Annotated in this window: 52 protein-coding genes, 2 tRNA genes and 2 pseudogenes (2 of these 56 only partly in view); 21 read left to right on the plus strand and 35 right to left on the minus strand. The window is 69.5% G+C overall.

Annotation, left to right across the window (positions count from 1 at the left end; genetic code table 11):
* From ACGFYQ_RS16250 to ACGFYQ_RS16275, 6 genes and pseudogenes are all read right to left on the minus strand, one after another.
* A protein-coding gene (locus ACGFYQ_RS16250) for a class E sortase (RefSeq protein ID WP_393744266.1) crosses the window boundary here: on the minus strand, nt 1-340 show its 5' portion. 392 nt of this gene lie to the left of the window's left edge; only the first 340 of its 732 coding nucleotides appear in the window; its start codon is at nt 338-340; its stop codon lies beyond the left edge, outside the window.
* Between the two features lie 25 nt (nt 341-365).
* Nucleotides 366-1052, minus strand: a pseudogene (locus tag ACGFYQ_RS16255) (class E sortase); the annotation flags it as partial.
* Nucleotides 1053-1192: 140 nt separating this feature from the next.
* Complete coding sequence (locus tag ACGFYQ_RS16260; RefSeq protein ID WP_393744268.1) at nt 1193-1831, minus strand: aminodeoxychorismate/anthranilate synthase component II; 639 nt, start codon at nt 1829-1831, stop codon at nt 1193-1195.
* Nucleotides 1828-2004: a hypothetical protein gene (locus ACGFYQ_RS16265; RefSeq protein ID WP_030011120.1), complete on the minus strand. Its 177-nt coding sequence runs from the start codon at nt 2002-2004 to the stop codon at nt 1828-1830. Before ACGFYQ_RS16265 ends, ACGFYQ_RS16260 begins: the two co-directional genes overlap by 4 nt.
* Before the next feature lie 79 nt (nt 2005-2083).
* On the minus strand, nt 2084-2839 hold the full coding sequence (locus ACGFYQ_RS16270) for a class E sortase (protein WP_393744271.1): 756 nt from the start codon (nt 2837-2839) through the stop codon (nt 2084-2086).
* Nucleotides 2796-3584 (minus strand): DUF881 domain-containing protein, encoded by a 789-nt coding sequence (locus ACGFYQ_RS16275; RefSeq protein WP_393744273.1) that lies wholly within the window; start codon nt 3582-3584, stop codon nt 2796-2798. Before ACGFYQ_RS16275 ends, ACGFYQ_RS16270 begins: the two co-directional genes overlap by 44 nt.
* A gap of 91 nt (nt 3585-3675) precedes the next feature.
* Here ACGFYQ_RS16275 and crgA point away from each other — a divergent pair, with 91 nt between their 5' ends.
* Nucleotides 3676-3930: a cell division protein CrgA gene (crgA, locus tag ACGFYQ_RS16280; protein WP_362389459.1), complete on the plus strand. Its 255-nt coding sequence runs from the start codon at nt 3676-3678 to the stop codon at nt 3928-3930.
* Nucleotides 3931-4045: 115 nt separating this feature from the next.
* Here crgA and ACGFYQ_RS16285 read toward each other — a convergent pair whose 3' ends face one another.
* Complete coding sequence (locus ACGFYQ_RS16285) at nt 4046-4921, minus strand: rhomboid family intramembrane serine protease (RefSeq protein WP_393744275.1); 876 nt, start codon at nt 4919-4921, stop codon at nt 4046-4048.
* 109 nt (nt 4922-5030) lie between these two features.
* Nucleotides 5031-5558 carry a peptidylprolyl isomerase gene (locus tag ACGFYQ_RS16290; protein WP_393744277.1) on the minus strand — a complete coding sequence of 176 codons (528 nt, stop codon included), beginning with the start codon at nt 5556-5558 and terminating at the stop codon, nt 5031-5033.
* A gap of 175 nt (nt 5559-5733) precedes the next feature.
* On the opposite strand from ACGFYQ_RS16290, the gene ACGFYQ_RS16295 reads away from it, so the two are divergent.
* Complete coding sequence (locus tag ACGFYQ_RS16295) at nt 5734-6429, plus strand: DUF5324 family protein (protein ID WP_393744279.1); 696 nt, start codon at nt 5734-5736, stop codon at nt 6427-6429.
* A gap of 75 nt (nt 6430-6504) precedes the next feature.
* On the opposite strand, the gene ACGFYQ_RS16300 is transcribed toward ACGFYQ_RS16295, so the two are convergent.
* Together ACGFYQ_RS16300 and ACGFYQ_RS16305 are read right to left on the minus strand one after the other, a co-directional pair.
* Nucleotides 6505-7047 carry a LysM peptidoglycan-binding domain-containing protein gene (locus ACGFYQ_RS16300; RefSeq protein ID WP_393744281.1) on the minus strand — a complete coding sequence of 181 codons (543 nt, stop codon included), beginning with the start codon at nt 7045-7047 and terminating at the stop codon, nt 6505-6507.
* 124 nt (nt 7048-7171) lie between these two features.
* Entirely contained in the window at nt 7172-7651 is a 480-nt protein-coding gene (locus tag ACGFYQ_RS16305) for a MarR family winged helix-turn-helix transcriptional regulator (RefSeq protein WP_393744283.1), read from the minus strand.
* Nucleotides 7652-7849: 198 nt separating this feature from the next.
* On the opposite strand from ACGFYQ_RS16305, the gene ACGFYQ_RS16310 reads away from it, so the two are divergent.
* Together ACGFYQ_RS16310 and ACGFYQ_RS16315 are read left to right on the plus strand one after the other, a co-directional pair.
* Nucleotides 7850-9241 (plus strand): MFS transporter, encoded by a 1392-nt coding sequence (locus tag ACGFYQ_RS16310; protein ID WP_393744285.1) that lies wholly within the window; start codon nt 7850-7852, stop codon nt 9239-9241.
* A 41-nt stretch (nt 9242-9282) separates the two neighbouring features.
* Nucleotides 9283-9807 carry a GNAT family N-acetyltransferase gene (locus tag ACGFYQ_RS16315; RefSeq protein ID WP_393744287.1) on the plus strand — a complete coding sequence of 175 codons (525 nt, stop codon included), beginning with the start codon at nt 9283-9285 and terminating at the stop codon, nt 9805-9807.
* Nucleotides 9808-9911: 104 nt separating this feature from the next.
* On the opposite strand, the gene ACGFYQ_RS16320 is transcribed toward ACGFYQ_RS16315, so the two are convergent.
* Nucleotides 9912-9984, minus strand: a tRNA-Ala gene (locus ACGFYQ_RS16320).
* Nucleotides 9985-10145: 161 nt separating this feature from the next.
* On the opposite strand from ACGFYQ_RS16320, the gene ACGFYQ_RS16325 reads away from it, so the two are divergent.
* Together ACGFYQ_RS16325 and ACGFYQ_RS16330 are read left to right on the plus strand one after the other, a co-directional pair.
* Entirely contained in the window at nt 10146-10694 is a 549-nt protein-coding gene (locus ACGFYQ_RS16325; protein ID WP_134072835.1) for a DNA-binding protein, read from the plus strand.
* Nucleotides 10695-10738: 44 nt separating this feature from the next.
* Nucleotides 10739-12037 carry a serine/threonine-protein kinase gene (locus tag ACGFYQ_RS16330; protein ID WP_393744289.1) on the plus strand — a complete coding sequence of 433 codons (1299 nt, stop codon included), beginning with the start codon at nt 10739-10741 and terminating at the stop codon, nt 12035-12037.
* Here ACGFYQ_RS16330 and ACGFYQ_RS16335 read toward each other — a convergent pair.
* The 11 genes from ACGFYQ_RS16335 to dnaA all read right to left on the minus strand — a co-directional run bounded on the left by ACGFYQ_RS16335 (nt 12024) and on the right by dnaA (nt 26238).
* Entirely contained in the window at nt 12024-13346 is a 1323-nt protein-coding gene (locus tag ACGFYQ_RS16335; RefSeq protein ID WP_393744291.1) for a hypothetical protein, read from the minus strand. The two genes, ACGFYQ_RS16330 and ACGFYQ_RS16335, sit on opposite strands and share 14 nt — an antisense overlap.
* Nucleotides 13347-13468: 122 nt before the next feature.
* Nucleotides 13469-13603 (minus strand): DLW-39 family protein, encoded by a 135-nt coding sequence (locus tag ACGFYQ_RS16340; RefSeq protein ID WP_208809277.1) that lies wholly within the window; start codon nt 13601-13603, stop codon nt 13469-13471.
* Nucleotides 13604-13748: 145 nt separating this feature from the next.
* A tRNA-Ile gene (locus ACGFYQ_RS16345) sits at nt 13749-13822 on the minus strand.
* A gap of 106 nt (nt 13823-13928) precedes the next feature.
* The gene (locus ACGFYQ_RS16350) at nt 13929-14477 is read right to left on the minus strand and encodes a DUF3566 domain-containing protein (RefSeq protein ID WP_393744292.1); all 549 of its coding nucleotides are present in this window, start codon (nt 14475-14477) and stop codon (nt 13929-13931) included.
* A gap of 87 nt (nt 14478-14564) precedes the next feature.
* The gene (gyrA, locus tag ACGFYQ_RS16355) at nt 14565-17189 is read right to left on the minus strand and encodes a DNA gyrase subunit A (RefSeq protein ID WP_393744294.1); all 2625 of its coding nucleotides are present in this window, start codon (nt 17187-17189) and stop codon (nt 14565-14567) included.
* A gap of 40 nt (nt 17190-17229) precedes the next feature.
* Nucleotides 17230-19251: a DNA topoisomerase (ATP-hydrolyzing) subunit B gene (gene gyrB / locus ACGFYQ_RS16360; RefSeq protein ID WP_393744700.1), complete on the minus strand. Its 2022-nt coding sequence runs from the start codon at nt 19249-19251 to the stop codon at nt 17230-17232.
* Nucleotides 19252-19534: 283 nt separating this feature from the next.
* A complete protein-coding gene (locus ACGFYQ_RS16365) occupies nt 19535-20014 on the minus strand; it encodes a DUF721 domain-containing protein (protein ID WP_393744702.1) in 480 nt (159 codons plus the stop codon).
* An 80-nt stretch (nt 20015-20094) separates the two neighbouring features.
* Nucleotides 20095-21231: a DNA replication/repair protein RecF gene (gene recF, locus ACGFYQ_RS16370; protein WP_393744296.1), complete on the minus strand. Its 1137-nt coding sequence runs from the start codon at nt 21229-21231 to the stop codon at nt 20095-20097.
* 118 nt (nt 21232-21349) lie between these two features.
* Nucleotides 21350-22225 carry a phosphogluconate dehydrogenase (NAD(+)-dependent, decarboxylating) gene (gnd, locus tag ACGFYQ_RS16375; protein WP_393744298.1) on the minus strand — a complete coding sequence of 292 codons (876 nt, stop codon included), beginning with the start codon at nt 22223-22225 and terminating at the stop codon, nt 21350-21352.
* Nucleotides 22226-22424: 199 nt separating this feature from the next.
* On the minus strand, nt 22425-23555 hold the full coding sequence (gene dnaN / locus ACGFYQ_RS16380; RefSeq protein WP_359170032.1) for a DNA polymerase III subunit beta: 1131 nt from the start codon (nt 23553-23555) through the stop codon (nt 22425-22427).
* An 877-nt stretch (nt 23556-24432) separates the two neighbouring features.
* Entirely contained in the window at nt 24433-26238 is a 1806-nt protein-coding gene (gene dnaA, locus ACGFYQ_RS16385) for a chromosomal replication initiator protein DnaA (protein WP_393744301.1), read from the minus strand.
* A 357-nt stretch (nt 26239-26595) separates the two neighbouring features.
* On the opposite strand from dnaA, the gene rpmH reads away from it, so the two are divergent.
* From rpmH to ACGFYQ_RS16430, 9 genes are all read left to right on the plus strand, one after another.
* The gene (gene rpmH, locus ACGFYQ_RS16390) at nt 26596-26733 is read left to right on the plus strand and encodes a 50S ribosomal protein L34 (protein WP_008741645.1); all 138 of its coding nucleotides are present in this window, start codon (nt 26596-26598) and stop codon (nt 26731-26733) included.
* A 21-nt stretch (nt 26734-26754) separates the two neighbouring features.
* Nucleotides 26755-27129: a ribonuclease P protein component gene (gene rnpA / locus ACGFYQ_RS16395; protein WP_362389471.1), complete on the plus strand. Its 375-nt coding sequence runs from the start codon at nt 26755-26757 to the stop codon at nt 27127-27129.
* Entirely contained in the window at nt 27126-27407 is a 282-nt protein-coding gene (gene yidD / locus ACGFYQ_RS16400) for a membrane protein insertion efficiency factor YidD (RefSeq protein WP_075970728.1), read from the plus strand. Before rnpA ends, yidD begins: the two co-directional genes overlap by 4 nt.
* Before the next feature lie 3 nt (nt 27408-27410).
* The gene (gene yidC / locus ACGFYQ_RS16405) at nt 27411-28517 is read left to right on the plus strand and encodes a membrane protein insertase YidC (RefSeq protein WP_393744304.1); all 1107 of its coding nucleotides are present in this window, start codon (nt 27411-27413) and stop codon (nt 28515-28517) included.
* 15 nt (nt 28518-28532) lie between these two features.
* On the plus strand, nt 28533-29045 hold the full coding sequence (locus tag ACGFYQ_RS16410) for a R3H domain-containing nucleic acid-binding protein (RefSeq protein ID WP_030153171.1): 513 nt from the start codon (nt 28533-28535) through the stop codon (nt 29043-29045).
* Between the two features lie 131 nt (nt 29046-29176).
* Complete coding sequence (rsmG, locus tag ACGFYQ_RS16415; protein ID WP_393744307.1) at nt 29177-29893, plus strand: 16S rRNA (guanine(527)-N(7))-methyltransferase RsmG; 717 nt, start codon at nt 29177-29179, stop codon at nt 29891-29893.
* A gap of 264 nt (nt 29894-30157) precedes the next feature.
* Nucleotides 30158-31243: a ParA family protein gene (locus ACGFYQ_RS16420; RefSeq protein ID WP_362389474.1), complete on the plus strand. Its 1086-nt coding sequence runs from the start codon at nt 30158-30160 to the stop codon at nt 31241-31243.
* Nucleotides 31240-32328 (plus strand): ParB/RepB/Spo0J family partition protein, encoded by a 1089-nt coding sequence (locus ACGFYQ_RS16425; RefSeq protein ID WP_393744309.1) that lies wholly within the window; start codon nt 31240-31242, stop codon nt 32326-32328. The genes ACGFYQ_RS16420 and ACGFYQ_RS16425 overlap by 4 nt, the downstream gene beginning before the upstream one ends.
* Before the next feature lie 173 nt (nt 32329-32501).
* A complete protein-coding gene (locus tag ACGFYQ_RS16430; protein ID WP_393744311.1) occupies nt 32502-33119 on the plus strand; it encodes a GNAT family N-acetyltransferase in 618 nt (205 codons plus the stop codon).
* A 92-nt stretch (nt 33120-33211) separates the two neighbouring features.
* Here the strand turns inward: ACGFYQ_RS16430 and trxA are convergent, their stop codons facing one another.
* From trxA to sigM, 4 genes are all read right to left on the minus strand, one after another.
* Complete coding sequence (gene trxA / locus ACGFYQ_RS16435; protein ID WP_365164370.1) at nt 33212-33553, minus strand: thioredoxin; 342 nt, start codon at nt 33551-33553, stop codon at nt 33212-33214.
* A 51-nt stretch (nt 33554-33604) separates the two neighbouring features.
* Nucleotides 33605-34564, minus strand: a complete 960-nt coding sequence (gene trxB, locus ACGFYQ_RS16440; RefSeq protein ID WP_393744313.1) for a thioredoxin-disulfide reductase — start codon at nt 34562-34564, stop codon at nt 33605-33607.
* A 127-nt stretch (nt 34565-34691) separates the two neighbouring features.
* On the minus strand, nt 34692-35651 hold the full coding sequence (locus tag ACGFYQ_RS16445) for a hypothetical protein (RefSeq protein WP_393744315.1): 960 nt from the start codon (nt 35649-35651) through the stop codon (nt 34692-34694).
* The gene (gene sigM / locus ACGFYQ_RS16450; RefSeq protein ID WP_393744317.1) at nt 35648-36349 is read right to left on the minus strand and encodes an RNA polymerase sigma factor SigM; all 702 of its coding nucleotides are present in this window, start codon (nt 36347-36349) and stop codon (nt 35648-35650) included. The genes ACGFYQ_RS16445 and sigM overlap by 4 nt, the downstream gene beginning before the upstream one ends.
* A gap of 130 nt (nt 36350-36479) precedes the next feature.
* On the opposite strand from sigM, the gene ACGFYQ_RS16455 reads away from it, so the two are divergent.
* Entirely contained in the window at nt 36480-36977 is a 498-nt protein-coding gene (locus ACGFYQ_RS16455; RefSeq protein WP_393744319.1) for a DUF2690 domain-containing protein, read from the plus strand.
* A gap of 55 nt (nt 36978-37032) precedes the next feature.
* Here ACGFYQ_RS16455 and ACGFYQ_RS16460 read toward each other — a convergent pair whose 3' ends face one another.
* The 3 genes from ACGFYQ_RS16460 to ACGFYQ_RS16470 all read right to left on the minus strand — a co-directional run bounded on the left by ACGFYQ_RS16460 (nt 37033) and on the right by ACGFYQ_RS16470 (nt 43357).
* The gene (locus ACGFYQ_RS16460) at nt 37033-38760 is read right to left on the minus strand and encodes a protein kinase family protein (protein WP_393744321.1); all 1728 of its coding nucleotides are present in this window, start codon (nt 38758-38760) and stop codon (nt 37033-37035) included.
* A gap of 117 nt (nt 38761-38877) precedes the next feature.
* The gene (gene murJ, locus ACGFYQ_RS16465; RefSeq protein WP_393744323.1) at nt 38878-41046 is read right to left on the minus strand and encodes a murein biosynthesis integral membrane protein MurJ; all 2169 of its coding nucleotides are present in this window, start codon (nt 41044-41046) and stop codon (nt 38878-38880) included.
* Between the two features lie 46 nt (nt 41047-41092).
* Entirely contained in the window at nt 41093-43357 is a 2265-nt protein-coding gene (locus tag ACGFYQ_RS16470; RefSeq protein WP_393744325.1) for a DUF6049 family protein, read from the minus strand.
* Nucleotides 43358-43543: 186 nt separating this feature from the next.
* Here ACGFYQ_RS16470 and ACGFYQ_RS16475 point away from each other — a divergent pair, with 186 nt between their 5' ends.
* Nucleotides 43544-45010: a CCA tRNA nucleotidyltransferase gene (locus ACGFYQ_RS16475; RefSeq protein WP_393744327.1), complete on the plus strand. Its 1467-nt coding sequence runs from the start codon at nt 43544-43546 to the stop codon at nt 45008-45010.
* A gap of 76 nt (nt 45011-45086) precedes the next feature.
* Here the strand turns inward: ACGFYQ_RS16475 and ACGFYQ_RS16480 are convergent, their stop codons facing one another.
* The 3 genes and pseudogenes from ACGFYQ_RS16480 to ACGFYQ_RS16490 form a co-directional block, all read right to left on the minus strand.
* A complete protein-coding gene (locus ACGFYQ_RS16480) occupies nt 45087-46373 on the minus strand; it encodes an MFS transporter (RefSeq protein ID WP_393744329.1) in 1287 nt (428 codons plus the stop codon).
* A gap of 106 nt (nt 46374-46479) precedes the next feature.
* Nucleotides 46480-47562 carry an inositol-3-phosphate synthase gene (locus tag ACGFYQ_RS16485; RefSeq protein ID WP_393744331.1) on the minus strand — a complete coding sequence of 361 codons (1083 nt, stop codon included), beginning with the start codon at nt 47560-47562 and terminating at the stop codon, nt 46480-46482.
* Nucleotides 47563-47614: 52 nt separating this feature from the next.
* Nucleotides 47615-48214 (minus strand): annotated as a pseudogene (locus ACGFYQ_RS16490) (helix-turn-helix transcriptional regulator); the annotation flags it as partial.
* Between the two features lie 274 nt (nt 48215-48488).
* Between ACGFYQ_RS16490 and ACGFYQ_RS16495 the strand changes: the two are divergent.
* Nucleotides 48489-51080, plus strand: coding sequence for a transglycosylase domain-containing protein (locus tag ACGFYQ_RS16495; protein ID WP_393744333.1), 2592 nt, complete (start codon nt 48489-48491; stop codon nt 51078-51080).
* A gap of 87 nt (nt 51081-51167) precedes the next feature.
* Nucleotides 51168-52628: a glycosyltransferase family 87 protein gene (locus tag ACGFYQ_RS16500; RefSeq protein ID WP_393744335.1), complete on the plus strand. Its 1461-nt coding sequence runs from the start codon at nt 51168-51170 to the stop codon at nt 52626-52628.
* Nucleotides 52629-52662: 34 nt separating this feature from the next.
* Here ACGFYQ_RS16500 and ACGFYQ_RS16505 read toward each other — a convergent pair whose 3' ends face one another.
* From ACGFYQ_RS16505 to ACGFYQ_RS16515, 3 genes are all read right to left on the minus strand, one after another.
* The gene (locus ACGFYQ_RS16505; protein ID WP_393744337.1) at nt 52663-53694 is read right to left on the minus strand and encodes an alanine racemase; all 1032 of its coding nucleotides are present in this window, start codon (nt 53692-53694) and stop codon (nt 52663-52665) included.
* Between the two features lie 61 nt (nt 53695-53755).
* On the minus strand, nt 53756-54874 hold the full coding sequence (locus ACGFYQ_RS16510) for a peptidoglycan bridge formation glycyltransferase FemA/FemB family protein (protein WP_362389489.1): 1119 nt from the start codon (nt 54872-54874) through the stop codon (nt 53756-53758).
* Nucleotides 54875-55006: 132 nt separating this feature from the next.
* Nucleotides 55007-55330 carry a hypothetical protein gene (locus tag ACGFYQ_RS16515; protein ID WP_393744340.1) on the minus strand — a complete coding sequence of 108 codons (324 nt, stop codon included), beginning with the start codon at nt 55328-55330 and terminating at the stop codon, nt 55007-55009.
* 252 nt (nt 55331-55582) lie between these two features.
* Between ACGFYQ_RS16515 and rpsF the strand changes: the two genes are divergently transcribed.
* On the plus strand, nt 55583-55873 hold the full coding sequence (rpsF, locus tag ACGFYQ_RS16520) for a 30S ribosomal protein S6 (protein WP_004950685.1): 291 nt from the start codon (nt 55583-55585) through the stop codon (nt 55871-55873).
* A 72-nt stretch (nt 55874-55945) separates the two neighbouring features.
* Nucleotides 55946-56109 carry the beginning of a single-stranded DNA-binding protein gene (locus ACGFYQ_RS16525; protein WP_362389491.1) on the plus strand. The gene runs 433 nt beyond the window's last position, so the window shows 164 of its 597 coding nt (coding positions 1-164); the start codon lies at nt 55946-55948; the stop codon falls past the right edge of the window.

Here is a 56109-nt window from a genome sequence, read left to right on the forward strand (position 1 = left end):
CGTCGAGGACGTCCGGGTCCGTGCCCGGCTTGACCAGCACCTCGCCGTTCTTCATCGCCGGTACGTGCAGGAACCCGATGCCGTCCTTGGTGTCCAGCGCGCCCGGGGCCGCCGACTGGGCCGGGGTCTGCGTCTGCCACTGCTGGCGGATCTCGTCGCCCCGCGCCGACGCCTGCCGGTCCGCGAGGACGTTCGTCCACCACAGCGAGTACGCCACGAACAGGCCCAGCACCAGGCCCAACGTGATCAGGAGTTCGCCCAGCAGGCTCAGGAACCCGGCGAGCACACTGCGGCTGCCGGCGGGCGGAGCCGCGGCGCGGCGGCGTCGGGCACGAGACACTGCTGATTCGTCCTTAGGGCGGCTACTAGCTGGTCAGCGCGGGCGGGGGGCCCTGGCTGCGGGGGCGTTCATCGGTCATCCTGCCCCATACGATCATCCGGTAGGTGCTGGTGAACTCCGGGGTGCAGGTCGTCAGCGTGATGTACCGGCCCGCCGAGGTGAATCCCGATCCCTCCGGCACCGGCTTCAGCACCGACACGTTCGTCGGCGGCGTCTGCGCCAGCGTGGAGGTCATCTCGTACGTGTAGTACGCGTCCCGCGTCTCGACCACGACGGGATCCCCCGGCACCAGCCGGTTGATGTAGCGGAACGGCTCGCCGTGGGTGTTGCGGTGGCCCGCCACCGCGAAGTTGCCCTGCGCGTCCGCCGGCATCGCCGTCTTCAGCGCACCTTCGCCGTAGTGCCCGACCATCCCCCGGTCCAGCACCTTCGGCTTGCTGATCCCCTCCGCGACCGGCACCTTCACGTCCAGCTTCGGGATGTACAGGATCGCGAAGCCCTGCCCCGGCTCGAACGCCGACACCGCCGGCGCGCCGGCCCCGCCCGCGCCGGCCCCCGGGTCCCGCTGCCACGTCTGCTGGAGCGAGCCCGCGGCCCCGTTCGCCGTCCGCTCCGCCACGATGTTCGTGTACCAGAGCTGGTAGGCGACGAACAGCAGCATCACCAGGCCCAGTGTGATGAACAGTTCCCCGCCCAGCCGGCTCGCGACCACCAAGGGGCCACCCGAAGCCGGCCGCCTGCGGCGCCGCCCGCCCCGCCTCCGGGTCTGCCGGGCGGCCCGCTTCGCGGCCTCCTGAGCTGCCCTGCGCCGCGCGGCCCGGCCCCCTGTGGGCGCGGACGGCGCGAGCGCGGTCACGCGACGGCCTTGCCCACCACCGGGGCCAGCCCCACCGAGCGCTCCACGGCACCCGCGTCACCGCACCGCACCAGCCAGTTCGCGAGCATCCGGTGGCCCCACTCCGTCAGCACCGACTCGGGGTGGAACTGCACACCCTCCACGTCGTGCTCCCGGTGCCGCAGGCCCATGATGATCCCGTCCTCGGTGCGCGCCGTGACCTCCAGCTCGTCGGGCAGGGTCTGCGGTTCGGCGGCGAGGGAGTGGTAGCGGGTCGCGGTGAACGGCGACGGCAGGCCGGCGAAGACGCCGAGGCCCTCGTGCACCACCGGCGAGGTCTTGCCGTGCAGCAGCTCCGGAGCCCGGTCCACGACCCCTCCGTACGCCACCGCCATCGACTGCATGCCGAGGCAGACGCCGAAGACCGGAACGCCCGTCTGCGCGCAGTGGCGGACCATGTCGACGCAGACCCCCGCCTCTTCCGGCGTCCCCGGCCCGGGGGAGAGCAGCACGCCGTCGAAGCCGTCCTGCGCGTGCGAGAGCTCGACCTCGTCGTTGCGCAGCACCTCGCATTCGGCGCCGAGCTGGTAGAGGTACTGGACCAGGTTGAAGACAAAGCTGTCGTAGTTGTCTACAACCAGAATGCGCGCGCTCACGGAGTGGCTCCCGATCCCTCGTCCACCGTCACATCGTTGAACGGAAGGAGCGGCTCGGCCCACGGGAAGACGTACTGGAACAGCACGAACACCACCGCGAGGACCAGTACGAGTGAGATCAGCGCGCGCACCCACGCGTTGCCCGGCAGATGCCGCCAGATCCAGCCGTACATTCCGTCCGCATCCCTTTCGCTCCACGCACCGCAGGGGCGGTACGCGAACAGACTAAAGGCAGCGGCCCGGCCGGGTGGGTCACCTCGGCAAACCCTCCGGCCCGCCCTGCCCCACGAGGCGCGTCGCGGTCAGCTCCGCCCACACGACCAGCCGGTGGCTGTGGCCCCATTCGGGGTCGCAGGTCGTCAGCGTGAGATACCGGCCGGGCGCCGTGAACGGCGATTTCCGGGGCACCGGGTCGACCACCCCGACGTCCGTCGGCAGGGTGCGCAGCGGCCCGCCGCGCACCGTGTACGTGTACCAGGTCGTCGCGTCCTTGAGGATCACGGCGTCCCCGGGGCGCAGTTCGGGGAAGTCCTTGAAGGGGTCTCCGTAGGTGCGCCGGTGGCCCGCGACCGAGAAGTTCCCGGTGGCGCCGAGCGGGGCGGTGCCGGCGTAGTGGCCGAGGCCCTTCTTCAGCAGCTCGGTGCCCGTGCCCTCCAGGACGGGCTTGTTCCAGTCCGGGCCGAAGCGGGGGACGTACATCTCGGCGAAGGCCCTGCCGGCCGGATAGCCCTCCGGCGGCGCGGGCCGGAACGTCTCCGGCAGTGGCGCGCCGGCCGGGGCGGTGGCCGGGGCGCCGGCCGGGGCCGAAGCCCAGTGGTCGCGCAGCCGGGCCATCTCGCCGTCCATGGCCCGGTCGGCCTTGACCCCGGTCCACAGCAGGACGTAGGCGACGAACAGCACGATCAGCGTGCCCGCCGTCAGACACACCTCGCTGAACGTCCGTACCACCACGCGGAGTACGACGTCAGGGCGAACTCGTCTCGGAGGAAGGGGCCAGCGGCTTCGCATAGTGGAGGTCCACTGTGCCGGAGTAGCCGGGAAGTGTCAGCGCCTTGTGCTCGTCCACTTTCCAGCCGAGCCCGTACGCGTTCACGTACAGCTGGTAGTTCTGCAGGGCCGGGGAGGCGGCGAGGGCCTTGCGCAGCGCGCCCGGGTCGCCGACCGCCGAGACCTTGTACGGCGGCGAGTACACCCGGCCCTGGAGGATCAGGGTGTTGCCGACGCAGCGGACCGCGCTGGTGGAGATCAGCCGCTGGTCCATGACCTGGATGCCCTGGGCTCCGCCCTGCCAGAGGGCGTTCACCACGGCCTGGAGGTCCTGCTGGTGGATCACCAGGTCGTTGGGCTGCGGCTCGGGGACGTTGGGGATGCGGGCGGTGGCGTTCGGCGGGGCGTCGTTGAGGGTGACGGTCAGGCCCTTGCCGGACAGCTCCTCGGTGCCCGACGCCGCGCGCAGAGCGGCCAGCTTGGCGTCCTCGGCCTTGGTGCTGCCGTCGTCGCGCTCGGCGAGGGCGTCCACCCGTCGGCGTACCGGGCCGAGGCTCTCCTCCAGCTCCGCGTTGCTCTGACTGCGCTCCTCGATGAGGTCCGACAGCTTGAGGAGCGAGGCGTCCGTCCGGATGTTCGTACCCTTGGAGGTGTTGAAACTGGTGACGAAGAGCAGCCCGGCGAGGGCGAAGACGGCGGCCGTCAGCAGCCGGACCGGTCTGGCCCGGCGGCGGGGACCCGCGGAGGAGTCGTCGGAATTGCTCAACGTACCCTTCTCCTTCAACGCCACAGGTCCACTACGCTAACGGACGCCCGGGGCAGGCAAGGTCCCCAGCGCATCGACAGGAGAGCCCCTCGTGCCGAAGTCACGTATCCGCAAGAAGGACGACTACACGCCTCCGCCCACGCGGACGCCGCAGTCCATCAGGCTGACGAACCGCAGCTGGGTCGCTCCGGTGATGCTGGCACTCTTCCTGATCGGACTCGCGTGGATCGTCGTCTTCTACGTGACCGAAACCCAGCTGCCCATCGAGGCACTGCACAATTGGAACATTGTGGTCGGTTTCGGATTTATCGCAGCGGGATTCGGCGTATCCACGCAGTGGAAGTAGCACCAAGCGCCCGCTGAGGGAAGCTCTCCCCATGAGTTATCCACAGCGTCATCCACACCTGAGGAAAAGACAGAAGATCTGTGGATAACTCTGTGGAGAGTTGACGCCGGTGTGATCAGGTGAGTTCCGCGGTACGGAGCAGAATCACCGCTGCCGCCAGGAGGAACACGACCACGCACGTCCCCCACTGGATGAGTGTGCGATTCCTGCCGGCGGCGGGCCGGAGCATGCCCAGACCCACCAGGGCGCCGGTGACCAGCCCGCCCACGTGCGCCTGCCAGGACACGGTGAGGCCGCCGCCGATCGGCACGAAGGTCAGCACCAGCATCAGCACGACCATGGTGATCACCGGCCGCATCTCGTAGCGCAGCCGGCGGGCGAGGACCACGGTGGCGCCGAGCAGGCCGAAGACCGCGCCCGAGGCCCCGAGGGTCGGGGTGTTCGGCTCGGTCAGCAGATAGACGAGGGCGCTGGCGCCGAGGCCCGAGAGCAGGTAGACGGCGAGATAGCGGGACCGGCCCAGCGCCGCTTCCAGCGGGCCGCCGATCACCCACAGGCCGATCATGTTGCCGATGATGTGCCACCACTCGACGTGCAGGAACACCGAGGTCAGCAGGCGGTAGTACTGGCCGGTGGACACCCCTTCGACGGGGGCGCCGAAGAATTCCACGTACCGGCCGAGCAGCTCCAGCTGGACCACGACCGCCGGCGCCACCAGGCCCGCCAGGAAAACGGCGGCATTGATGCCGATGAGGGTCTTGGTGACCAGGTGGGGATCGGCGGCGACCACCCCGCCCGCGATGTTGCGCGGCGCGTTGGCGGTCGGCCGGTGCCCGGTGCCGGAGCCCTCGCGGACGCATTCGGGGCACTGGAAGCCGACCGAGGCGCTGATCATGCACTCGGGGCAGATGGGGCGCTCGCAGCGGGTGCAGCTGATCCCCGTGTCGCGGTCCGGGTGGCGGTAGCAGCCCGGCAGACGGTCGGTGTCCATCGGTTCCCTCGGTCGGCGGCGAGGCGCGGGCACGCCCCGCCGGTCCGGCACGGCCCCACACTTCGTACGCATGCAGGACGGACGGGCGGGGCCCAAAGGTTCCCGGGGGTCAGCGCTTCTCGATGACGACCGACTGGATGATCACGTCGTCCACCGGGCGCTCGGTGCGCGGGTTGGTGGCGCTGGAGGCGATGGCGTCCACGATCTTCTGGCTGGCCGGGTCGGTGACCTCGCCGAAGATGGTGTGCTTGCGGGTCAGCCAGGCGGTGGGCGCGACCGTGATGAAGAACTGCGAGCCGTTGGTGCCCGGGCCCGCGTTGGCCATGGCGAGCAGGTAGGGCTTGGTGAAGGCCAGGTCGGGGTGGAACTCGTCGGCGAACTGGTAGCCGGGGCCACCGGTGCCGTTGCCCAGCGGGTCGCCGCCCTGAATCATGAAACCGCTGATGACACGGTGGAAGACGGTGCCGTCGTAGAGCGGGTCCGTGGTCTTCTGGCCGTCGGTGGGACGGGTCCACTCACGGGCGCCCGTGGCGAGCTCCACGAAGTTCCGGACCGTCTTCGGGGCGAAGTTCTCCAGCAGCTCGATCACGATGTCGCCGCGGTTGGTCTTCAGGGTGGCGTAGAGCTTCTCGGCCACGTGGTCTGCCTTCCATAGTCATCACTGTCGGTCCAGATGGTCGCACGCAGCGCAGCGCGGCACAGAAATCCTCCACCCGTATGCCCTGTCACGCATGCCGGTCGACGGTATGGCAGGCATGATCCGACAAAGGGTGGAAAGGTGAACTGTGTCCGCCACCGAGGAGGAGGATCCCGTGACCCGCAAGGACAGCGTGCGCCTGGCAGCCGAGAGCGCCAGGGAGAGTGTGCGGCACGCGGCGGAAGTGGTGGCGCCGTACGCAGAATCCGCCAAGGATGCCGCGGTGCACTACGCGCATGAGGCGAATGAGCGGCTGGCGCCGAAGGTGTCGTACGCGGCCAACGAGGCCGCGCGGCAGGCGCGTACGACGTACGACTGCCACCTGCATCCCCGGATCAAGTCGGCGCGCGCCCATGTGCCGCCGAATGTCGACCGGGCGGCGCAGAAGGCCGTGCAGCAGACGCGTCTGATGGCGCGGCAGGCGGCCGACTACACCCAGCCGCGGATCGAGAGCGCGATCGCCGTGGCCACACCGGTGGCCGAGGAGGCCGCCGCGCGGTCGACGGCGGCGTCGGCGGCGGCACTTGCCGCGCTGCGCGGCCAGGTGTCGTCCAAGGAAGTGCAGCAGCTGGTACGGCGCCATGAGCGGCGGGCGCGCAGGGGCCGGGTGCTGCGCGGAGTCGCGCTGGCCGCCGTACTGGCGGGCGCCGCGTTCGCGGCGTGGAAGTGGTGGGACCAGCAGTCGAACCCGGATTGGCTCGTCGAGCCGCCGGCGGCCACGGAGGTGCCGGCGCGCGACGCCGGGCCGGCGAGCTTCGACGACGAGCTGGCGGCGAAGGAGCGCGAGGCGGGTTCGGAGGAGCAGCCCTGACCCCGACCGGCGATGACGGCGAAGGGGCCCGGATCTGGTGGATCCGGGCCCCTTCGGCTGTGTCGGTTCGGCAGGTCAGCTGGGCAGGGTCAGGACCATGCCCGGGCGGATGAGGTCGGGGTTGGAGCCGACGACGCCCTTGTTCATGGCGTAGAGCTCGCGCCAGCGGGCCTCGTTGCCCAGCTCGCGGCGGGCGATCGCGGAGAGCGAGTCGCCCGGCTTGACGGTGTACGTGCGCTGCTTCCTGGCCGTGGGCGCCGGCCTGGGGGCCGCGGGAACGGCCTTGTGCGCGGCCGACGCGGGGGTCGGGGTGTGCCGGGCGCCGGGCGCGGTGGCGGCTGAAGCGGGCTTGGGCGGCGGCATGGCGGCCGGCTTGGGGGCGACGGGAACGGCCTTGTGCGCGGCCGAGGCCGGGGTCGGGGCCGCGGGCTTGGGCTTGGGCGGCGCGGCGGCCGCCATGCGTTCGGCGGCCGCGCGGGTGGCCGAGGCCGCGTCGGCCGCCTGGCTCGCGGGACGTGCCGCCGAGGCGGAAGCCTGCTGCTGGACCTGCTCCTTCGCCTTCTCGGCGGCCTCGTGTGCCTTCTTCTTGTCGGACTTCAGGAAGTCGAAGAGTCCCATGTGTGTACGCCTCCGGCGTGGTGGTGCCCCCCTGGGCGCGGTGCCTTCCCCCACTGTCGGACACCGGGCGCCGGGCGGCCCTGTGACGGGGCCGTCCGGGGGACCCGGGAGCGGCGGGTGCCGGTCACTGGCGGGCGCGGCGCGCCGGGCGGGGACTGTCGGAGGGCGTGGCCAGGTCGCCCTCGACGAGGAGGCCGAGGGCCCGCAGCAGGGCGGTGCGGTCGGTCTCGGAGAGGGAGGCCAGGGCGTCCGCGTGGACCTGGTCGACGATCCGCCGGCTGTCCACGGCGACGGCCGCCCCCTTCTCGGTGACGGCGATGATCCGGGCCCGACGGTCCTTCACGGAGGGGCGGCGCTCGGCCAGTCCGGCCTTCTCCAGGGCGTCCACGGTGACGACCATCGTCGTCTTGTCCATGTCGCCGATCTCGGCGAGCTGGACCTGGGTGCGCTCCTCCTCCAGGGCGTGGACGAGGACGCAGTGCATGCGCGGGGTGAGTCCGATCTCGCCGAGCGCGGCCGCCATGCGGGTGCGCAGCACATGGCTGGTGTGGTCCAGGAGGAAGGAGAGGTCGGGCTCGGTCCGGGCGGGCGCCATGGCAGTCATGGATCCACAGTAACAATTCGATCCGAAGAAAATAGTCTGCAACGAAACCATCTGTTACGGTCGTACTAGTCGCCCTCACTGACTGGAGAGACCGATGCCTGCCGCTTCCACATCCCCATCCGTGCCCTCCGCGCCCTCCACCCCCTCCGCTCCGACGCCGCCCCGCGCGGACTGCGCTCCCACTGGACCGCGCTCGCCGTGCTCTCCACGGGCATGCTGATGACGGTCCTCGACGGCAGCATCGTCACCGTGGCGATGCCCGCCATCCAGAACGACCTGGGCTTCACCCCCGCGGGTCTCAGCTGGGTCGTCAACGCGTACCTGATCGCCTTCGGCAGCCTGCTGCTGCTCGCCGGGCGTCTCGGCGACCTGATCGGCCGCAAGCGGATGTTCCTGGCCGGCACCGCCGTCTTCACCGGCGCCTCGGTGCTCGCCGGCTTCGCCGCCTCCCCCGCGGTGCTGATAGCCGCGCGCTTCCTGCAGGGGGCCGGCAGCGCGATGGCCTCCGCCGTCGGCCTCGGCATCCTGATCACCTTGTTCACCGAACCCCGTGAACGCGCCAAGGCCATCGCCGTGTTCTCCTTCACCGGAGCGGCCGGCGCCTCCCTGGGCCAGGTGCTCGGCGGGGTCCTCACCGACGCCCTCGACTGGCACTGGATCTTCTTCATCAACCTGCCCATCGGACTCGCCGCCCTGCTGCTGGCCCTCCCCGCGCTCCCCTCCGACCGGGGTCCGGGACTGCGCGCGGGTGCCGACGTACTCGGCGCGGTCCTGGTCACCGCCGGGCTGGTGCTGGGCATCTACGGCGTGGTCGAGGTGGAGCGGTACGGCTGGACCTCCTCGCACACCCTCGGCCTCGGGACGCTCTCCCTGGTCCTGCTCGCCGCCTTCACCCTGCGCCAGGCGAAGGCCCGTACCCCGCTGGTACCGTTGCGGATCTTCCGCTCCCGCATCGTCGCCGGCGCCAACCTCGTGCAGATGCTGATGGTGGCCGCGCTGTTCTCCTTCCAGATCCTGGTCGCCCTCTACCTGCAGAAGGTCCTGGGCTACGGGGCTGCGGCGACCGGCCTCGCGATGCTTCCCGCCGCCCTGGTGATCGGCGCGGTGTCCCTCGGCGTCTCGGCCCGGCTCAACGCCCGGTTCGGCGAGCGAAACGTGCTGCTGGCCGGTCTCGCCCTGCTCGTCCTGGCCCTCGGGCTGCTGACCCGGCTGCCCGTGCACGCCGACTACGTCACCGACCTGCTGCCGGTGATGCTGCTGGCCGCCGGCTTCGGCCTGGCCCTGCCGGCCCTCACCACACTGGGCATGTCCGGCGCCGACGACCGGGACGCGGGACTGGCCTCGGGGCTGTTCAACACCACCCAGCAGATCGGTATGGCCCTCGGCGTGGCCGTCCTGTCCACCCTGGCCGCCTCCCGTACGGAGTCCTCGGCCCGGTCGGGCAGCACCCCGGCCGAGGCCCTCACCAGCGGATACCACCTGGCCTTCGCCATCGGTGCCGCCCTCATGCTGGCCGCGATCGCCCTGGCCGCCACCCTCCTGCGGACCGGTGCGTCGACTGTTTCACGTGAAACATCGGCCGCCCGGTGAGGACCCCGGGCCGCCGCGGACCGGCTGATAGCGTCCGGAACATGCCCGAGCTGATACGGCCCACCGCCCGCCTGCACTCCTCATGGCTCGCCGCCCGCGAGGAATGGGGCCACGACGCCCCCATGGACGGGGCGGGCCTCGGCTCCGACAACGACGTCGACAGCTCCGAGGGTTTCGCGGCCTGGGTGGAGCGGCTGCACGGGTACGGGGACCGTACGGTGCCGGTCGAGCAGGGCCGGGTCCACGCCACGTACTGGTGGATCGCCGAGGGCGACACCTACCTGGGCGCCATCGACCTGCGCCACCACCTGAACGCCTTCCTCCTCGACGCGGGCGGCCACATCGGCTACAGCGTGCGCCCCTCGGCGCGGCGGCGCGGGCTGGCCGGCTGGGCGCTGGAATCGGTGCTCCACGAGGCACGGGTGATGGGGATGGACCAGGTCCTGCTGACCTGCGACCCGGACAACACCGCGTCGGTCCGCACGATCGAGCGGGGCGGCGGTGTCCTCGAAGATCTCCGCGAGACCCTGATCGGCCCCAAGTGCCGCTACTGGATCGACCTCTAGACACCCCTGGTGCCCGTTCGGCCAGAGCCGGCCCCGCGGCGCCCCCCGGACGCGAAAAGACCCTCCCTGACCGCGTTTCCGCAGGTCAAGGAGGGTCTCGCTTGTGGAGCCTAGGAGATTCGAACTCCTGACATCTGCCTTGCAAAGGCAGCGCTCTACCAACTGAGCTAAGGCCCCAGGGGTCGGCACACCCCTGCCCCCGTGCGGGGAGCGGGTGTTCCGCAGAACAGAGTACCGGGTGTACCCCCTCATCTCGCAAAATGATAGGGACTCCCGCCCTGCGACCACTCTCCGTAAGATGCTCGCGAGGTTCGCACCAGCGAAGGGGAGTAGTAAGAGTGGACGCAGTACAGCAAGAGGCTACGGCCAGAGCCAGAGAGCTTCAGCGCAGTTGGTACGGGGAGCCGCTCGGAGCGCTCTTCCGCCGGCTCATAGATGACCTCGGCTTGAACCAGGCCCGCCTCGCTGCCGTCCTCGGACTGTCGGCGCCCATGCTGTCCCAGCTGATGAGCGGCCAGCGCGCCAAGATCGGGAACCCTGCCGTGGTGCAGCGTGTTCAGGCGCTCCAGGATCTCGCCGGCCAGGTGGCCGACGGGAGCGTCAGTGCCGCGGAGGCCACCGACCGGATGGACGAGATCAAGAAGACCCAGGGAGGCTCCGTCCTCAGCAACAGCGGTCAGACCACCACCAGTTCGGGCGCGCCCACCGTCAAGCGCGTCGTCCGTGAGATCCAGTCGCTGCTGCGCTCGGTCTCCGCGGCCGGCGACATCATCGACGCGGCGGACAGCCTCGCCCCCAGCCACCCGGAACTGGCAGAGTTCCTCCGGGTGTACGGCGCGGGCCGCACCGCCGACGCGGTCGCCCACTACGAGGCCCACCAGAACTGACAAGCGCGACGGCGGACTACGGGTGACGGGGGACGGGCACAGCGATGGGTGAGGTTTTCGCCGGTCGGTACGAGTTGATCGATCCGATCGGGCGCGGTGGCGCGGGCGCCGTATGGCGTGCCTGGGACCACCGGCGCCGCCGGTACGTCGCCGCGAAGGTCCTCTTGCAGAGCGACGCCCACACGCTCCTGAGGTTCGTACGGGAGCAGGCCCTGCGGATCGACCACCCGCACGTGCTGGCCCCCGCCAGCTGGGCGGCCGACGACGACAAGGTCCTCTTCACGATGGACCTGGTCAGCGGCGGCTCCCTGGGCCACGTCATCGGGGACTACGGTCCCCTCCCGCCCCGGTTCGTGTGCACCCTGCTCGACCAGCTCCTGTCGGGGCTGGCGGCGGTGCACGCGGAGGGTGTCGTCCACCGCGACATCAAACCGGCCAACATCCTGATGGAGGCCACCGGGACCGGGCGGCCGCACCTGCGGCTGTCCGACTTCGGCATCTCCATGCGCAAGGGCGAGCCCCGGCTGACCGAGACGAACTACGTCGTCGGCACCCCGGGTTACTTCGCCCCCGAGCAACTGCTGGGCGCCGAGCCCGACTTCCCCGCCGACCTCTTCGCCGTCGGGCTGGTCGCCCTGTACCTGCTCCAGGGGCGCAAGCCCGACTCCCAGGGCCTGGTGGAGCACTTCCTCGCCCATGGCACCCCGGGCGCCCCGGAAGGCGTCCCCGCGCCGCTCTGGGACGTCATCGCCAATCTCCTGCAGCCGGACCCCCACAGCCGGTTCAAGACGTCCACAGGGGCACGCAAGGCCCTTGCCGAGGCCGTGGAGCTGCTTCCGCCGGCCGCGCCGGGCGAGGATCCGGTGGAGGTGTTCGACCAACTCGGCCCGCTCCCGGCCGGTTTCGGCCCGGAGGGGCCGGAGACGACAGCGGCCGTGACCCCGGACGGGCCCACGGCCGCCCTGGTGCCGCCGCAGAACGGACCTCAGACACCGACGCCGACTCCGTCCCCGAACCCGTACGCGACGCCGGGCCCGAACCCGTACGCGACGCCGGGCCCGTACGCGTCCCCGTACGCGACGTCGGCCACAGCGGCCCCGGCGACCGTGGCGGAGGCCACCGATCCGCGCGGCACTGCCCCGACCGTCCCCGTGCCCGCCTCGTACGGGGGGCCCTCGCAGACCGGCAGTTTCCACCTCCCGCCGCCCGCGCCGTACACCCCGCCCGCGCCGCCCGCCCGCGCCGGCGGGATCGCCCCGCCTCCGGGGAAGGTGACGGCCGGCATCCTCGCGGCGGCGCTGCTCTGCTTCGCCGTCGGCGTCTGGGCCCTCACCCAGCTGTAGCGCCGCCCCTGCGGGCGAGCAGGATCCAGCCGCCCAGCACGAGCAGCAGCAGCGTCCCGGTGCCGAATCCGGCGCCGGCCACCACCCGCATCACGGACCCCTTCTCGGCGGCCTCGGCGGCCTCCGGGGCGGTGAGCCCGTCCTTCGCGGCGGCCCGGTCCTCGGCCCCGACCCCGAACCCGCCCGCGGCCAGGCTCTCCTTGTACGCCGGTGCCTCGGCCGGGGTGCCGCTGACCTCCGTACGCAGGGTCAGCGGCACGGGGGTCGCGTCCTCGGTGAACTCGGCGACCTTCCCGCCCATGGTCACGACGACGTAGTACCAGCCCGCGATGCTCACGGACTGAACGGCCCGGTCGTTGGCGAAGCGGTTCTCGTAGGCGACGGGAGGGGTCTTCTCCAGGGTGATCCCGGCCTGCTTGCCGTCGTACGAGGTGTCCTTGTCGGAGATGAGGCTCCGGTAAGGGGTGTAGAGGGAGACGGTGAGCCCTCCCGAGGCGGATCCGTACTGCTTGGTCATCTTGGCGGCGGCGAGTTCGGCGCTGAGGCCCAGCTGCTGCCCCCAGTCCAGCGGGACCCGGTAGTAGCGGGTCTGTCCGGGCCGCATCTCGTCGCGCCACACCCCGGCGCCCAGCGCGCGGGCGTCGTTGAAGCCGGTGCCCCCGGTACGGGCCACCGCCTCGCTGCCGGGCAGGGACGGGGCCCCCGAGGGCCAGGTGCTGGGCGCGGTGGTGGGAACGCCCGCGCCGCGGCCGGGTTCCCGCTGGACCCGGAGTTCGAGCGGCCAGGGGCTCTGGTCGGAGCCCTTGGCCGACGTACGGGTGACCTTGGCGTAGTAGACGCCGGGCGGCGCGCAGTCCGCGTCCTCCGCCCCCCACCGGACGCCGGCGGCGCCGATGGGGGCGGGGTCGTAGCCGAAGCTCGCACGGCCGGTACTGTCCGGGCAGGAACGGCCGGCGGTGGTCATGATCTCCACCTCGATGCCGTCGCTGGAGGAGGCCTTGGCGCCCCGTGCGGGCCGGACCACGGCGGAGACGTACACGTTGGACCCGTCCTTCTCCAGGACGAGCCGGTAGAAGCGCTCACCGGGGGCGAGCGTGTCCTTGTAGAGGCTCCCGGCCTCCAGGAGCGGGGCGTCCGCGGTGGAGGGCTTGCCCTCCACCGCCTTCGCGCCGTCCGCCGCGCGGTACGTGGGGCTCGGCTGCGGCGCCGTCCCCTCCGCGCGGGCGGCGCCCGGCACACCCGCGGCCATGGCCAGGGCCGCCGCCCCCACCACGGCTCCCGCCCGCACTGCCGTCCCTACCCGACCCATCACGCCCACCCCGACTTTGCTAGCGCAAGCCAAATCTTTGCATAACGTAACTTTTTGTCACAGAACAGCACAAAGCCCCGGCCGCAGCGGCAGCCGGGGCTTCATGAGATCAGCCTTGGGTCTCACACACCGGAACCAGAGGGCACGGAGTCAGTTGCCTCCGTCCACAGGTCCTGCTCGGCGCGGTCCGCCTGGATCTGGCGGTACACGAGGAGCCCGCCGATGGCGGCCAGTGCGACCAGGAGCAGCTTCTTCACCGCGCGACCTCGTCTTTCGTTGACGTAGGGGACTTCTGGCGCCCAACAATACACACCGACCGATACCGATCGGTGACCTGGCGGCCCACCAACTGGCCCAACGGCAAAGACCCCCAGGCCTTGGGCCTGGGGGTCTTCGACACTGTGGGGCTAACAGGATTTGAACCTGTGGCCTCATCCTTATCAGGGATGCGCTCTAACCAACTGAGCTATAGCCCCATCCGCGCTGCGCGCTGACTCCTGAAGGTTAGCGCACAGACCCGGGAGGTCCAAAATCCCCGGGGCGAAGCCCCTATGGACGCTGCCCTGCGAACGTCTGCGCAGGTCACTCGTCCTCGGCGAGCGTCAGCTCCACACCGCCGACGAAGCCCGCCGACAGGTTGTAGATGAACGCGCCGAGCGTCGCCAGAGCCGTCGCCAGCACCACGTCGATGACCGCGATCACCGATGTGAAGATCAGAACGCGCGGCAGCGACAGGAACGACTGGAGGTCGAAGCCGTTGCTCTCGTTCGAACCGGTCGCCTCGCTGATCGTGCCGCCGACGGTCGAGAAGACGCCCATCGCGTCCATGACCATCCACAGCACCACCGCCGCCACGATCGTGCAGATGCCCAGCGCGATCGACAGCAGGAAGCTGACCTTCATCACCGACCACGGGTCGGCCTTGGCCACCCGCAGCCGTGCCTTGCGCGTCCTGGGCGTCATCCTGGCTCCCGTACGCGGCTTGCGCTGCGCGCCGCCCGCACCCCCGCCGCGCGGCGCACCCGGGCCCGAGGGCGCCGAGTAGGCCTGCGGCGGGTGGTAGGGCTGCGCGGGCCGCTCCTGACCGGTTTCCGCGCCGGCCTGCGGCTGCGGTCCTCGGGTGTCCGTCACAGTCCCCCCCTGGGAGTCCGCGGCGGGGCCACGGGCACCATTCGCTCCAGTCTCGGCCGGTCCGGCGCCCGTGGCTCCACTCACGACTTACTCCTCGTGCTCCCCAGCCGAAGGCTGCGTGCCCTCGGCGGCCTCGGCGGCCTGTCCGTCAGCCACCTCGGTCTCGGTCTCGATCTCGTCGGCCTCGACCTCGTCAGCTTCCTGACCGGCCTCGGCGTTGCGGGCGATGCCCACCACGGCATCGCGCTTGCCCAGGTTGATCAGCTGGACGCCCATGGTGTCACGGCCGGTCTCCCTGACTTCGTTGACGCGCGTACGAATCACACCACCGCTGAGCGTGATGGCGAGAATCTCGTCCGTTTCGTCCACCACGAGAGCCCCGACGAGCGACCCGCGGTCTTCCACGATCTTCGCGGCCTTGATGCCCAGACCGCCACGACCCTGGACGCGGTACTCGTCGACCGGCGTCCGCTTGGCGTAGCCGCCGTCGGTCGCGGTGAACACGAACGTACCCGGCCGGACAACGCTCATGGAGAGCAGTTCGTCACCCTCGCGGAAACTCATGCCCTTCACGCCCGAGGTCGCGCGGCCCATCGGACGCAGCGCGTCATCGGTCGCCGTGAAGCGGATCGACTGCGCCTTCTTGCTGATCAGCAGCAGGTCGTCCTCGGCGGACACCAGCTCCGCGCCGATCAGCTCGTCGGCAGTGCCGTCGGCGCCGTCGGCGCCCGTCTCCCGGAGGTTGATGGCGATCACACCACCCGAACGCGGCGAGTCGTAGTCCTTGAGCGCCGTCTTCTTCACCAGGCCGCCCTTGGTGGCCAGGATCAGGTAGGGCGCCGCCTCGTAGTCGCGGATGGCGAGGATCTGCGCGATCTTCTCATCCGGCTGGAAGGCCAGCAGGTTCGCCACGTGCTGCCCGCGCGCGTCACGGCCGGCGTCCGGGAGCTCGTACGCCTTGGACCGGTAGACCCGGCCCTTGTTCGTGAAGAACAGCAGCCAGTGGTGCGTGGTGGAGACGAAGAAGTGGTCGACCAGGTCGTCCTGCTTCAGCTTCGTACCGCGCACGCCCTTGCCGCCGCGCTTCTGCGAGCGGTAGTCCTCGGTCTTGGTGCGCTTGACGTAACCGCCGTGCGTGATCGTGACGACGATGTCCTCTTCGGCGATCAGGTCCTCCATGGACATGTCGCCGTCGAAGGGCACCAGCTTGGACCGCCGGTCGTCGCCGAACTTCTCGACGATCGCCGCCAGTTCCTCGCTGACGATCTGACGCTGACGCTCCTCCGAGGCCAGGATCGCGTTGTACTCGTTGATCTTGGCCTGGAGCTCGTCGTGCTCGGCGACGATCTTCTGCCGCTCCAGTGCCGCCAGGCGCCGCAGCTGCATCTCCAGGATCGCGTTCGCCTGGATCTCGTCGATCTCCAGCAGGCCCATCAGGCCCTCGCGCGCGATCTCGACCGTGTTGCTGCGCCGGATCAGCGCGATGACCTCGTCGATCGCGTCCAGCGCCTTGAGCAGACCGCGCAGGATGTGCGCGCGCTCCTCCGCCTTGCGCAGGCGGAAGCGCGTACGCCGGACGATGACCTCGATCTGGTGCGTCACCCAGTGGCGGATGAACGCGTCGATCGACAGCGTGCGCGGCACGCCGTCCACGAGCGCCAGCATGTTCGCGCCGAAGTTCGTCTGCAGATCGGTGTGCTTGTACAGGTTGTTCAGCACGACCTTGGCGACGGCGTCGCGCTTCAGGACGATCACCAGGCGCTGGCCGGTCCGCGACGAGGTCTCGTCACGGACGTCGGCGATACCGCCGACCTTGCCGTCCTTCACCAGGTCCGCGATCTTCTGCGCGAGGTTGTCGGGGTTGGTCTGGTACGGAAGCTCCGTGACCACCAGGCACTGGCGGTTCTGGATCTCCTCGACCGCGACCACCGCGCGCATCGTGATGGAGCCGCGACCGGTCCGGTACGCCTCCTCGATGCCCTTGCGGCCCACGACCAGGGCGCCCGACGGGAAGTCAGGACCCTTGATCCGCTCGATGAGCGCCTCCTGGAGCTCCTCGTGCGAGGCCTCCGGGTGCTCCAGCGCCCACTGCGCGCCCGCCGCGACCTCACGGAGGTTGTGCGGCGGGATATTGGTCGCCATGCCGACCGCGATGCCCGCGGAGCCGTTGACCAGCAGGTTCGGGAAGCGCGCCGGCAGGACCGTCGGCTCCTGGTTGCGGCCGTCGTAGTTGTCCGTGAAGTCGACGGTCTCCTCGTCGATGTCCCGGAGCATCTCCATGGCCTGCGGCATCAGCTTGCACTCGGTGTAGCGCATCGCGGCCGCCGGGTCGTTGCCCGGAGAACCGAAGTTGCCGTTCGAGTCCACCAGCGGCATGCGCATCGACCACGGCTGTGCCAGGCGCACCAGGGCGTCGTAGATCGAGGAGTCGCCGTGCGGGTGGTACGTACCCATGACGTCACCGACGACGCGGGCGCACTTGTAGAAGCCCTTCTCGGGCCGGTAGCCGCCGTCGTACATCGCGTACAGCACACGGCGGTGGACCGGCTTGAGGCCGTCCCGTACGTCGGGCAGCGCGCGCGAGACGATGACGGACATCGCGTAGTCGAGGTAGGAGCGCTGCATCTCCGTCTCGAGCCCCACGGGCTCGATGCGCACGACGGGCTGCTCCTCCGCGGATTCCGCGGCGGTGGGGGTGGTTTCGTCGGCCATTGCTGGTCAGAAGTCCTTTCAGGCAGTCAGCTGAGCCGACTCAGATGTCGAGGAACCGAACGTCCTTGGCGTTGCGCTGGATGAAGGAGCGCCGGGCTTCGACGTCCTCACCCATCAGCACCGAGAACAGGTCGTCGGCCTGCGCGGCGTCGTCCAGGGTGACCTGGCCGAGCACGCGGTGGTCCACGTCCATGGTGGTGATGCGCAGTTCCTCGGCGTTCATCTCGCCCAGACCCTTGAAGCGCTGGATGGAGTCTTCCTTGATGCGCTTGCCGTTCTGCTTGCCGAGTTCCACCAGCGCGTCGCGCTCACGGTCCGAGTACGCGTACTCGAAGTCGTCCCGGCCCCACTTGATCTTGTACAGCGGCGGACGCGACAGGTACACGTGACCGGCCTCGACCAGCGGCCGCATGAAGCGGAACAGGAAGGTCAGCAGCAGGGTGTTGATGTGCTGGCCGTCGACGTCGGCGTCCGCCATCAGGATGATCTTGTGATAGCGGAGCTTCTCGATGTCGAAGTCCTCGTGCACACCCGTGCCGAAGGCACTGATCAGCGCCTGGACCTCGGTGTTCTGGAGGATCTTGTCGATGCGCGCCTTCTCGACGTTAAGGATCTTGCCGCGGATGGGCAGGATGGCCTGGTACATCGGGTTGCGGCCGGACTTCGCGCTGCCACCGGCGGAGTCGCCCTCGACGATGAAGATCTCGCACTTCGTCGGGTCGTTCGACTGGCAGTCGGACAGCTTGCCCGGCAGCGAGGCGCTCTCCAGCAGACCCTTGCGACGCGTCAGGTCACGGGCCTTGCGGGCCGCGACGCGCGCCGTGGCCGCCTGGATCGACTTGCGGACGATGTCCGCGGCCTCGACCGGGTTCCGGTCAAACCAGTCGTTCAGGTGCTCGTGCACAACCTTCTGCACGAAGGTCTTCGCCTCCGTGTTGCCCAGCTTGGTCTTCGTCTGGCCCTCGAACTGCGGCTCGCCCAGCTTGATCGAGATGATCGCCGTCAGACCCTCGCGGATGTCCTCGCCCGCCAGGTTGTCGTCCTTCTCGCGCAGCAGCTTCTTCTCGCGCGCGTACCGGTTGACCAGACCCGTCAGAGCCGCACGGAAGCCCTCCTCGTGCGTACCGCCCTCATGCGTGTGGATCGTGTTCGCGAAGGAGTAGACACCCTCCGTGTACTGCGAGTTCCACTGCATCGCGATCTCGACCGAGAGCATCCGCTCCTTGTCCTCGGCCTCGACGTCGATGACGGTCGGGTGGATCATCTCGCCCTTGCGCGAGTTGAGGTACTTCACGAAGTCGACGATGCCGCCCTCGTAGTGGTACTTGACCGTCCGCGCCGCGGGCTCGGCCGCCTCCGCGTCCGGGTCGTCCGCGCCGACCGTGGCCTTCGCCGACTCGCGCTCGTCGGTCAGCGTCAGGGTCAGGCCCTTGTTCAGGAAGGCCATCTCCTGGAAGCGCCGCGACAGCGTCTCGAAGGAGTACTCGGTCGTCTCGAAGACGTCGCCGTCGGCCCAGAACGTGACCGTGGTGCCGGTCTCGTCGGTCTCCTCGTTCTGCGCCAGCGCGGCGGTCGGGACACCGAGCTTGTAGTCCTGGGTCCAGCGGTAGCCGTCACGCCGGACCTCGACCGCGACCCTGCTCGACAGGGCGTTCACGACGGACACACCCACACCGTGCAGACCGCCGGAGACGGCGTAGCCGCCACCGCCGAACTTGCCGCCCGCGTGCAGCACGGTCAGGACGACCTCGACGGCCGGCTTGCCCTCGGACGGCACGATGTCGACCGGGATGCCGCGGCCGTTGTCGACCACCCTGACGCCGCCGTCGGCCAGGATCGTCACGTCGATCGTGTCCGCGTGACCGGCCATCGCCTCGTCGACGGAGTTGTCGACGACTTCCTGGACCAGGTGGTGCAGGCCGCGCTCGCCGGTCGAGCCGATGTACATGCCTGGCCGCTTGCGGACCGCGTCCAGGCCCTCGAGGACCTGGATCGCACTGGCGTCGTAATTCTTCTCGTTGGAGTCGCCGGAATCGGCCACGAAGCGCCCTCTCTGGCACAGCGCAGCCCGTACTCCGGACCAGCGAGTGCGCCGGAGGAGCGGCCGCGTCGATCTGCGTTGTCTGCGTGATCCCGCGAACGGGCGGGATTGGCTTCAGTCTACCGGTACCGCCGACATGAATGGGGGTTTGCCGGTACCTGAGTCCGCATGTGCCGCCCTGAACCTCCACCTTCCGACTCCCCATATCCGGGAAGGGGCTCAAAGAGGCTCACACGGGCATCCAGCGCTTCGGCCTGTCAACCTCCCACTACCGTGAGGGACACCACCCGCGCCGGCACCGCCCTCACCCGTAGGTGTCCCCCGGACCCGTGCTCCCCGGCGCCCGCCACGGCCCGTACCGCTTCGGCCGCCCACCCGGCCCCTGCACCTTGATCAGCCGCACGGTGCCCTGCCCCAGGTCCGCGTTCAGCCGCGCCACCAGCTGCGGAGCCAGCAGCTTCAGCTGCGCCGCCCACGCCGAGGAATCGCACCGCACCACCAGCTCACGGTCCTCGTACCGCTCCGGTTCACAGTGCGCCGCGATCTCCGGACCGACGATCTCCGGCCAGCGCTCCATCACACCCGCCACCGCCATCGGCATCTCCCAGCCGCGCTCGGTGCGCAACCGGTCCAGCGCCGCCATCAACGGCATCGGATCCCGGCCGTCCGCCCGGGCCCCCGAGCGCAGCCCCGGACCCTGGTGTCGCTTCTTCCCACCCGCCGCGTTGCCCCGGGCCCGCGCCTGCTCCCGCGCGGCGGCGAGCGCCTGCCGCGCCAGATCCACACCGGAGAGCTCCGGCGCCTTGCGCGGCTCCTGGCCCTGGCCGCCGCCGCGGCCACTTCCCGTGTCGCTGCCCTGATCGCTCACAGCCGGGTCACCTCACCACCGGACACCCCGAACCGCGCCCCCACCAGCACACCCGGAACGTCATCGTCCACCGCCGCCGTCACCAGCACCTGCTCGCCCGGCGCCACCAGCTCGGCCAGCCGCTCCCGCCGCCGCGCGTCCAGCTCCGCGAACACGTCGTCCAGGATCAGCACCGGCTCGGCGCCCTCCGAACGCAGCAGCTCGTACGAGGCCAGCCGCAGGGCCAGCGCGTACGACCACGACTCCCCGTGGCTCGCGTACCCCTTCGCCGGCAGCTCCCCCAGCCGCAGCAGCAGATCGTCGCGATGCGGACCGACCAGCGTCACACCCCGCTCGATCTCCTGCTTGCGCACCTCCGACAAGGCCGCCAGCAGCACCTCGCAGATCGCCTCACGACCGCGCGCCGCCCCACTGTCCACCGGCTCGCCCGCGGACGACTTGTACGAGAGCCCCAGCGGGCCGCCGCCGGGCGCGAGCTGCTCGTACGCCTTGTCCGCCAGCGGCAGCAGCGTCGCGATCAGATCAAGCCGCTGCGCCAGCAGCTCCGCGCCCGCGCGCGCGAGGTGCTGGTCCCACACGTCGAGGGTGGAGAGGTCCATCGAGCGCCCGCCGTGCCGGCGCGCCATCGCCGCCGACTTCAGCAGGGTGTTGCGCTGCTTCAGCACCCGCTCGTAGTCGGATCGGACCGCCGCCATCCGCGGGGAGCGCGCGGTGACGAGTTCGTCCAGGAACCGGCGCCGCTCCCCCGGATCGCCCTTCACCAGGGCCAGGTCCTCCGGCGCGAACAGCACCGTCCGTACGATCCCCAGCACGTCCCGCGGCCTGACCTGCGAGGACCGGTTTATCCGGGCCCGGTTCGCCCGCCCCGGATTCAGCTCCAGCTCGACCAGCTGCTGACGCTCGCCCTGGGTGACGGCCGCGCGGATGATCGCCCGGTCCGCGCCCATCCGTACGAGCGGGGCGTCCGAGGAGACCCGGTGGCTGCCCAGCGTCGACAGGTAGCCGATCGCCTCGACGAGGTTGGTCTTCCCCTGGCCGTTGGGACCCACGAAGGCCGTGACGCCCGGGTCGAGGGGAACCTCGGCCCGGGCGTACGAGCGGAAGTCGGCCAGCGAGAGATGCGAAACATGCATACGGCGCCGACCTCCCCCGGCTTTCCTGCTGCTCTTGTGGTGCTGTGTGGTGCGGTGCGGCTGCTGCCGGCCGCACCGTTCTCTTCTCGACTACGTCGTGTACGTCGGCTCTTCCCGACTACGCCTTCTCGACCGCGTGGCCGCCGAACTGGTTGCGCAGCGCGGCGATCATCTTCATCTGCGGGGAGTCGTCCTGGCGGGACGCGAACCGCGCGAACAGCGAGGCGGTGATCGCGGGCAGCGGTACGGCGTTGTCGATCGCCGCCTCCACCGTCCAGCGGCCCTCGCCCGAGTCCTGCGCGAAACCGCGCAGCTGCTCGAGGTGCTCGTCCTCGTCGAGGGCGTTCACGGCCAGGTCCAGCAGCCAGGAACGGATGACCGTGCCCTCCTGCCAGGAGCGGAAGACCTCGCGGACGTCGGTGACCGAGTCCACCTTCTCCAGGAGCTCCCAGCCCTCGGCGTAGGCCTGCATCATGGCGTACTCGATGCCGTTGTGGACCATCTTCGCGAAGTGGCCGGCGCCGACCTTGCCGGCGTGCACGGCGCCGAACTCGCCCTCGGGCTTGAGGGCGTCGAAGACCGGCTGGACCCGGGCTACGTGGTCCTTCGCGCCGCCGTACATCAGCGCGTAGCCGTTCTCCAGGCCCCAGACTCCGCCGGAGACCCCGCAGTCGACGAAGCCGATGCCCTTGGCGGCCAGCTGCTCGGCGTGCTTCTCGTCGTCGGTCCAGCGGGAGTTGCCGCCGTCGACGACGATGTCGCCGATCGAGAGCAGCTCAGCGAGCTCGTCGACGGTGGACTGGGTGGCCGCGCCTGCCGGGACCATGACCCACACCACGCGCGGGGCCTGCAGGCTGTCCACAAGTTCCCGCAGGCTGTGGACATCCGCGAGGTCCGGGTTGCGGTCGTATCCGATGACGGTGTGGCCTGCGCGGCGGATGCGCTCGCGCATGTTGCCGCCCATCTTGCCGAGACCGACGAGACCGAGCTCCATCAGGTGGTTCCTTAAGCGTTGTGGCCGTCTTTGCCGGGGCCTCCTGCTTCCCGGAGGACATCCCAGGCCCCGAGCCTACGCCCGGCCGGGCCCCCCGGCCGCCCGGCTCCACGGGGCGCGCGGTGCCCCTGCCCCGCTGCCGCAAACGTGGTCAGGCCCGGTCCCGCGGCGGGCGGGACCGGGCCTGACCTGCGAAGAATCAGCCGGAGAGGCGCACCGGCATGATCAGGTACTTGTAGGCCTCATCGGCCTCCGCGTCGACCGCAGGGCGGCCGCTGAGCAGCGCCGGCTTGGTGGACGTGGTGAAGCTGAGCTGCGCGGCGGGCGAGTCGATCGCGCTCAGTCCGTCGAGCAGGAAGGTCGGGTTGAAGGCGATCGAGATGTCGTCGCCCTCCAGCTTGGCGTCCACGCGCTCCACAGCCTGTGCGTCGTCGCTGGAACCGGCTTCCAGGATCAGCACGCCCTGCTCGAAGCTCAGGCGGACCGGAGTGTTCCGCTCGGCGACGAGAGCCACGCGCTTGACGGCCTCGACGAACGGGGCGGTCTCGATCACGGCGATGGAGTTGAACTCCGTCGGGAACAGCGTGCGGTACTTCGGCAGGTCGCCTTCGAGGAGGCGGGTGGTGGTGCGGCGGCCGGCGCCCTCGAAGCCGATGAGGCCCTCACCGGCACCGGAGCCCGACAGTGCCAGGGTGACGGTGTCGCCGCTGGTCAGGGACTTGGCGGTGTCCAGGAGGGTCTTGGCGGGCACCAGGGCCACGGCGGAGGCGTCCGGGTTCTCCGGCTTCCACAGGAACTCGCGGACCGCGAAGCGGTAGCGGTCGGTGGAGGCCAGGGTGACGCGGTCGCCCTCGATCTCGATGCGGACACCGGTCAGCACGGGCAGCGTGTCGTCGCGGCCGGCGGCGATGGCGACCTGGGCGGCGGCGGAGGCGAAGACCTCGCCGGGCACGGTGCCGGTCGCGGTCGGCATCTGGGGCAGCGCCGGGTATTCCTCCACAGGCAGGGTGTGGAGTGTGAAGCGCGAGGAGCCGCAGACCACGGTCGCCCGTACACCGTCTGTGGAAATCTCCACCGGGCGGTTGGGGAGGGCCCGGCAGATGTCGGCGAGCAGCCGGCCGGAGACCAGGACGGTGCCGTCCTCCTCGACGTCCGCCTCGACGGAGACGCGGGCCGAGACCTCGTAGTCGAAGCCGGAGAGGCTCAGCATGCCTTCCTCGGCCTTCAGCAGCAGGCCCGCGAGAACGGGCACCGGCGGCCGGGCCGGGAGGCTACGGGCAGCCCAGGCCACCGCCTCCGCGAGTACGTCGCGCTCCACCCGGATCTTCACCGGAACCGCCTCCTGCTGTTGCTCGATCGTCTGCCGGCCTTCGTCGTCGGCTCGTCGATGCCTCGACCGATGCCGGGGACCAGTCTGACGTACGGCGCCGACAGTCGGTGCGGCCGGAGGTCAAGTCGGGAGCGAGGTGTCGGGGAGGGCCGCCCACCGAGTTGTGCACAGGACCTGCTTGAAAACCGAAACCGGGCTAACTCTCTATGGGGGTAGTAGTAGGGCCTGTGGAAACGGTGGATAACCCCGTTTTCCCTGGTCAGCCCGCGTTTTTTATCCCCACACCCTGTGGGTGGCACCGGTGGACAACACGGTGTCTCTGTGGAGAACGAAAACTTCTGCACAGGCCGTCCCCAGGCGACCCCGACTACTCCACAGGTGTGTCCCCAGCTTTCCCCCGGTACTCCACAACCCAAACGTCCACCTCCGTGTGACGGCTTTCACTCGGGGCGGTGAGAGGGGGTGGTGCGTTGCCGAACAGTGGACAACGGTGTGGAGAAGACATCGGATCCTGTGCACAGGATCGGCGAACCTGTGGGTGGGTGGTGGACAACGTGGTGGACAGCGCTGTGGACGAAAGATCTGTCCACAGCCTGTGGATGAAGCTTGCGCACAATTCCACAGGGTGCTGACCTGGCCTGATGGAGCCTCATCCGGCACCCCTGTGGACAGATTGTGGGCGACGGAACCCATCCCCAGGGTGTGGACGGAAGAAACTCGGTGAATCTGTGGATGAGTTGCCCCTGCGGGGGCGTATTCGAACAGGTCAGGGGCGCGTGAACGAAGAAGGGCGCCCCCGTTGTGGTCCGGGAGCGCCCTCTGGATGCGTTTGAAGGGGCCCTGGCGCGGCTCTCCCCGGTGGTCCGGGGCAGCCGGCTCAGGCGTTCTTGATGCGGTTGGTGAGCTCCGTGACCTGGTTGTAAATGGAGCGGCGTTCGGCCATCAGAGCGCGGATCTTGCGGTCCGCGTGCATGACGGTGGTGTGGTCGCGGCCGCCGAACTGCGCCCCGATCTTCGGCAGGGAGAGGTCGGTGAGCTCCCGGCACAGGTACATCGCGATCTGCCGTGCGGTCACCAGGACCCGGCTGCGCGAGGAGCCGCACAGGTCGTCCACGGTGAGCCCGAAGTAGTCGGCGGTGGCCGCCATGATGTCGGAGGCCGTGATCTCCGGCGCGCTGTCCTCGCCGCCCGGGATCAGGTTCTTGAGGACGTCCTCGGTGAGGCCCAGGTCGACCGGCTGCCGGTTGAGGCTCGCGAAGGCCGTGACCCGGATCAGCGCCCCCTCCAGCTCGCGGATGTTGCGCGAGATGCGGGAGGCGATGAACTCCAGTACCTCCGGCGGGGCGTTGAGCTGCTCCTGGACCGCCTTCTTGCGCAGGATCGCGATGCGGGTCTCCAGCTCGGGCGGCTGGACGTCGGTGATCAGGCCCCACTCGAAACGGTTGCGGAGCCGGTCCTCCAGGGTGACGAGCTGCTTGGGCGGCCGGTCGGAGGAGAGCACGATCTGCTTGTTGGCGTTGTGGAGCGTATTGAAGGTGTGGAAGAACTCCTCCTGCGTCGACTCCTTGCTCGCGAGGAACTGGATGTCGTCGACGAGCAGGATGTCCATCTCGCGGTAGCGCTTGCGGAACGCGTCGCCCTTGCCGTCGCGGATGGAGTTGATGAACTCGTTGGTGAACTCCTCGGAGCTCACGTAGCGCACGCGGGTGCCGGGGTACAGGCTCCGCGCGTAGTGCCCGATGGCGTGCAGCAGGTGCGTCTTGCCCAGACCCGACTCTCCATAGATGAAGAGGGGGTTGTACGCCTTCGCGGGCGCCTCGGCGACGGCCACCGCGGCGGCGTGAGCGAAGCGGTTGGAGGCGCCGATGACGAAGGTGTCGAAGAGGTACTTGGGGTTCAGCCGGGCGGTCGGTTCGAGCGGGCCCGAGGTGGAACCGCCGGACGGGGCCGGGGCGGACGAGGGCCGGCCGGGGGCCTGGCGCGGCGCGGGCTGCTCGTACTGCTGCTGTTCGTACTTCTGCTGCTCGTACTGGTGGGGCTGGCGGGGCTGCTGCTGCTGGGACTCGTACGGGGACTGCTCGTACTGCTGCTGCTCGTAAGAGCCCTGGTCGTAGCCGGAGGGCTCGGACTGCTGGAGGTAGCCCGGCTGCGGGGAGGCGTACGGGTCGCGCTCGGGGAAACCGCCGAGGCGGGGCTGCTGCCAGCCGTAGTCGTCCTGCTGGCCGCCCCGGGGCCAGGCGCCGGGCTCCGGACGCTGCTGCTGGTAGTCCGGGTAGGCGGGGCGGGCGGTGGGGAGCTGGTCGTCGGAGGAGTTGCCGGGGCCTCCGGGGCCGCCTCCGGGGCGCTGGCCGGCGTACGGCTCGTACGCGTCGCGCTGCTGGACGGGCGGGGCGGGGGGTGCGGGCTCGCCGGCGGAGTCGTCCACGGTGATGGCGATCCGGATGGGGCGGCCGCATTCGCGGCTGAGGGCGTCGCTGATCAGCGGGGCGAGGCGGCCCTCGAGGACGCGCTTGCCCCACTCGTTGGGGACGGCCAGCAGTGCGGTGTCGGCGACGAGTGCCAGGGGCTGGCATCGCTCGACCCACTGCTTGTCCTTGGGCTCGATCCCCGGCTGTCCCTCCCCGAGGAGCTTTTCGAGCACCCTTGGCCACACTGCGGCAAGATCGGCAGGTACGTCAGCCACAGAGCACGCTCTCTCACAGGGGGTCCCACGAATGTGTGGTTCTTTGGGACGGTCGGGACAAAAAATCCGGGGTCAGGCAACGGTAGTCAGGCCAGCGGGTACGGTTCAAGTCGTTGTCCACAGCCTGTGCACAGTGTGCGGCAGCATCGCCTCGGTTTGACCGGATGGCGTAGCCGCGCGTACCGTAACGAGGTCGAGTTGTCGATGGCTGCTGCCGCCTGCCTACCGATGGGCGAAGGTCACTGTTAGTGATCGTTTAGCGGTGTCCACTCGGGCGAACACGCGAGTTTCCTCGTGGGCGCACGGTGACAGCCAGGCGATGTCCCGCCACAACGATTCATTCTCTGGAGCCCCCGAGTGAGCAAGCGCACCTTCCAGCCGAACAACCGCCGTCGTGCCAAGACCCACGGCTTCCGCCTGCGGATGCGTACCCGTGCCGGTCGCGCGATCCTCGCGAACCGTCGTGGCAAGGGCCGCGCCGCCCTTTCCGCGTAACAACACGCAGGTCGTGACGTCGTGCTGTCTCCCGAAAATCGGCTGAGGCGGCGCGAGGACTTCGCGAGCGCGGTACGTCGAGGGCGTCGGGCTGGTCGCCCGCTCCTCGTCGTCCACCTACGTACAAGCGGTGCAACGGACCCGCACGAGTCGGGGGAGATCGATCCCTCGGCGCGTGCGGGTTTCGTCGTCAGCAAGGCTGTCGGCAATGCCGTCATACGTAACCGGGTGAAGCGCCGTCTGCGCCATCTGGTCCGGGAGCGGCTGTCTCAGCTGCCCGCCGGTAGCCTGGTGGTGGTACGTGCGTTGCCCGGAGCGGGTGATGCCGGCCCCGACGAGCTGGCCCGGGACCTGGATGCCGCTCTGGTGCGGCTTCTGGGAGGCGTGGCTCGATGAAGTACCCGCTGCTCGCTTTGATCAAGCTGTACCAGTGGACGATCAGTCCGCTGCTCGGGCCGGTGTGCCGCTACTACCCGTCGTGCTCGCACTACGGGTACACGGCCATCGACCGGCATGGTGCGGTCAAGGGGACGGTCCTGACCGCCTGGCGGATCCTGCGGTGCAATCCGTGGTCCCCCGGTGGCGTGGACCATGTCCCACCCCGTAAACGCCCGCGTTGGCACGAGCAGCTGCGCAGTGCGTTGCGTAGATCTCGCAATGCTCAAGGAGCCTGATTAGTGGACACGATTGCCAATCTGTTCAGCTTTATCACCACACCCGTCTCGTGGATCATCGTCCAGTTCCACAAGCTGTACGGAGCGGTCTTCGGTGCGGACAGTGGGTGGGCCTGGGGCCTGTCCATCGTGTCCCTGGTGATCTTGATCCGTATCTGCCTGATCCCGCTCTTCGTGAAGCAGATCAAGGCGACGCGTGGCATGCAGGCGCTCCAGCCGAAGATGAAGGCGATCCAGGAGCGCTACAAGAACGACAAGCAGCGTCAGTCCGAAGAGATGATGAAGCTGTACAAGGAGACGGGTACCAACCCGCTCTCCTCGTGCCTTCCCATCCTGGCGCAGTCCCCGTTCTTCTTCGCGCTCTACAGCGTGCTGGCGAGCATCGCCAACGGCAAAGAGATCGGCGTCATCGACGGTCCGCTGCTGGAGAGCGCGCGTAAGGCGCATATCTTCGGCGCCCCGCTGGCCGCGAAGTTCACGGACAGCGCCGAGAAGGCCGCCTCTCTGGGCGCCTCGATCACCGATGTGCGTGTCGTCACCGCCATCATGATCGTCCTGATGTCGCTGTCGCAGTTCTACACCCAGCGTCAGCTGATGCAGAAGAACGTCGACCTGTCGGTCAAGACGCCGTTCATGCAGCAGCAGAAGATGCTGATGTACATCTTCCCCGTGATCTTCGCCGTCATGGGCATCAACTTCCCCGTCGGTGTTCTCGTCTACTGGCTGACCACGAACGTGTGGACCATGGGTCAGCAGATGTACGTGATCAACCAGAACCCGACGCCGGGCAGCAAGGCCCAGGACCAGTACCTGACCCGACTGCTGAAGCACGTCAGCTCGCACGGTGACGTCAAGGGCCGGGGCAAGAAGAAGATCGTCGCGGCGATCGTGGCCAAGGGCCCGGACCGCAACGACAACGAGCGCAAGTTCATCACCGCGCTGACCAAGCAGGGCATGGCCGCCCAGGCGGACGGCTCCGTGATCAAGAGTTCTGAAGCCACGGCCGACGCGGATGCGGCGAGCGGCGGTGTCGCCACGAAGCGGCAGCAGCCCAAGCGGCAGTCGAAGTCGAAGCGTCAGACGCCCCCCAGCAAGCCCTCCAAGAAGTAAGAAGGAGTCCCTCCCGTGACGGAAGGCACCACCACCGCCGCCGCTGAGAGTGGCGACACCCTGACCCGCCTCGAGCAGGAGGGTGAGATCGCGGCCGATTACCTTGAGGGTCTGCTGGACATCGCCGACCTGGACGGCGACATCGACATGGACGTCGAGGCCGACCGGGCCGCGGTGTCGATCGTCAGTGACTCCGCCAGCCGTGACCTGCAGAAGCTCGTGGGCCGCGACGGTGAGGTTCTGGAGGCTCTGCAGGAGCTGACCCGCCTCGCCGTGCACCGGGAGACCGGGGACCGCAGCCGGCTGATGCTGGACATCGCCGGGTTCCGCGCGAAGAAGCGTGAGGAGCTGGCGGCGCTGGGCGCTCAGGCCGCGGCGGACGTGAAGGCGTCCGGCGAGCCGCTGAAGCTGGCCCCGATGACCCCGTTCGAGCGGAAGGTCGTCCACGACGCCGTGGCGGCCGCGGGTCTGAAGAGTGAGTCCGAGGGCGAGGAGCCGCAGCGCTTCGTCGTTGTGCTCCCGGCCTGACCGGTCGTGTGAGTGTTCGGCCCCGTCTGTGTCGCAGGCGGGGCCGAAGTTTGTCAGCCTGGCATGTGAACGACGCGCCATCTTGAAGACGTGGTTCTCCAGAATCATGCGGTACGGAAGGGACGGTCCCCGTGACGGAGGCAGCTGAGCTTCCCCCGGCGCCTGAAGAGGCGCGCGCGGTGTTCGGTGAGTTTTTCCCGGAAGCTGTGCGGTACGCGGAGCTGCTGGCCGACGCGGGAGTCAAGCGGGGCCTGATCGGGCCGCGTGAGGTGCCGCGGCTGTGGGAGCGGCATCTGCTGAACTGCGCTGTGCTGTCGGAGGTGGTGCCCCAGGGCGTCACCGTGTGCGACGTGGGTTCGGGTGCGGGTCTGCCCGGTATCCCGCTGGCGCTGGTGCGGCGTGATCTGAAGATCACGCTGCTTGAGCCGCTGCTGCGGCGGACGACTTTCCTCCAGGAGGTCGTGGAGCTGCTGGGCCTGGACCATGTGACGGTGGTGCGCGGGCGGGCCGAGGAGGTTCTCGGCAAGCTGCCGCCGGTGCATGTGGTGACGGCTCGGGCGGTGGCTCCGCTGGACCGGCTGGCCGGCTGGGGTGTGCCTCTGCTGCGTCCGTACGGGGAGATGCTGGCGCTCAAGGGCGATACCGCCGAGGAGGAGCTGGTGTCGGCGAAGACGGCGCTGACGAAACTCGGTGTGGTGAAGACCTCGGTGCTGCATGTGGGCGAGGGTGTGGTGGACCCGCTGTCGACGGTGGTGAGGGTCGAGGTCGGAGAGAGTCCCGGTGGGGTGAGGTTCGCGGCCAAGCGGGCTAAGGCGGCCCGGACGAGCCGTACGCGTAGGCGCCGCTGATACGTCGGCAGTCAGGGTTCCTGCAGAGATTTAGGGTGTGTTGGGCCCTATAGGTATGGATTTCGGAGTGTCGTAGCGGCCTGGTGACTCCGTCCGGGCATCGTGTTTCACGTGAAACGTCGCTCTCTGCTGCACGGAATCATCAGCCGCGGTCGTGCGGCCACGTCTCCCCGTCATCGCAAGCACGAAGGGGGGACGGAGTTGTCCACATCGGTGGATTCATCCACAGGAGTACGGGCCCCGCTGGTTCGCGACCCGGGTGACATGGCAGGCTCTGTTCATCGCGAGCCTGATGTCGAGGAGAGTGACACCGTGCGGTCCGACGCCAACCTCGCGGGGCCGATGGCCGATCCGGTCCCCGGTCCCCGCTCTGAATCGGCGGGCGAGGATGTTTCACGTGAAACATCGGCGCCCCTTGTAGACAATGACACCCCCATCGGCCGAGCCGCCCAGCTGGCCGTGGAGGCGCTGGGGCGCGCCGGTGAGGGGCTGCCCCGGCCGGAGCAGACCCGGGTCATCGTGGTCGCCAACCAGAAGGGCGGCGTGGGCAAGACCACGACGACCGTGAATCTGGCGGCCTCGCTGGCGCTGCACGGTGCGCGGGTCCTGGTGGTCGACCTCGACCCGCAGGGCAATGCCTCCACGGCGCTGGGTATCGACCACCACGCGGATGTGCCGTCGATTTACGACGTGCTGGTGGACAGCCGGCCCCTGCTGGAGGTCGTCCAGCCCGTTGTGGACGTGGAGGGGCTCTTCTGTGCTCCGGCCACGATCGACCTGGCGGGTGCGGAGATCGAGCTGGTGTCGCTGGTGGCCCGGGAGAGCAGGCTGCAGCGGGCGATCCAGGCGTACGAGCAGCCGCTCGACTACATCCTGATCGACTGCCCGCCCTCGCTGGGGCTGCTGACGGTGAACGCTCTGGTGGCCGGCGCGGAGGTGCTGATCCCGATCCAGTGCGAGTACTACGCGCTGGAGGGTCTGGGGCAGCTGCTGCGCAATGTCGATCTGGTGCGGGCCCACCTGAACCCGACGCTGCACGTGTCGACGATTCTGCTGACGATGTACGACGGCAGGACCCGGCTGGCCTCGCAGGTGGCGGAGGAGGTGCGCAGCCACTTCGGCAAGGAGGTGCTGCGGACGAGCATTCCGCGGTCGGTGCGTATTTCCGAGGCGCCGAGCTATGGGCAGACGGTGCTCACCTACGATCCGGGTTCCAGTGGTTCGCTCTCCTATCTGGAGGCGGCGCGGGAGATCGCGTTCCGAGGGGTCGGAATGCAGTACGACGCCCAGCAGGCCCATCTGGGCGCGGGCATGAACAGCACGCAGAGTGTGGCGGAGGGGATCCAGTGAGTGAGCGACGTAGAGGTCTGGGACGGGGGCTCGGTGCGCTGATTCCCGCTGCTCCGCAGGAGAAGACGCCGCCGGTGATCGGTGCCGGATCGATGTCTCCGTCGGCGGTGCCGGTGTTGACCTCGGAGCGCGGGATCGCGGCGGCGAAGCTGGCTTCGCTGGCGCAGGCCGATGTTTCACGTGAAACATCGTTCGTCGCGCCGGTGGAAGAGCCGGTGCCGGCGGTGCCGGAGGCCAATGTGGTGGCGGGAGCGACGTTCGCGGAGCTTCCGATGGACGCGATCACGCCGAACCCGCGGCAGCCGCGTGAGGTGTTCGACGAGGACGCGCTCGCCGAGCTGGTGACCTCCATCCAGGAGGTGGGTCTGCTCCAGCCGGTGGTGGTGCGGCAGTCGTCTCCCGGCCGCTATGAGCTGATCATGGGTGAGCGGCGCTGGCGGGCCTGCCGGGAGGCGGGTCTGGAGAGCATTCCGGCGATCATCCGGGCGACGGACGACGACAAGCTGCTGTTGGACGCGCTGCTGGAGAACCTGCACCGGGCCCAGCTGAACCCGTTGGAGGAGGCTGCGGCGTACGACCAGCTGCTGCAGGACTTCAATTGCACGCATGACCAGCTGGCGGACCGGATCGGCCGCTCGCGTCCCCAGGTGACGAATACGCTGCGGCTGCTGAACCTGTCGGCTCCGGTGCAGCGTCGGGTGGCGGCCGGCGTGCTGTCGGCGGGGCATGCGCGGGCGTTGCTGTCGGTGGATGACACCGAGCAGCAGGACCGGCTGGCGCACCGGATCGTGGCCGAGGGGCTGTCGGTGCGGGCGGTCGAGGAGATCGTCAAGCTGATGGAGTCGGATCCCGCGAGTGCGGTGAAGCCGAAGGGTCCGCGTGCGGGTGCCCGGGTGGCTCCGGCGCTCAGTGAGCTGGCGACGCGGCTGTCGGACCGGTTCGAGACGCGGGTGAAGGTGGATCTGGGCCAGAAGAAGGGCAAGATCACCGTCGAGTTCGCGTCGATGGAGGATCTGGAGCGGATTCTGGGGACGCTGGCGCCGGGCGAGGGCCGGGTTCTGGAGCAGGGGCTGTCCGGGGAGTGATCCCGGGGGCCGCCGAGGGGCGGATCGTGTCGGTTCTCACCGTCGCGGTCCGCCCCTTTGCCGTGCCGTGGGTGTCGACGGGGCCGGCGTCGTCGTCCCGTTGTCGACGGTGCCGTCGGCGTTGTGGGTTTGTCGCTGTCGAAAGAGTGGGGGCCAGTGGATACGATGCGTTCATGGGTCGTCGGCTGGTACCGCTCACGCTGGACAACCTCCAGGACCTGCCCCGTCGTTGCCGGTCCTGTGTGTTCTGGGAACTGGATCCGGTCAGCGGTGAGGCCGCCGTGAAGGCGGGTACGCCTGCGCTGGAGAAAGAGGCCTGGATCTCCGCCGTCCTCCTGGAGTGGGGATCGTGCGGCCGTGTGGTCTATGTGGACGAGGTCCCGGTCGGGTTCGTGCTGTACGCGCCGCCGGCGTACGTGCCGCGGGCCACGGCGTTTCCGACCAGTCCGGTCTCGCCGGATGCCGTGCAGCTGATCACTGCATGGATCATGCCGGGATATCAGGGGCAGGGTCTGGGGCGGGTGATGGTCCAGACGGTGGCGAAGGATCTGCTGCGTCGGGGGTTCCGGGCCATCGAGGCGTTCGGGGACGCGCGGTGGGAGGGGCCCGCGTGCCTTCTGCCGGCGGACCATCTGCTCTCGGTGGGCTTCAAGACGGTGCGTCCCCACCCGCTGCATCCGCGGTTGAGGCTGGAGCTGCGGTCGACGCTGTCGTGGAAGGAAGACGTGGAGCTGGCGCTGGACCGGTTGCTGGGGGCTGCGCGCAAGGAGCCGGTGCTGCGCCCCCTGTGAGCCGGGGAATGTGAAACGGGGCCGCCCCTTGCGAGGGGCGGCCCCGTTTCACGTGAAACTTCCCCAGCTACCGCTGGGTGGGGCACCAGCCGTCAGGCGGTCTTGACCTCGACGAAGTCCGAGAGGTCGCGCAGGATCGCGGCCTTCGGCTTGGCACCGACGATGGTCTTGGCGACCTCGCCGCCCTGGTAGACGTTCAGCGTCGGGATGGACATGACGCCGTACTTGGCGGCCGTGGCCGGGTTCTCGTCGATGTTGAGCTTGACGATCTCGATCTGGTCGCCGTACTCGGCGGCGATGGCCTCGAGGGACGGCGCGATCTGGCGGCACGGTCCGCACCAGGCGGCCCAGAAGTCCACCAGTACGGGCTTGTCGCTCTTGAGGACCTCGGCGTCGAAGTCAGCATCGGTCACGTTCTTGAGGGTGCCGGCCACAGCGGCCTCCTTCTTCTTCCTGCGGGGTGTGGGGTGGGGATGGTGCGAGGGTCAGACGGTCGCGTGGGCCTTCTCGGCGTCCGCGAGGGCGGCGAGGAAGCGCTCGGCGTCGAGGGCGGCGGAGCAACCGGTGCCCGCGGCCGTGATGGCCTGACGGTAGGTGTGGTCCACGACGTCGCCGGCGCCGAACACGCCGGTCACGCTGGTCCGGGTGGAGGGGGCGTCGACCTTGAGGTAGCCCTCGTCGTCGAGCTCCAGCTGGTCCTTGAACAGCTCGGTGCGCGGGTCGTGGCCGACGGCGATGAAGAGGCCGGTGACGGGCAGCGCGGAAGTCTCACCGGTCTTGGTGTTGCGCAGGGTGAGACCGGAGAGCTTCTGCTCGCCGTGGATCTCGGCGACCTCGCTGTCCCAGGCGAACTTGATCTTCGGGTCGGCGAAGGCGCGGTCCTGCATGGCCTTCGACGCACGCAGGCTGTCGCGGCGGTGGACGATCGTGACGGACTTGGCGAACCGGGAGAGGAAGGTGGCCTCCTCGATCGCGGTGTCGCCGCCGCCGACGACGGCGATGTCGTGGTCCTTGAAGAAGAATCCGTCGCAGGTGGCGCACCAGGAGACGCCGCGGCCGGACAGGGCGTCCTCGTTGGGCAGGCCGAGCTTGCGGTGCTGGGAGCCGGTGGTGACGATGACGGCCTTGGCGCGGTGGACGGTGCCGGCGGTGTCGGTGACGGTCTTGATCTCACCGGTGAGGTCCACGGACACGATGTCGTCCGGGACCAGCTCGGCGCCGAAGCGCTCGGCCTGGCCACGCATGTTGTCCATGAGGTCGGGGCCCATGATGCCGTCCTGGAACCCGGGGAAGTTCTCCACCTCGGTGGTGTTCATCAGCGCGCCGCCGGCGGTGACGGCACCTTCGAATACCAGGGGCTTGAGCGAAGCGCGTGCGGTGTACAGGGCGGCGGTGTAACCGGCCGGCCCGGAGCCGATGATGATCACGTTTCGGACGTCGCTCACGGGTTTCTTCCTCGTCTCTGCGGACTGCGTGCTGCCTACCGGGGGCCGGTGCGGACTCTCACCCCACCCAACGGATCCTACGGCGCGTGCATTCCCTACCTGTCCCGGTGCGGGCCCTACGTGTCGGCTATCGGGGATAGGTGTCCGTCAGCAGGAGCTTTCCGGGGGTGGCCGGGGTGGTGTTCTCGCAGCCGGTGTCGACGAGGTAGGCGTCCACGCGGGAGGGGTCGCCCGGGTGTGGCAGGACGAGCAGGAGGACGGGAGTCCCCTGGTAGCTGCCGCGTTGGGAGGCGATCGGGGTCTCGGGGCGGCCGGTGGCGTCCTGGACACAGACGGGGACGGGGGGCGCCTGGCGGTCGTTGGGGGCGATCCCTGGGGCTGGGGTTTTCTCCACGCCGTAAGTGTTGTTCTGCTCCCCCTGGGTGGCTGCCTTGGTGTCCTGTCCGGGGCCGAGGAGCTGCTTGACGCTGCTGCGCAGGCCCTGGGCGGTGTAGGCGCTGTCGGCGGGGGGCTGGGCGGCGGAGCTCGCTGTTTCCCGGCGGGCCGCGGCGTCATGGGAGGGCGGGCCGGACAGGTCGGTGAACAGGAAGATCCCGAGGGCGCAGGCGGCGGCACCGGCCAGGCCCGTGAGCACGGCGATCCGGCGGCGGGCGCGGCGTCGCCCGGGTCCGCTTGGGCCGTTCGGGTGGCCGGGTGGCTGGGGGCGCCTCCCCGCGGTGGCCGGGAGTGTTTCACGTGAAACATCGCGGTCGGTCGTGCGTGGGCGGGCAGCGGACGCGGGCCGGCCGTCCTTCTCGGAAGCCTGGGGGGTGGTGGAGTCGAGGAGGGCTTCGGCGGCGAGGGCCGCATCGATGCGGCCCGCGATGTCGGCGGGCATCCGGGCGGGGCCCGGCAGGGTGCCGAGGACGGCGCGGATCTCCTCCAGGGAGGCGCGGACATCGGCACACAGGGCACAGTCGCCGAGGTGGCGCCGGACTTCGGCGCTGCGGGTCGGGGAGAGGAGTCCTTCGGTCAGGTCGGAGATCTCCGAGACGTCCGGGTGCCGGATCGTGCCGGTCGTGCCGGGCACGCCAGTCGTTGGGGTCACGGTCGTCCACCTCCGCCCTTCACTGCGTCGGGGTCTGGATGCCTGGGTTCTGCCGCTGGTGGGACGGCTGTGCCCGGCGTCCGGTTCCTTCCCCGCTCGGTGGTGGTGTTATCCCCGGCATTCGTGCGCAGATGAGTGAGCATCGGGAGGAGTTTCGCCCGGCCTCGTGCGCAGCGGCTTTTCACGGTGCCGGTGGGGACGTCGAGGATGCGGGCGGCTTCGGCGACGGGGTATCCCTGCATGTCGACGAGGACGAGCGCGGCCCGTTGTTCGGCCGGGAGGGTGCTGAGGGCGGCCAGGAGCTGACGGTGGAGGTCCTGGCGCTCCGCGGGGGCCTCGGCGGACTCGTGGGGCTCCAGGAGGCGCTCCAGGCGGTCTGTGTCGTCGAGGGGTGCGGTCCTGCGGGAGGCGGCCTTGCGGGCCCGGTCGAGGCAGGCGTTGACGGTGATGCGGTGCAGCCAGGTGGTGACGGCGGAGTCCCCGCGGAAGGTGTGGGCGGCCCGGTAGGCGGAGACGAGGGCGTCCTGTACCGCGTCGGCGGCTTCCTCCCGGTCGCCGAGGGTGCGCATGGCCACGGCCCAGAGCCGGTCCCGGTGCCGCCGCACGAGCTCACCGAAGGCATCGGGGTGTCCGGCGGCGTGCATCGCCAGAAGTTCCCGGTCCTGGGCCGAGGCGGGGTCGTCAGCCGCAGGCCTCATGATTCCCCTCCTGATTGGCGCCGTGCAGGTATTGAAGCGGGTTTGTCTCCGAAAGTAAATAAGAATAACCGGGCATTTCGGTCCCGTCGGGCTGGTCTCCGCGGACTCACGGCCAAGATCATCTTCTGTTATGATCGGAGCTGCTTTTTCGATTGATATTCAGGTGTGGGGGAGAAACATGCGAAAGCTCGGTAAGTTCATTCCTGCTCTCATTGCGGCGCCGCTGCTGGCCGCAGCGATTCCGGGAAATGCGTATGCCGCTTCGTATTCCATGGACGGGCAGGACCCGTCGTCGGCGGGTTGTGCGGCCGATGCCACGACCAAGCAGTCGGCGTACATCGGTACGTCGAACTGGACGCTCGGGCAGGTTGAGCTGCGATACAGCACCAAGTGCCACACGGCGTGGGCGCGTATCCGGCTTTCGGAGAACGCCTGGGGGAAGGCGCAGATCGCGCGTAACAACGATGGCAAGGCCTACAACTGCTCGAATCTGAGCTACAGCGATTCTCTCGGCACCTACACCTGCTACACGGCTATGGTGTACGACAAGGATCCGCTCAATTCCTTTGCCGAAGGCTGGTCGCAGTACTCGAACACGAGCCTGCACACGCGAACTGCCTCGTACTGACCGTACGTGTGATTGCGGCGGGGCTGCGGGAGTTTTTCCCCCGCAGCCCCCTTTGCTATGAGTTCCGGAAGAACGAGACGTTCGAGATGCCCTGCTTGTAGCCGGCCCTGCTGTAGTCGGAGGCACCGGACTTCGGCATGGCCGTGAGCCACACGACCACGTAGCGCGACTTGACCGGGGCGGGCGCGGCGAGGTCGAGCTGTTTGTCGGCGGTGGTCCCGGTGGCGATCTTCTGCATGCTGCCGACGGGAGTCGACGAGGACATGCTGGGTGCCGCGTAGATCGTCGCGGTGGTGTGGTCGCCGCCGAACTTGAACGCTATCGAGGCGCCGCTCACGTCCTGCTCCGAGCCCAGGTCGAAGACCAGGCCGAGGCCTTCCTTGTAGGCCCCCAGGTCGGGGCCGTCGTCGAACGCGTAGGTCCGCCAGTAGGAGTCGGGGTCCTTGTCGTAGCTGTTTGCGACGTCCTCGATGTTCTGGGGCTTGCCGTCCGGGTAGTACTCCTCGGCCTTCTTGATGGTGAGCGGGACGCGCTCCGGTTGCTTCGGGGCGTCCTGGTTCTTGGGCTGGTTGTTGTTGCTGCCGTTGTCGCCCTGGGGGCTGTGGTCCAGGAGGGCGTCGGCCAGCTGCCAGCTGCCGAGGCCGAGGGCGGCGATGAGCAGGGCGGCGACGCCCCACTTCAGGGCCCGGCCTGTGCGGCTGTTCAGCGGGGGCGGCGGGGGGACGACAGTGACGGACTGGGCGGGGGGCGTACCGGGGGGCGTGGGGCGCCCGTAGCTGCCCTGCTGGTAGGTGGTGTGCTGGTACTCGGGCGGGGCGGTGAAGGCGGGCTCCGGCGGCCGGATGCGGGGCATCGCGGCGACGGCCTTGGCCAGCTCCTCGGGGGTGGTGCAGGCGGGTTCCTGACGGGAGGCGGTGGCCCCGTCGTTGGCGAGGGCGCGCATGGCGAGCTCGCCCAGACCGCGGTGGACGCCGGCGCGGACCTGGTCGGGGGCGATCAGGCCGACGCCCTTGGGCAGGCCGGTGAGGCCGTAGGCGTCGTTCTCGTAGGGCCAGCGCTGGGTGAGGGCGGCGTACAGGAGTGCGCCGATGGCCTCGGTGTCGGCGCGCTGCGGGGTCTCGCTGGTGATTCCGCGCAGGGCGGCGTTCACGGCGAGGCCGCGGATGCGGTACTGGCCCGTGGAGGTGCGCAGTATCGCGCTGGGCGTCAGGCGCAGGTGGGCCAGGCCTTCGCGGTGTGCCGCGGTCATGGCCTGGGAGATCTGGCTGACGAGCTGGTAGGCCTCGTGGGGTTCCAGGGGGCCCGCGGCGAGGAGCGCGGTGAGTTCGGTGGCGTCGGGCAGCCATTCGTGGACGACGTAGACGAGGTCGTTCTCCTCGACGGCGTCGAGTACCTGGACGAACCGGGGGTCGCCGAGCAGGGCGGACGAGCGTGCGGCGGCCAGGACGGAACGGGCCCGCGGGTGGTCGGCGGGGAGCAGGTGCACCCCCACGGCCCGGCGCAGCTTCTCGTCCATCGCGCGCCAGCTGCTGAATCCGTCCACACGGGTGACGCACTCTTCGAGCCGGTAGCGTCTGGCGAGCTTGTGGCCGCTGTGGAGTTCGGGTGCGGCCGCGGGGGCCGCGGTCGTGCGTTCGCCGTCCTTTTCGGTCATGGGTCCGCCCGCGGCTCGTCCGTTCTGGGTGTCCACCCCGTCGGCCGTGGCCTTGTCCGCCTCTGCGGCCAGCGGCTTGTCGCCACTGTTGTCGGCCACGTCGACGGCGGCCGTGCTACGTTCCGCCACCGTCGTTCCCGCCTCCCCATCCGTTGCACGCTGTCGGCCAGTCTGCGAAGCCACGCCAATTGTGCCCACAGTCCGACGCTATGCACGACACACGAAGGGGGGCGACGGTTGTGCGCATCAGCGCCCCAAACGTCCGCGGACCATTCCGACCATCGCGTTGAGCTCCTCGATCCGCATCCGCTTGGCGGCGATCAGGAACACGGCTGCCAGGGCGATGCCGCCGGCCACGAGGGCGGCGGCGGAGCCGGCGACTCCGCTGCCCAGCCACTGGGTGACCGCGTAGGCGGCGGCGCCGGCCACGGCGGCCGCCGGGACGCAGGCGCCGGTGAGACGGGCGTAGGTGCGCATCACGTGGGCGCCGTCGAGGTCGCCGCCGAGGCGGGTCTTCAGGCGGCGCCAGGCGACGCCGACGCCGACGGTGTAGCCGAGGCCGTAGGCGGCGGCCATGCCGACGACGGCCCACCGGGCGGGGAGGACGAAGAAGGAGGCCGCGGAGACCGCCGCGTTGACGGCGGCGACGATGACGGTGTTGTAGAAGGGCGTCCGGGTGTCCTCGTAGGCGTAGAAGCCGCGCAGGACCACGTACTGGACCGAGTACGGGATCAGGCCGAGGCCGAAGGCCATCAGGATGTAGCCGATGTTCTGGGCGCCGGCGCCCGAGCCGGCGTAGAGCAGGGTGGCCATCGGGACGCCGAGGGCGAGGAACGCGAAGGCGCAGGGCACGATCGCGACGGCCGAGGTGCGCAGCCCGTAGGAGATGTCGTCGCGGACGGCGGCGGCGTCTCCGTCGTGGGCGGAGCGGGAGATGCGGGGCAGGACGGCCGTCATGACGGAGACGGTGATGATGGCCTGCGGCATCTGCCACAGCAGCAGCGCGTAGTTGTAGGCGGTGATGCCGGTGCCGGGGTGGCCCTGCTTCTCGGCGACGGATCCGGCCCAGGTGGCGAGCTGGGTGACGACGACGAGCCCGATCTGGTTGGCGAGGACGAAGAAAAACGTCCACTTGGCCAGGCCGGCGGCCTTGCCGAGCCCGTGGCCCTTCCAGTCGAAGCGCAGGCGCGGCCTGAAGCCGGCCTCGCGCAGGTAGGGCAGCATCGCCAGGGCCTGGACGGTGAGGCCCAGCAGGGTGCCCAGGCCCAGCAGGCGGACGCCTTCGGGGGTGACGGTGGTGGCGTTGACGCCGGAGGTGGTGAAGCCGCCGAAGGCCCAGATGAAGGCGCCGAAGGTGGCGATGACGACGATGTTGTTGAGGACCGGGGTCCACATCATCGCGCCGAAGCGGCCTCGGGCGTTGAGAATCTGACCGAGGACCACGTGGACGCCCATGAAGAACATGGTGGGCAGGCAGTAGCGGGCGAAGGCGACCGCGACGTCCATCTGCTGCGGGTCGGAGGCGATCTTCGGCGACATCATCGTGATGAACACCGGTGCCGCGAGGACGCAGATGGTCGTGATGGCGGCCAGCAGGACCACGACGAGGGTCAGCAGCCGGTTGGCGTACGCCTCTCCCCCGTCGCTGTCGTTCTTCATGGCCCGGACCAGCTGCGGGATGAAGACGGCGTTAAGGGCGCCGCCGCCGACCAGCACGTAGATCATCGTGGGCAGGGTGTTGGCGATCTGGTACGTGTCGTTGAACGTGCCGACGCCGATGGCGCCGGCGATGACCAGGGTGCGCAGGAAGCCGGTGATGCGGGAGACGATCGTGCCGGCGGCCATGAGCGCGCTGGACTTCAGGAGGCTGGAGGCGCGTCCGGCGGGCTTGCTCGGCGCCGGGGCGGCGACGGGGACGTCCTCGGCGGGGGTGCGGGGAGCCGCTTCCTGGTCCCGGTAGAGGTGCGCGAAGGCGTCGGGCTCGGGCTGCTCGTCCGCTGCCCGGGTGACGAGGGAGTCCACACCGACGAACTCGGTGGTGCTGGCCTGGTCGCCGTACGGCAGGTGGCGGGAGGGACCGTCCGGCTCGGGCGGCGGGGTCTGGGCCCAGACGCGCGGGTCGGGGGAGTACGAGGGCGCGGTGGGCGCCGCGTAGAGCGGGCCGGGCTCCTGGTAGGTACCGGGCGGCGGCGGGGGGTGCGAGGCCCGGTCGTAGAGGACCTCGGCGACGGGGTCCTGTGCGGAGAGGTCCTGCGACCGGTACGGGTCGTGGTCGTAGGCGTCCTGGACATACGGGTCGCGGTCCGGCGCGGGCGCGGGAACCTGCCCGGGCACCGGAGTGCCCGGGGCAGTGCCCTGGGAGGGCGCGGGCCCACCAGTGCCCTGCGCGCGGTCACCGTCGTACGGCGCGTTCATCGAAACCCCACCTCATCGTCCCCAGGCCGGCCGGCCACGGCATCGCTCAACGGTCCACTGTCTCACCCGTGCCGGACCCGTCGGTGCTTTGCGGTCCGGTGTCCGGGGACTCGTCACTCTGCTGCGTGCTCTCCTCGGCGGCCGCGCGCGCCGCGACGCGCTTGCGGCTGGCGTACATCTTGATGCCCGCCAGGACGAGGAGGAGCACACCGCCGGCGATGACGAGCATGACGGTGGGGGTGATCTCGGTGGCGTCGACGGTGAACTTGCGTTCCTTGCCGTAGGGGACGCCGTCCTTGGTGAAGAGCTGCGCGCTGACCTCGACCGGGCCGCTCGCGGTGGCGTTGGCGGTGAACTTCACGGTCTGGGTGTGGTCGCCCTGGACGGTGACCTGCTGTTCCGCCTCGCCCTTGTCGCCGAACATCAGGCGGGTGGGGTTGGCGGACTTCACCCGCAGGACGAGGTCGTGGACGTCCTGGACGAGGCTGTTCTGGACGCTCACCGGGATGGTGGCGCTGTGTCCGGACAGGGTGGCGTCGGACTTGGGGATGACCTTGACCTTCTCGGTGAGACCGATCAGGTAGGCCTGGACCTGGTCCCGGTAGAGGGCGGCTTCCACGGGGTGGCCGCGCCAGGAGGTGGACATCTCCCGGTTGGTGGTGTTGCCGAAGGGGATCTCGACGCGGTCGGGTGCGGCGAGGATCACCTTGAAGTGGTCGAGGGCGTTCTGGGTGGTGCGGATCTTCTCGAAGGCCGTCACGGGGAGCTCCTGCTTGCGCAGGGACTCGGGGTACTGACCGGCGCCCGGCACCTGGGTGGCGGCCGCGGGGTCCGGCTTGGCCGCGGCTGCGGCTTCGAGGTCCCCGGGCTGGGTCCAGCGGCCGGCCTGGAGGGCGCGGAGGGCGCCTGCCATCGTCTCGACCTGGCTGGCGGTGGGCATCCGCTGCGGGGTGACGACGAAGCTGCGCTGCTCGTCGGTGTGCTGGAGGTTCAGGGCGAGGCTGTGGGCGAGGAACCGCTGCGTGGCGAGGGTGGAGTTCCCTGCGCTCAGCATGTCGCCCTCGAAGGCGGTGGAGAGTTCCGCGTCCGCGACGACGGCGGTGGCGCCCGCGCCGATGGGGCGGGCGGCCGAGGGGGTGTACCCGAGGGCTCCGCTCTCCGAGAGGCTGTCGCTGCGGGTGAGGATGTTGTGGGCGCCGGCCGAGGTGGCGACGTTGACGATCGAGGGGTCGATCGCGCCGTCCACGGGCCAGGAGAAGTCGGTGGACGCGGGGACGTGCAGGACCGTCTCGACGGCCTGCTTCGCCTTGTCGGTGGCGGGCCGCAGCTGGCCCAGGGTGCCCGAGACGTCCTTGCCGTGGTGGGCGAGGGAGGCGAGGTCGGGGTCGGCGAAGGGCAGGGCGACGACCTTCTTGCCCTGGACGGCGGCTTCCAGGGAGCTCAGCCACTGCTCGGCGACGGCCTTGTTCTTGCCCTGGACGGGCTTGCCGCCGGGGACGCGGACCCGGTAGCCCTTGGTCATCGCGTCGACCGTGTAGAGCAGGTCGGGGTCGATGACCCAGGTGATGGGCAGTTCCTTGCCGAGCGCGACCATCCGTTCCAGGCGGCCGCCCGGCCTCAGCTCCTCGGCGAGGGAGTCGTCGAGGAAGACGGGGGTCTGGGTCTCGTCCGAGCCGGTCTCGGCGGTGACATGGGTCGTGGAGATCAGCGGCCACACGTACGTGAGCTGGGCGCGCTTGGCGGCAGCGTCCGGCTGCCAGGGCAGGAAGGTCCGCTTGATGCCGAGGACCTGCTCGGACGGGCGGCTCTCGGTCACGCCGGACAGGGAGACGCCGAGCTGGTAGACGCCGTCCTTGTCCAGGTCCAGCTTGTTCACCGGGACCGTCAGGCTGAACTGCTGGCTGACCTTCGAGGGCAGCGAGGCGATCTTCACGGCGTAGGCCGGGTCGATCTCCCCGGGGTCCGTACCGGCCCGGAAGCTGGTGCGGTCGGCCGCTTCGTCGATCGACGACCGGTCCGCGAGGAGGGGCCCGACCCGCAGGCCCACGTGGGCGTCGTTGATCGTCTCGGGGCTGTTGTTGACCACGGTGCCGGAGATGGTCAGGGTGTCGCTCTTGACCGGGGCGGCGGGGGTCATCGAGGTCAGCTGGATGTCGACGGCGGCCGCCTGCGCGGCCTGGGCCTTCGGGGCGGGAGAGTAGACCAGGGCGGCTATCACGGGCGTCCCGGCGAGCAGGACCACCGCGCGCCGCAGCCATCGGCGCCGGACAGGGGCGGGTGAGGCCCCCAGGATGTCTGCCGCCTCGGCCACGCGCTAGCCCGTCCCTCGAAGTGTCAGTGGTCGTCGTCTGTGCGTCCACGCATGGTAACGAGACCCGCTGTGCGCGAGTGCCGCGCCTTGCTCCACATGATCGGCTCACCCCGGGGGCGGCTGTGTACCGGGGTCGCCGAAAAACGCGGAAGCCCGCGCCGGGCGGGGCACGTACCCTTTTCTGTTGTGCCGAACGCCAACGAAGACAACCCCAGTGCCCTGAGTCAGGTGCAGCGCCGCGCGGTGAGTGAACTGCTGCGGGTCGCCCCTGTCGCCGACGAGCTCGGCCGCCGTTTCCAGGAGGCGGGCTTCCGCCTCGCCCTGGTCGGCGGGTCCGTCCGCGACGCGCTGCTCGGGCGTCTCGGCAATGACCTCGACTTCACGACCGATGCCCGCCCCGAGGACGTTCTGAAGATCGTCCGTCCGTGGGCGGACTCGGTGTGGGACGTCGGCATCGCCTTCGGCACCGTCGGGGCGCAGAAGCACGCGCGCGTCGGGGACGTGGACCGGGACTTCCAGATCGAGGTGACCACGTACCGCTCGGAGGCTTACGACCGTACGTCGCGCAAGCCCGAGGTCTCCTACGGCGACTCGATCGAGGAGGACCTGGTCCGGCGCGACTTCACGGTCAACGCCATGGCGCTGGCGTTGCCGGAGCAGCGGTTCATCGACCCGCACGGCGGTCTGGAGGATCTGGCCGCCGGTGTGCTGCGCACTCCGGGGACCCCGGAGGACTCGTTCTCCGACGATCCGCTGCGCATGCTGCGGGCGGCGCGGTTCGCCGCGCAGCTGGACTTCGAGGTCGCCCCCGAGGTCGTCGCGGCCATGAAGGCCATGTCGGACCGGATCGAGATCGTCTCGGCGGAGCGGGTGCAGGCCGAGCTGAACAAGCTGATCCTGTCCGCCGGCCCGCGCACGGGCCTGGGCCTGCTCGTGGACACCGGGCTGGCCGACCGGATCCTGCCGGAGCTGCCCGCGCTGCGGCTGGAGAGTGACGAGCATCACCGCCACAAGGACGTCTACGACCACTCGTTGATCGTGCTGGAGCAGGCGATCGCACTGGAGGAGGACGGACCGGACCTGGTGCTGCGGCTCGCGGCCCTGCTGCACGACATCGGCAAGCCCCGCACCCGCCGCTTCGAGAGCGACGGCAGGGTCTCCTTCCACCACCACGAGGTGGTGGGCGCGAAGATGACCAAGAAGCGCCTGACCGCTCTGAAGTACTCCAACGACATGATCAAGGACGTGTCCCGGCTGGTGGAGCTGCACCTGCGCTTCCACGGCTACGGCGACGGCGAGTGGACCGACTCCGCTGTGCGGCGCTACGTCCGTGACGCCGGTCCGCTGCTGGAGCGGCTGCACAAGCTGACCCGGTCCGACTGCACCACGCGCAACAAGCGCAAGGCCAACGCCCTCTCCCGTACCTACGACGGGCTGGAGGAGCGCATCGCGCAGCTGCAGGAGCAGGAGGAGCTGGACGCGATCCGGCCCGACCTGGACGGCAACGAGATCATGCAGGTGCTGGGTGTCGGCCCCGGGCCGGTGATCGGGAAGGCGTACGCGTTCCTGCTGGAGCTACGGCTGGAGAACGGCCCGATGGGGCGCGACGCGGCCGTCGCCGCGCTGAAGGAGTGGTGGGCCGGGCAGGCCTGACCCGGAAACGCCCGGGCGATGTTTCACGTGAAACATCGCCCGGGCGGACGGGCTGGAGCGGATGCTTCTGCTCCGGCTACCGCTGGGAAGCGCCCCCGGCGAAACGTCGGCCTTGCCGTCCCAGCAGCGCCGCGGTCGCGGCGTAGAGGGTGGCCACGCAGAGGATCAGCGGCACGGACCGCCCGTCGGCGGGGAGCATGAGGGAGGCCACCGCCGCGGCGCCGACGAACGCGACGTTGAAGAGCACGTCGTAGACGGAGAAGACACGGCCGCGGTACTCGTCGTCCACCCGGGACTGGACGACCGTGTCGGTGGAGATCTTGGCGCCCTGGGTGGCGAGGCCGAGGACGAACGCGGCGATCACCATCGGGCCGGGGGCGAAGAACAGGCCGAGCGCCGGGACCAGGACCGCGGCGCCGGCGGAGCAGGCGGTGATCCAGCCCAGCGGTCCCAGGCGGCCCACGAGCGCGGGAGTGATCACGGCGGCCGTGAAGAACCCGGCCCCGGAGACGCCGATCGCGACCCCCAGGAGAGCCAGCCCGTCGGACTCGTTGTCCGACCAGGAGTAGCGGCAGAGCATGAGCAGCATGACGAACAGCGCTCCGTAGCAGAACCGCATCACGGTCATCGCGGTGAGCGCCTGGGCGGCCTCCCGGCGGGCGGCCAGATGGCGCAGGCCTTCGGCCATGCCCCGGACCGTGAGGGTGACGGCCTCGGCGACCGAGGGGTGGAGCCGGCCAGGTGGATGGTCGGGCCCGAGCAGGCCGACGGCCAGGCGCAGGGAGACGAGGGCCGAGCACAGGTACAGCCCGGCCCCGAGGAGGACGACGAGGGCGTTGGAGTCGGCGGCCAGCAGCCGGACGAGGAAGGCCAGCCCCCCGCCGGCGGTCGCCGCGAGGGTTCCGGCGGTGGGGAACAGCGCGTTCGCCGTGACCAGCCGACGGGGATCGACGACGTGGGGGAGCGACGCGGAGAGCCCGGCCAGCACGAAGCGGTTGACGGCGGTCACGGACAGCGCCGAGGCGTAGAACAGCCAGTCGGGGACGTGCGCGACGATCAGCATTCCGGTGACGCAGGCGAGGAAGGCGCGCAGCAGGTTGCCGTAGAGGAAGACCTGGCGGCGGCGCCAGCGGTCGAGCAGAACCCCGGCGAAGGGGCCGATCGCCGAGTACGGCAGCAGCAGGACCGCCATGGCCGAGGCGATGGCCGCGGGCGAGGTCTGCCTCTCCGGGGAGAAGACCACGTAGGTGGCGAGCGCGACCTGGTAGACGCCGTCCGCCGCCTGGGAGAGCAGCCGTACGGCGAGCAGGTTGCGGAAGTCCCTCAGGCGCAGGAGTACGCGCAGATCACGTACGACAGGCATGAGGGAAAGGGTCACATACGCGGAGGGTCCCCGGGCACATTGCCCGGGGACCCTCCGCGGAAGAACAGTCGAAGTCCAGGTGTCCGTGAGGACCCTTGGGGCTCGACTAGCGCTCGACCTCGCCCTTGATGAACTTCTCGACGTTCGCGTAGGCCTCGTCGTCGAAGTACTGCACCGGCGGGGACTTCATGAAGTAGCTGGACGCCGACAGGATCGGGCCGCCGATACCGCGGTCCTTGGCGATCTTCGCGGCGCGCAGGGCGTCGATGATGACACCGGCGGAGTTCGGGGAGTCCCACACCTCGAGCTTGTACTCGAGGTTCAGCGGGACGTCGCCGAAGGCACGGCCTTCGAGGCGGACGTAGGCCCACTTGCGGTCGTCGAGCCACGCGACGTAGTCGGACGGGCCGATGTGGACGTTCTTCTCGCCGAGCTCACGGTCGGGGATCTGCGAGGTGACGGCCTGCGTCTTGGAGATCTTCTTCGACTCGAGGCGGTCGCGCTCGAGCATGTTCTTGAAGTCCATGTTGCCGCCGACGTTGAGCTGCATGGTGCGCTCAAGACGGACACCGCGGTCCTCGAACAGCTTCGCCATCACGCGGTGCGTGATGGTGGCGCCGACCTGCGACTTGATGTCGTCGCCGACGATCGGGACACCGGCCTCGGTGAACTTGTCCGCCCACTCCTTGGTGCCGGCGATGAAGACCGGGAGGGCGTTGACGAAGGCGACCTTGGCGTCGATGGCGCACTGGGCGTAGAACTTCGCCGCGTCCTCGGAGCCGACGGGCAGGTAGCAGATCAGGACGTCGACCTGGCGGTCCTTGAGGATCTGGACCACGTCGACCGGAGCCTCGGCGGACTCCTCGATCGTCATGCGGTAGTACTTGCCGAGCCCGTCGAGGGTGTGGCCGCGCTGAACGGTCACACCGGTGTTCGGGACGTCGCAGATCTTGATGGTGTTGTTCTCGCTGGCGCCGATGGCGTCCGAAAGGTCGAGGCCGACCTTCTTCGCGTCGACGTCGAACGCGGCGACGAACTCGATGTCACGCACGTGGTAGTCGCCGAACTGGACGTGCATCAGACCGGGGACCTTGGCCGCCGGGTCGGCGTCCTTGTAGTACTCGACGCCCTGCACCAGCGAGGCGGCGCAGTTGCCTACGCCGACGATGGCTACGCGAACCGAACCCATTCCGGTTGCTCCCTGTTTGTTCTCGGACGAGGCCTGCGAGATGCAGGCCTCATTTTGCAGTTTCGTCGGACGGACCGGGTCGTCTCCGATCCCGTCCCGCCCGCTCGCTCTCGATGAGCTCGTTCAGCCAGCGCACTTCGCGCTCCACGGATTCCATGCCGTGCCGCTGAAGCTCAAGCGTGTAGTCGTCGAGGCGCTCCCGCGTGCGGGCCAGTGAGGCGCGCATCTTCTCCAGGCGCTCCTCCAGCCGGCTGCGGCGGCCCTCCAGTACCCGCATGCGTACGTCTCGTTCGGTCTGGCCGAAGAAGGCGAAGCGGGCGGCGAAGGACTCGTCCTCCCAGGTGTCGGGGCCGGTGTGGGAGAGGAGCTCCTCGAAGTGCTCCTTACCCGCGGCCGTCAACCGGTAGACGATCTTGGCGCGGCGCCCTGCGAGTGAAGCGGCGAGCGCGTCTTCCGGGGCGTTGCCCGGCTCTTCGATCAACCAGCCGTTGGCGACCAGCGTCTTGAGGCAGGGATAGAGCGTCCCGTAGCTGAAGGCCCTGAACACTCCCAGCGAGGTGTTGAGCCGCTTGCGCAGCTCGTACCCGTGCATGGGGGATTCGCGAAGCAGGCCGAGGACGGCGAATTCGAGGATGCCTGAGCGCCTGCTCATCCGCCTGCCTCTCCTCCGACTCTGAGTCTTTATACCGAGCTGATGTATCGACTCGATACATCCAGACGATAGAACGGTGCGCGTCCGACGACAAGGGGTGACGTGGTGACCGGCGTCACATCGCGAATTCGTGCCAGGCAAGTTGCCTGATTTGGGGTGAACTTCGGCACTGATTGGGTTTTGACCGTGCGTAGTCTGTGCGCCATGACACCGGGGGAACCGGAATTCACCTGCCGCTTCCAGGCCACTCGCCTGCCCGAGGAGTAGTCGTTCGATGAGCGAGCACCGCCGCAAACCGCCGCAGCCCCAGGGTGGCGGGCGAGCCTCGGCCCGCCGGGCCGCCCAGCAGCGCCCCGGCCGGGGCGCCGATGACCGGCGTGACGTCCCCACGGCGTCACCCAGCGGCCCCTACGCCGAGCGGCCCCCCGCGGGCCGTGTCGAGGCCCGCCGGGCCGCACAGAGAGGGCCCGCGGGCCGCGGACGAGGCTCGGGCAGAGCCGCTCGTGGCACGGGCCGCCCGGACAAGCGCCTCATCAACTACCCGCGGTCCGACAAGGACGGCTGGAAGCGCTTCGTGCCGTCCTGGAAGTTCGTCTCCGGCACGGTCCTGGGCTTCTTCGCGGTCATCATCGCCGGGACCGGCATCGGCATCGCGATGGTGAACAAGCCCGACGAGAACAAGGCGGCCCAGGCGCAGAACAACGTCTTCTACTGGGAGGACGGCTCCCAGATGGTCGCGACGGGCGGTTCGATGAACCGGCAGATCGTGCCCATCGACAAGATCCCCAAGTCGATGAGGGACGCCGTGATCGCCGCGGAGAACGAGTCCTTCGAGACGGACAAGGGCGTGGACCCGATGGGCATCGCCCGGGCCGTCTACAACATGGCCACGGGCGGCTCCACCCAGGGCGGCTCGACCATCACCCAGCAGTACGTGAAGAACACCTACCTGGACTCCGAGCAGACGCTCAAGCGGAAGGTCACCGAGCTCTTCATCGCGATAAAGCTGGGTGTCTCCGAGGAGAAGGACAAGGTCCTCGCGGGCTACCTCAACACCGCCTACTACGGTCGCGACGCCTACGGCATCCAGGCCGCGGCCCGCGCCTACTTCGGCAAGGACTGCCAGGACCTGAACCCCTCCGAGACCGCCTTCCTGGCCTCCGTGCTCAAGGGCCCCAACCTCTACAACCCGGACGGCGGCATCGGGTCCGCGGCCACCCCCGTCCTCAACGAGGAACGGGCCAGGAAGCGCTGGGCCTGGGTACTCGACCGCGAGGTCGAGGTGGGCCGGATGGACAAGGCCGAGCGGGCCAAGTACAAGGACTCGGACTTCCCCGCCCGGGTCGAGTCGGAGCAGGCCCGCGCCATGTCCGGCCAGATCGGCTACCTGGTCGAGACGGCCAAGCAGTACGTGATGAAGACCAAGGGCATCACGGCCGAGCAGATGGCCCTGGGCGGCTACCAGATCAAGACCACCTTCCAGAAGCCCCGGGTCGACGCCCTGGTCAAGGCCGTCGAGGACACCCGCAACGACTTCCTCGACGAGAAGAAGCGCCCCGAACTCGACACCTTCGTGCAGTTCGGCGCCGCCTCCGTCGATGTGAAGACCGGGGCGATCGTCGCCCTGTACGGCGGTCCCGGTATGGACAAGAAGTACTTCAGCAACAACGCCAACACCAGCGGTGTCCCGGTCGGCTCGACCTGGAAGCCGTACGTCCTGGCGGCGGCGATGGAGTACGGCACCCAGAACTCGAACGGCCAGGGCCTGTCGGCCGACAGCAAGTACATGGCCGACGACCTCACGGTGATCAAGAACCGTCAGGGCAGGCCCCTGCTGGACAACTCCGGCAAGCCGTTCAAGCAGAAGAACGAGAGCTCCGCCGCCTTCGGCTACGTGACCCTCAACGAGGCGATGGAGAAGTCCATCAACGTGCCGTTCGCGCAGCTCGTCTTCGACGTGGGCCACACCAAGGTCCGCGACGTGGCCAGGTCCACCGGCATCCTCAAGGAGTCGATGGTCGTGGGCGACGACGCCTCCTTCGCGCTGGGCACCTCGACCCCCAGCGCCATCCGGATGGCCGACTCGTACGCCACCTTCGCCGCGTCCGGCACGCACCACGAGCCCTTCTCCGTGACCGAGGTCGTGAAGAACGGCGAGAAGCTGTCCGGCTTCGAGGCGCCCAAGGCCGAGCGGGCGATGGACAACGCCGTCGCGGACAACGTCACCAAGGTCCTGGAGAACGTCGTCGAGAACGGCACCGGCAAGAAGGCCAAGGCGCTGGGCCGGCCCGCCGCGGGCAAGACCGGTACCACCGACCAGAACAAGTCGGCGTGGTTCGTCGGCTACACCCCGGAGCTGTCGACCGCCGTAGCCCTCTTCCGCACCGACCCGAACTCGGCCGACAAGAAGCTGATGTCCATGAACGGCGTGGGTGGCACCGACTCCATCCACGGTGGTGACATCCCGACCGTGATCTGGACCGAGTACATGCGCGAGGCGCTCAAGGGCGCCCCGGTCAAGCCGTTCCCCGAGGCCGAGGACATCGGCGTGGTCGCCGACTCCGCCGGCGCGCCCTCCCCCACCCCCTCGGCCCCCGCGGCGCCGTCCGCGTCTCCCTCGCCGTCTCCGTCGAGCTCCCCGACGCCGTCCCCGACCCCGTCCAAGGGCGGCAAGCCGTCGTGCAAGCCGTGGGAGCTGTACTGCGACCCGAACACCACCGGCGGGACCTCCACCGGGGGAACGAATTCCGGGGTCATAGGAGGCGCCGACGGCGGAGCCAGCGGATCACCGTCTCCGACGGACACCAGCAGACCCGGCCGCCCGGGCGGCAGCACGGGTTGGCCGACCGGCACGGCGGCCGACTGACCGGCCCGCGGAGCGAGTAGGGGAAGGCCGTCGCACAGGATGCGACGGCCTTCCCCCATGTCCGGCCCGGTACGGCAGGATGAGCCCATGACGAAGGTGCACGAGGACCGTCCCGTACTGCCCACGCAGCAGGACGAGGTCGCCGCGGCGGGCAGTGAGTTCATCGGCGGCCCGCTCGGCCGCTACGCCCGGCTGGGCGGGCACTGGCTGGGGCCGGTGCGCGTGGTGGCCCTCATCGCCATCGGCATGTTCGCGCTGGGCATGGTGCAGAAGCTGCCCTGTTACGACTGGGCGTGGTTCCGGGGGGCCGGCTCGCAGTACACCCACGCCTGCTACTCGGACATCCCGCACCTCTACGCGGCTCGCGGCTTCGCCGACAACCTGATGCCCTACTTCGACCGGCTCCCCGGCGACATGGAGTACCTGGAGTATCCGGTCCTCACCGGGCTGTTCATGGAGATCGCGTCCTGGCTGACCCCCGGCAGCGGCTCCATGCAGCACCGCGAGCAGATGTACTGGATGGTCAACGCGGGCATGCTGATGGCCTGCGCGGCCGTCATCGCCGTGTGCGTCGCGCGCACCCACCGCCGCCGGCCCTGGGACGCCCTGCTCTTCGCCCTCGCGCCGGCCTTCGCGCTGACCGCGACGATCAACTGGGACCTGCTGGCCATCGCCCTGACCGCCGCCGGGATGCTCATGTGGTCCCGCGGCCGCACGGGGCTCTTCGGTGTCTTCATCGGCCTGGCCACCGCCGCGAAGCTCTATCCCGTGCTGCTGCTCGGGGTGCTGTTCGTGCTCTGCTGGCGGGCCGGGAAGTGGCGGGCCTTCGGCGCCGCCGCCCTCGGCGCGGCCGCATCCTGGCTCGTGGTGAACCTGCCCGTCATGATCCCCGCCTGGGAGGGCTGGACGAAGTTCTACACCTTCAGCCAGGAACGGCCCATCGACTTCGGCTCCGTGTGGCTGCTGATCTCCCAGCGCTCGGGCAACCCCCTCGACGGCGCCAACGCGTACGCGACCGGCCTGACGCTCCTGCTGTGCGGAGCCATCGGGCTGCTCACCCTGATCGCCCCCCGGCGGCCCCGCTTCGCGCAGCTGGCCTTCCTGGTCGTCGCCGCCTTCATCCTGGCCAACAAGGTCTACTCGCCGCAGTACGTGCTGTGGCTCATCCCGCTCGCGGCGCTGGCCCGGCCGCGCTGGCGGGACTTCCTGATCTGGCAGGCCACCGAGGTCGTCTACTTCCTCGGGATCTGGTTCTACCTGGCCTACACGACCAGCGGGGACAAGCACCAGGGTCTGCCCGTGGAGGGCTACCAGCTGGCGATCGCCGCCCACCTGCTGGGCACCCTCTACCTGTGCGCGGTCATCGTCCGCGACGTCCTGATGCCCGAACGGGACGTCGTACGCCGGGACGGCTCGGACGACCCCTCCGGCGGCGTCCTGGACGGTGCCCCCGACGTGTTCGTGCTGTCGGGCGCGGTGAGGGCACCGCAGTACGCGGCGCCCTCGGAGGGGCAGCGGGTCGACTGGGGCACGGGCCCCAAGGACTGACGCCGTGTGCCGGTCCTGGACCGGCACGCGGCCGTCAGGCGTCGAGCACCCGGTCGAACTGCGTGGTGGTGTGTCGCAGGTGCGCCACGAGCTCGTCGCCGACCTTCGGCTCGGTCGCGTCCGACGGCACGAACAGGATCGACACCTGCATGTGCGGCGGCTCCGCGAACCAGCGCTGCTTGCCCGCCCACACGAACGGCGACAGGTTCCGGTTGACCGTGGCAAGGCCCGCCCGGGCGACGCCCTTGGCGCGCGGCATCACGCCGTGCAGGGCCTTGGGGGCCTCCAGGCCCACGCCGTGCGAGGTACCGCCGGCCACGACGACCAGCCAGCCGTCGGACGCGGCCTTCTGCTGGCGGTAGCCGAAGCGGTCGCCCTTGGCCACGCGCGTGACGTCGAGGACCGCCCCGCGGTACTCGGTCGCGTCGTGGTCGCCCAGCCACAGGCGCGTGCCGATACGGGCGCGGAAGCGGGTCTGCGGGAACTGCTGCTGCAGCCGCGCCAGCTCCTCGGCCCGCAGGTGGCTGACGAACATGGTGTGCAGCGGCAGCCGGGCCGCGCGAAGCCGGTCCATCCAGCCGATGACCTCCTCGACGGCGTCCGAGCCGTCCGGGCGGTCCAGCGGCAGGTGCAGGGCGAAGCCCTCCAGACGGACGTCCTCGATCGCCGCGTGCAGCTGTCCCAGGTCCTGCTCGGAGATGCCGTGGCGGCGCATCGAGCTCATGCACTCGATGACCACGCGGGCACCGACCAGGCCGCGGACCCCGTCCAGCGAGGACACCGAGCGGATGACCCGGTCGGGCAGCGGCACCGGGTCCTCGCCCCGCCGGAACGGGGTCAGGACGAGCAGGTCGCCGCCGAACCAGTCCTTGATGCTGGCGGCCTCGTACGTCGTCCCCACGGCCAGTACGTCGGCGCCCATCCGGGTCGCCTCCTCGCACAGGCGCTCGTGGCCGAAGCCGTATCCGTTGCCCTTGCAGACCGGGACCATTCCGGGGAACTGGTCCTGGATCTGCTTCTGGTGCGCACGCCAGCGCGCGGTGTCGACGTAGAGCGTGAGCGCCATGCCCGTCCGGAACCTCTCCTGAATGGCTGCGGGATGCAGCGGTGCGTGGGTGGGGGTGGGGTCAGCGACGCGACATGTAGATGTCGAGCGCCTTGTGCAGCACCTTGTTGAGCGGGAAGTCCCACTCGCCGACGTACTCGACGGCCTCGCCGCCCGTGCCGACCTTGAACTGGATGAGGCCGAACAGGTGGTCGTTCTCGTCCAGCGTGTCAGAGATGCCGCGCAGGTCGTAGACGCTCGCACCGAGCGCGTAGGAGTCGCGCAGCATCCGCCACTGCATCGCGTTCGAGGGACGGACCTCGCGCTTGTGGTTGGCGGAGGCGCCGTACGAGTACCAGACGTGCTGGCCGACGGTGAGCATCGTGGCGGCGGCCAGCGGCTCTCCCTCGTGCTTGGCGATGTACAGGCGCATCCGGTTGGGGTCCTCGGAGTTGAGGGCCGTCCACTGGCGCTGGAAGTAGCTGAGCGGGCGCGGGCGGAACTTGTCGCGCTCGGCCGTGATCTCGTACAGGTGCTGCCAGGTCGGCAGGTCCTCGTAGCCGCCCTGGACGACCTCGACGCCGGCCTTCTCGGCCTTCTTGATGTTGCGGCGCCACAGCTGGTTGAAGCCCTTGAGGACATCGTCCAGCGAGCGGTTGGCCAGCGGCACCTGGAAGACGTAGCGGGGCTGGACGTCGCCGAATCCGGCGCCGCCGTCCTCCGCCTGCTGCCAGCCCATGCGGCGCAGCTTGTCGGACACCTCGAAGGCGCGGGGCTCGATGTGCGAGGCCTCCACGTCGCGCAGGCGCTTGACGTCCGGGTCCTGGATACCCGCCTTGATGGCGGTGGAGTTCCAGCGGCGGATGACGACGGGCGGGCCCATCTTCACGGTGAAGGCGCCCTGGTTCTTCAGGTGCGCCAGCATCGGCTGGAGCCACTCCTCCAGGTTCGGGGCGTACCAGTTGATGACCGGGCCCTCGGGAAGGTACGCGAGGTACCGCTTCACCTTGGGCAGCTGCCGGTACAGCACCAGTGCGGCACCGACGAGTTCGCCGGACTTGTCGAACCAGCCGAGGTTCTCCGAACGCCATTCGTTCTTGACGTCGGCCCATGCCGGGACCTGGCAGTGGCTAGCCGACGGCAGGCTCTGGAGGTACGCCAGATGCTGCTCTCGGCTGATGGTCCTCAGGGACAGGCTCATGCGGGGTGTCTCCTCCGGCGGCTTCGCTGGCTATGGCGCGAAGCCTACTGCGACAGGGGCGCCACCCTTCTGGGGGACGGGCCGGGGCCCGGGCCGCTGCGCGGCCGGCGCCCTGCCGCGGAGGTACCCCGGTCAGCCCAGCCAGCCGCCGAAGAGGCCGCCGTGGAACATGCCGATGAAGAAGCCGATGGCAGACGCGCCAAGGCCGATGATCAGCGCGAAGCGCTCGCGTGTCGTGACGGAGACGAACTGTCCGTACGCGCCGGTCAGGATCCCGATCAGCCCGGCCCACGAGGTGAGCAGGTGCAGGTTGTGGAAGAACGCCGTGACGAACGCCACGGCTCCGAGGATCAAGGTGGCCGCCATCAGGGTGTCCTGCAGCGGGTGAGGCTTGCCGTCGGTCGAGAAGAGGGAGATGGGCGGGGGCGAGGACTGGGACCGCATTGCCTGTGCCATCGGAAAGGCACCTCCTGGCTGAAGCAGAGCGGTGCTGCGGGCCGTCTCCGGCGGGGGCCGAAGGCATAGCACCGAGCACACCCGATGGATACAGATTGTGGCCCCCTCCTGCCGGATTTCAACCGGAAGGAGTCGAGCAGGTAGTCTGTACGGTCTGCGCGGTGTCTGCTCTGCGGATGCCGTGCGTACGCATCACGACCCTCCTGCCACGGAACGACCGTGGCCGCTGAGTCCAAAGGAGGTGGGTTCCACATGCGTCACTACGAAGTGATGGTCATCCTCGACCCCGATCTCGAGGAGCGCGCTGTCTCCCCGCTGATCGAGAACTTCCTCTCCGTCGTCCGTGAGGGCAACGGAAAGGTCGAGAAGGTCGACACCTGGGGCCGTCGTCGTCTCGCTTACGAGATCAAGAAGAAGCCCGAGGGCATCTACTCGGTCATCGACCTTCAGGCCGAGCCTGCGGTCGTCAAGGAGCTTGACCGACAGATGAACCTGAACGAGTCGGTTCTCCGGACCAAGGTCCTTCGCCCCGAGACCCACTGAACTTCGGTTCAGCGGTAATCGGGATCGAGTAGCACAGCAGCCCAGCAGCAATCCCCGCCGAGAGGTTCATCCATGGCAGGCGAGACCGTCATCACGGTCGTCGGCAATCTCGTCGACGACCCCGAGCTGCGCTTCACCCCCTCGGGTGCGGCGGTCGCGAAGTTCCGTGTCGCGTCCACCCCCCGCACCTTCGACCGTCAGACCAATGAGTGGAAGGACGGCGAGAGCCTGTTCCT

The sequence above is a fragment of the Streptomyces sp. NPDC048258 genome, assembly GCF_043201995.1.
In the GTDB taxonomy this organism is placed as follows: Bacteria; Actinomycetota; Actinomycetes; order Streptomycetales; family Streptomycetaceae; genus Streptomyces.

Coding starts and splice junctions, on each gene's coding strand:
- ACGFYQ_RS16265 (WP_030011120.1), bottom strand. CDS start 2,004: ATGTACGGCTGGATCTGGCGGCATCTGCCGGGCAACGCGTGGGTGCGC.
- ACGFYQ_RS16270 (WP_393744271.1), bottom strand. CDS start 2,839: ATGCGAAGCCGCTGGCCCCTTCCTCCGAGACGAGTTCGCCCTGACGTC.
- ACGFYQ_RS16285 (WP_393744275.1), bottom strand. CDS start 4,921: ATGGACACCGACCGTCTGCCGGGCTGCTACCGCCACCCGGACCGCGAC.
- ACGFYQ_RS16300 (WP_393744281.1), bottom strand. CDS start 7,047: ATGGGACTCTTCGACTTCCTGAAGTCCGACAAGAAGAAGGCACACGAG.
- ACGFYQ_RS16305 (WP_393744283.1), bottom strand. CDS start 7,651: ATGACTGCCATGGCGCCCGCCCGGACCGAGCCCGACCTCTCCTTCCTC.
- ACGFYQ_RS16315 (WP_393744287.1), top strand. CDS start 9,283: ATGCCCGAGCTGATACGGCCCACCGCCCGCCTGCACTCCTCATGGCTC.
- ACGFYQ_RS16330 (WP_393744289.1), top strand. CDS start 10,739: ATGGGTGAGGTTTTCGCCGGTCGGTACGAGTTGATCGATCCGATCGGG.
- ACGFYQ_RS16335 (WP_393744291.1), bottom strand. CDS start 13,346: ATGGGTCGGGTAGGGACGGCAGTGCGGGCGGGAGCCGTGGTGGGGGCG.
- gyrA (WP_393744294.1), bottom strand. CDS start 17,189: ATGGCCGACGAAACCACCCCCACCGCCGCGGAATCCGCGGAGGAGCAG.
- recF (WP_393744296.1), bottom strand. CDS start 21,231: ATGCATGTTTCGCATCTCTCGCTGGCCGACTTCCGCTCGTACGCCCGG.
- gnd (WP_393744298.1), bottom strand. CDS start 22,225: ATGGAGCTCGGTCTCGTCGGTCTCGGCAAGATGGGCGGCAACATGCGC.
- yidD (WP_075970728.1), top strand. CDS start 27,126: ATGAAGTACCCGCTGCTCGCTTTGATCAAGCTGTACCAGTGGACGATC.
- ACGFYQ_RS16420 (WP_362389474.1), top strand. CDS start 30,158: ATGGCAGGCTCTGTTCATCGCGAGCCTGATGTCGAGGAGAGTGACACC.
- ACGFYQ_RS16430 (WP_393744311.1), top strand. CDS start 32,502: ATGGGTCGTCGGCTGGTACCGCTCACGCTGGACAACCTCCAGGACCTG.
- sigM (WP_393744317.1), bottom strand. CDS start 36,349: ATGAGGCCTGCGGCTGACGACCCCGCCTCGGCCCAGGACCGGGAACTT.
- ACGFYQ_RS16455 (WP_393744319.1), top strand. CDS start 36,480: ATGATCGGAGCTGCTTTTTCGATTGATATTCAGGTGTGGGGGAGAAAC.
- murJ (WP_393744323.1), bottom strand. CDS start 41,046: ATGAACGCGCCGTACGACGGTGACCGCGCGCAGGGCACTGGTGGGCCC.
- ACGFYQ_RS16480 (WP_393744329.1), bottom strand. CDS start 46,373: ATGCCTGTCGTACGTGATCTGCGCGTACTCCTGCGCCTGAGGGACTTC.
- ACGFYQ_RS16485 (WP_393744331.1), bottom strand. CDS start 47,562: ATGGGTTCGGTTCGCGTAGCCATCGTCGGCGTAGGCAACTGCGCCGCC.
- ACGFYQ_RS16495 (WP_393744333.1), top strand. CDS start 48,489: ATGAGCGAGCACCGCCGCAAACCGCCGCAGCCCCAGGGTGGCGGGCGA.
- ACGFYQ_RS16500 (WP_393744335.1), top strand. CDS start 51,168: ATGACGAAGGTGCACGAGGACCGTCCCGTACTGCCCACGCAGCAGGAC.
- ACGFYQ_RS16505 (WP_393744337.1), bottom strand. CDS start 53,694: ATGGCGCTCACGCTCTACGTCGACACCGCGCGCTGGCGTGCGCACCAG.
- ACGFYQ_RS16510 (WP_362389489.1), bottom strand. CDS start 54,874: ATGAGCCTGTCCCTGAGGACCATCAGCCGAGAGCAGCATCTGGCGTAC.
- ACGFYQ_RS16515 (WP_393744340.1), bottom strand. CDS start 55,330: ATGGCACAGGCAATGCGGTCCCAGTCCTCGCCCCCGCCCATCTCCCTC.
- rpsF (WP_004950685.1), top strand. CDS start 55,583: ATGCGTCACTACGAAGTGATGGTCATCCTCGACCCCGATCTCGAGGAG.